49 protein-coding genes are annotated in these 55,147 nt (G+C 33.8%); 24 read left to right on the top strand and 25 right to left on the bottom strand.

Translation table 11 applies throughout. The features are described 5' to 3' along the window. The first annotated feature begins 133 nt into the window (after positions 1 to 133). The 3 genes from recA (at position 134) to P8H68_RS09105 (ending at position 3,623) form a co-directional block, all read left to right on the top strand. Positions 134 to 1,144: a recombinase RecA gene (recA, locus tag P8H68_RS09095; RefSeq protein ID WP_300323799.1), complete on the top strand. Its 1,011-nt coding sequence runs from the start codon at positions 134 to 136 to the stop codon at positions 1,142 to 1,144. A 137-nt stretch (positions 1,145 to 1,281) separates the two neighbouring features. Then, positions 1,282 to 2,649, top strand: a complete 1,368-nt coding sequence (gene rimK, locus P8H68_RS09100) for a 30S ribosomal protein S6--L-glutamate ligase (protein WP_300323800.1) — start codon at positions 1,282 to 1,284, stop codon at positions 2,647 to 2,649. A gap of 5 nt (positions 2,650 to 2,654) precedes the next feature. Continuing rightward, complete coding sequence (locus P8H68_RS09105) at positions 2,655 to 3,623, top strand: ABC transporter ATP-binding protein (protein ID WP_300323801.1); 969 nt, start codon at positions 2,655 to 2,657, stop codon at positions 3,621 to 3,623. Here P8H68_RS09105 and P8H68_RS09110 read toward each other — a convergent pair. The 3 genes from P8H68_RS09110 to P8H68_RS09120 form a co-directional block, all read right to left on the bottom strand. Beyond that, a complete protein-coding gene (locus tag P8H68_RS09110) occupies positions 3,620 to 4,912 on the bottom strand; it encodes an APC family permease (protein ID WP_300323802.1) in 1,293 nt (430 codons plus the stop codon). The two genes, P8H68_RS09105 and P8H68_RS09110, sit on opposite strands and share 4 nt — an antisense overlap. Before the next feature lie 269 nt (positions 4,913 to 5,181). Next, the gene (trmB, locus tag P8H68_RS09115) at positions 5,182 to 5,853 is read right to left on the bottom strand and encodes a tRNA (guanosine(46)-N7)-methyltransferase TrmB (protein WP_300323803.1); all 672 of its coding nucleotides are present in this window, start codon (positions 5,851 to 5,853) and stop codon (positions 5,182 to 5,184) included. Between the two features lie 9 nt (positions 5,854 to 5,862). Further along, complete coding sequence (locus tag P8H68_RS09120; RefSeq protein ID WP_300323804.1) at positions 5,863 to 6,072, bottom strand: hypothetical protein; 210 nt, start codon at positions 6,070 to 6,072, stop codon at positions 5,863 to 5,865. Positions 6,073 to 6,114: 42 nt separating this feature from the next. On the opposite strand from P8H68_RS09120, the gene P8H68_RS09125 reads away from it, so the two are divergent. Continuing rightward, the gene (locus tag P8H68_RS09125) at positions 6,115 to 7,044 is read left to right on the top strand and encodes a DUF6427 family protein (protein ID WP_300323805.1); all 930 of its coding nucleotides are present in this window, start codon (positions 6,115 to 6,117) and stop codon (positions 7,042 to 7,044) included. A gap of 48 nt (positions 7,045 to 7,092) precedes the next feature. Here the strand turns inward: P8H68_RS09125 and P8H68_RS09130 are convergent, their stop codons facing one another. Beyond that, positions 7,093 to 7,920 carry a DUF6263 family protein gene (locus P8H68_RS09130; RefSeq protein ID WP_300323806.1) on the bottom strand — a complete coding sequence of 276 codons (828 nt, stop codon included), beginning with the start codon at positions 7,918 to 7,920 and terminating at the stop codon, positions 7,093 to 7,095. 105 nt (positions 7,921 to 8,025) lie between these two features. Continuing rightward, positions 8,026 to 9,570 (bottom strand): glycine--tRNA ligase, encoded by a 1,545-nt coding sequence (locus P8H68_RS09135; RefSeq protein WP_300323807.1) that lies wholly within the window; start codon positions 9,568 to 9,570, stop codon positions 8,026 to 8,028. Positions 9,571 to 9,608: 38 nt separating this feature from the next. On the opposite strand from P8H68_RS09135, the gene P8H68_RS09140 reads away from it, so the two are divergent. Beyond that, a complete protein-coding gene (locus P8H68_RS09140; RefSeq protein ID WP_300323809.1) occupies positions 9,609 to 12,140 on the top strand; it encodes a DUF3857 domain-containing protein in 2,532 nt (843 codons plus the stop codon). Positions 12,141 to 12,209: 69 nt separating this feature from the next. On the opposite strand, the gene P8H68_RS09145 is transcribed toward P8H68_RS09140, so the two are convergent. Then, positions 12,210 to 13,085, bottom strand: coding sequence for a hypothetical protein (locus tag P8H68_RS09145; RefSeq protein WP_300323811.1), 876 nt, complete (start codon positions 13,083 to 13,085; stop codon positions 12,210 to 12,212). Positions 13,086 to 13,219: 134 nt separating this feature from the next. On the opposite strand from P8H68_RS09145, the gene P8H68_RS09150 reads away from it, so the two are divergent. Both P8H68_RS09150 and P8H68_RS09155 read left to right on the top strand, forming a co-directional pair. Next, the gene (locus P8H68_RS09150) at positions 13,220 to 13,918 is read left to right on the top strand and encodes a ComF family protein (protein ID WP_300323813.1); all 699 of its coding nucleotides are present in this window, start codon (positions 13,220 to 13,222) and stop codon (positions 13,916 to 13,918) included. A 66-nt stretch (positions 13,919 to 13,984) separates the two neighbouring features. Continuing rightward, positions 13,985 to 15,598, top strand: a complete 1,614-nt coding sequence (locus P8H68_RS09155; RefSeq protein ID WP_300323815.1) for an Ig-like domain-containing protein — start codon at positions 13,985 to 13,987, stop codon at positions 15,596 to 15,598. Here P8H68_RS09155 and P8H68_RS09160 read toward each other — a convergent pair. Then, the gene (locus tag P8H68_RS09160) at positions 15,595 to 16,050 is read right to left on the bottom strand and encodes a DinB family protein (RefSeq protein ID WP_300323817.1); all 456 of its coding nucleotides are present in this window, start codon (positions 16,048 to 16,050) and stop codon (positions 15,595 to 15,597) included. The two genes, P8H68_RS09155 and P8H68_RS09160, sit on opposite strands and share 4 nt — an antisense overlap. 108 nt (positions 16,051 to 16,158) lie before the next feature. Between P8H68_RS09160 and P8H68_RS09165 the strand changes: the two genes are divergently transcribed. Continuing rightward, on the top strand, positions 16,159 to 16,506 hold the full coding sequence (locus P8H68_RS09165) for an ArsC/Spx/MgsR family protein (protein ID WP_300323819.1): 348 nt from the start codon (positions 16,159 to 16,161) through the stop codon (positions 16,504 to 16,506). Positions 16,507 to 16,669: 163 nt separating this feature from the next. Here the strand turns inward: P8H68_RS09165 and P8H68_RS09170 are convergent, their stop codons facing one another. Together P8H68_RS09170 and P8H68_RS09175 are read right to left on the bottom strand one after the other, a co-directional pair. Then, positions 16,670 to 17,272, bottom strand: a complete 603-nt coding sequence (locus P8H68_RS09170) for a DUF4254 domain-containing protein (RefSeq protein WP_300323821.1) — start codon at positions 17,270 to 17,272, stop codon at positions 16,670 to 16,672. A gap of 23 nt (positions 17,273 to 17,295) precedes the next feature. Next, complete coding sequence (locus P8H68_RS09175; RefSeq protein ID WP_300323823.1) at positions 17,296 to 18,153, bottom strand: hypothetical protein; 858 nt, start codon at positions 18,151 to 18,153, stop codon at positions 17,296 to 17,298. 102 nt (positions 18,154 to 18,255) lie between these two features. Here P8H68_RS09175 and P8H68_RS09180 point away from each other — a divergent pair, with 102 nt between their 5' ends. The 3 genes from P8H68_RS09180 (at position 18,256) to P8H68_RS09190 (ending at position 21,298) form a co-directional block, all read left to right on the top strand. Next, complete coding sequence (locus tag P8H68_RS09180; RefSeq protein ID WP_300323825.1) at positions 18,256 to 18,843, top strand: thymidine kinase; 588 nt, start codon at positions 18,256 to 18,258, stop codon at positions 18,841 to 18,843. Between the two features lie 6 nt (positions 18,844 to 18,849). Beyond that, positions 18,850 to 19,962, top strand: coding sequence for an alanine racemase (gene alr, locus P8H68_RS09185; RefSeq protein ID WP_366144938.1), 1,113 nt, complete (start codon positions 18,850 to 18,852; stop codon positions 19,960 to 19,962). A gap of 88 nt (positions 19,963 to 20,050) precedes the next feature. Then, a complete protein-coding gene (locus P8H68_RS09190; protein WP_300323827.1) occupies positions 20,051 to 21,298 on the top strand; it encodes a porin in 1,248 nt (415 codons plus the stop codon). 1 nt (position 21,299) lies between these two features. Here P8H68_RS09190 and rsmI read toward each other — a convergent pair whose 3' ends face one another. Together rsmI and P8H68_RS09200 are read right to left on the bottom strand one after the other, a co-directional pair. Then, on the bottom strand, positions 21,300 to 21,974 hold the full coding sequence (rsmI, locus tag P8H68_RS09195) for a 16S rRNA (cytidine(1402)-2'-O)-methyltransferase (RefSeq protein WP_300323829.1): 675 nt from the start codon (positions 21,972 to 21,974) through the stop codon (positions 21,300 to 21,302). A gap of 70 nt (positions 21,975 to 22,044) precedes the next feature. Next, positions 22,045 to 23,055: a Gfo/Idh/MocA family oxidoreductase gene (locus P8H68_RS09200; protein ID WP_300323832.1), complete on the bottom strand. Its 1,011-nt coding sequence runs from the start codon at positions 23,053 to 23,055 to the stop codon at positions 22,045 to 22,047. A gap of 167 nt (positions 23,056 to 23,222) precedes the next feature. On the opposite strand from P8H68_RS09200, the gene aspS reads away from it, so the two are divergent. From aspS to P8H68_RS09215, 3 genes are read left to right on the top strand one after another with little or no spacing between them, the layout of a single operon-like run. Continuing rightward, on the top strand, positions 23,223 to 24,998 hold the full coding sequence (aspS, locus tag P8H68_RS09205) for an aspartate--tRNA ligase (RefSeq protein WP_300323835.1): 1,776 nt from the start codon (positions 23,223 to 23,225) through the stop codon (positions 24,996 to 24,998). Between the two features lie 48 nt (positions 24,999 to 25,046). Continuing rightward, entirely contained in the window at positions 25,047 to 26,819 is a 1,773-nt protein-coding gene (locus P8H68_RS09210) for a chloride channel protein (RefSeq protein WP_300323838.1), read from the top strand. 1 nt (position 26,820) lies between these two features. Then, entirely contained in the window at positions 26,821 to 27,054 is a 234-nt protein-coding gene (locus tag P8H68_RS09215) for a hypothetical protein (protein WP_300323841.1), read from the top strand. A gap of 1 nt (position 27,055) precedes the next feature. Here P8H68_RS09215 and P8H68_RS09220 read toward each other — a convergent pair whose 3' ends face one another. Together P8H68_RS09220 and P8H68_RS09225 are read right to left on the bottom strand one after the other, a co-directional pair. Then, complete coding sequence (locus tag P8H68_RS09220; RefSeq protein WP_300323844.1) at positions 27,056 to 27,322, bottom strand: hypothetical protein; 267 nt, start codon at positions 27,320 to 27,322, stop codon at positions 27,056 to 27,058. 70 nt (positions 27,323 to 27,392) lie between these two features. Beyond that, on the bottom strand, positions 27,393 to 27,842 hold the full coding sequence (locus P8H68_RS09225; RefSeq protein ID WP_300323847.1) for a nucleoside deaminase: 450 nt from the start codon (positions 27,840 to 27,842) through the stop codon (positions 27,393 to 27,395). Between the two features lie 113 nt (positions 27,843 to 27,955). On the opposite strand from P8H68_RS09225, the gene dxs reads away from it, so the two are divergent. Beyond that, positions 27,956 to 29,740 (top strand): 1-deoxy-D-xylulose-5-phosphate synthase, encoded by a 1,785-nt coding sequence (dxs, locus tag P8H68_RS09230; protein WP_300323850.1) that lies wholly within the window; start codon positions 27,956 to 27,958, stop codon positions 29,738 to 29,740. Between the two features lie 41 nt (positions 29,741 to 29,781). Next, positions 29,782 to 30,684: a DUF3078 domain-containing protein gene (locus tag P8H68_RS09235; protein WP_300323853.1), complete on the top strand. Its 903-nt coding sequence runs from the start codon at positions 29,782 to 29,784 to the stop codon at positions 30,682 to 30,684. A 1-nt stretch (position 30,685) separates the two neighbouring features. Here the strand turns inward: P8H68_RS09235 and P8H68_RS09240 are convergent, their stop codons facing one another. The 6 genes from P8H68_RS09240 to P8H68_RS09265 form a co-directional block, all read right to left on the bottom strand. Beyond that, positions 30,686 to 31,570, bottom strand: a complete 885-nt coding sequence (locus tag P8H68_RS09240; protein WP_300323856.1) for a type IX secretion system membrane protein PorP/SprF — start codon at positions 31,568 to 31,570, stop codon at positions 30,686 to 30,688. Positions 31,571 to 31,580: 10 nt separating this feature from the next. Continuing rightward, a complete protein-coding gene (locus P8H68_RS09245; protein ID WP_300323859.1) occupies positions 31,581 to 35,021 on the bottom strand; it encodes a gliding motility-associated C-terminal domain-containing protein in 3,441 nt (1,146 codons plus the stop codon). A 10-nt stretch (positions 35,022 to 35,031) separates the two neighbouring features. After that, positions 35,032 to 36,366, bottom strand: a complete 1,335-nt coding sequence (locus P8H68_RS09250) for a deoxyguanosinetriphosphate triphosphohydrolase (RefSeq protein ID WP_300323862.1) — start codon at positions 36,364 to 36,366, stop codon at positions 35,032 to 35,034. Between the two features lie 118 nt (positions 36,367 to 36,484). Further along, a complete protein-coding gene (locus tag P8H68_RS09255) occupies positions 36,485 to 38,908 on the bottom strand; it encodes a ribonucleoside-diphosphate reductase subunit alpha (RefSeq protein WP_300323866.1) in 2,424 nt (807 codons plus the stop codon). A 130-nt stretch (positions 38,909 to 39,038) separates the two neighbouring features. After that, positions 39,039 to 40,010, bottom strand: coding sequence for a ribonucleotide-diphosphate reductase subunit beta (locus tag P8H68_RS09260; RefSeq protein ID WP_300323869.1), 972 nt, complete (start codon positions 40,008 to 40,010; stop codon positions 39,039 to 39,041). Positions 40,011 to 40,439: 429 nt separating this feature from the next. Further along, on the bottom strand, positions 40,440 to 41,018 hold the full coding sequence (locus tag P8H68_RS09265) for a DUF3109 family protein (RefSeq protein WP_300323872.1): 579 nt from the start codon (positions 41,016 to 41,018) through the stop codon (positions 40,440 to 40,442). A gap of 103 nt (positions 41,019 to 41,121) precedes the next feature. Here P8H68_RS09265 and P8H68_RS09270 point away from each other — a divergent pair, with 103 nt between their 5' ends. After that, complete coding sequence (locus P8H68_RS09270; RefSeq protein WP_300323874.1) at positions 41,122 to 41,700, top strand: MarC family protein; 579 nt, start codon at positions 41,122 to 41,124, stop codon at positions 41,698 to 41,700. A 57-nt stretch (positions 41,701 to 41,757) separates the two neighbouring features. On the opposite strand, the gene glmS is transcribed toward P8H68_RS09270, so the two are convergent. Genes glmS through P8H68_RS09285 form a run of 3 tightly spaced genes read right to left on the bottom strand, consistent with a single transcriptional unit; the run spans position 41,758 to position 46,100 of the window. Next, complete coding sequence (gene glmS / locus P8H68_RS09275) at positions 41,758 to 43,608, bottom strand: glutamine--fructose-6-phosphate transaminase (isomerizing) (RefSeq protein WP_300323876.1); 1,851 nt, start codon at positions 43,606 to 43,608, stop codon at positions 41,758 to 41,760. A gap of 12 nt (positions 43,609 to 43,620) precedes the next feature. Then, positions 43,621 to 45,273, bottom strand: coding sequence for a DUF4270 family protein (locus P8H68_RS09280; RefSeq protein ID WP_300323880.1), 1,653 nt, complete (start codon positions 45,271 to 45,273; stop codon positions 43,621 to 43,623). A 17-nt stretch (positions 45,274 to 45,290) separates the two neighbouring features. After that, complete coding sequence (locus P8H68_RS09285) at positions 45,291 to 46,100, bottom strand: glycogen/starch synthase (protein ID WP_300323882.1); 810 nt, start codon at positions 46,098 to 46,100, stop codon at positions 45,291 to 45,293. A gap of 101 nt (positions 46,101 to 46,201) precedes the next feature. Here P8H68_RS09285 and panC point away from each other — a divergent pair, with 101 nt between their 5' ends. The 4 genes from panC to radA all read left to right on the top strand — a co-directional run bounded on the left by panC (position 46,202) and on the right by radA (position 49,853). After that, the gene (gene panC / locus P8H68_RS09290; protein WP_300323884.1) at positions 46,202 to 47,047 is read left to right on the top strand and encodes a pantoate--beta-alanine ligase; all 846 of its coding nucleotides are present in this window, start codon (positions 46,202 to 46,204) and stop codon (positions 47,045 to 47,047) included. A 73-nt stretch (positions 47,048 to 47,120) separates the two neighbouring features. Then, positions 47,121 to 47,471: an aspartate 1-decarboxylase gene (gene panD / locus P8H68_RS09295; RefSeq protein WP_300323887.1), complete on the top strand. Its 351-nt coding sequence runs from the start codon at positions 47,121 to 47,123 to the stop codon at positions 47,469 to 47,471. A 1-nt stretch (position 47,472) separates the two neighbouring features. Continuing rightward, the gene (locus tag P8H68_RS09300; protein ID WP_300323890.1) at positions 47,473 to 48,453 is read left to right on the top strand and encodes a lysylphosphatidylglycerol synthase transmembrane domain-containing protein; all 981 of its coding nucleotides are present in this window, start codon (positions 47,473 to 47,475) and stop codon (positions 48,451 to 48,453) included. Between the two features lie 44 nt (positions 48,454 to 48,497). Continuing rightward, entirely contained in the window at positions 48,498 to 49,853 is a 1,356-nt protein-coding gene (radA, locus tag P8H68_RS09305) for a DNA repair protein RadA (RefSeq protein WP_300323893.1), read from the top strand. A gap of 54 nt (positions 49,854 to 49,907) precedes the next feature. Here radA and P8H68_RS09310 read toward each other — a convergent pair whose 3' ends face one another. Continuing rightward, positions 49,908 to 50,654 (bottom strand): uroporphyrinogen-III synthase, encoded by a 747-nt coding sequence (locus P8H68_RS09310; RefSeq protein ID WP_300323897.1) that lies wholly within the window; start codon positions 50,652 to 50,654, stop codon positions 49,908 to 49,910. Positions 50,655 to 50,662: 8 nt separating this feature from the next. Then, positions 50,663 to 51,331 carry a DUF4271 domain-containing protein gene (locus tag P8H68_RS14555; RefSeq protein ID WP_366144939.1) on the bottom strand — a complete coding sequence of 223 codons (669 nt, stop codon included), beginning with the start codon at positions 51,329 to 51,331 and terminating at the stop codon, positions 50,663 to 50,665. A 96-nt stretch (positions 51,332 to 51,427) separates the two neighbouring features. On the opposite strand from P8H68_RS14555, the gene P8H68_RS09315 reads away from it, so the two are divergent. Genes P8H68_RS09315 through P8H68_RS09325 form a run of 3 tightly spaced genes read left to right on the top strand, consistent with a single transcriptional unit; the run spans position 51,428 to position 54,055 of the window. Further along, positions 51,428 to 52,147 carry a polyprenol monophosphomannose synthase gene (locus P8H68_RS09315; protein WP_300323900.1) on the top strand — a complete coding sequence of 240 codons (720 nt, stop codon included), beginning with the start codon at positions 51,428 to 51,430 and terminating at the stop codon, positions 52,145 to 52,147. A gap of 9 nt (positions 52,148 to 52,156) precedes the next feature. Continuing rightward, positions 52,157 to 53,494 (top strand): dihydroorotase, encoded by a 1,338-nt coding sequence (locus tag P8H68_RS09320; protein WP_300323903.1) that lies wholly within the window; start codon positions 52,157 to 52,159, stop codon positions 53,492 to 53,494. 3 nt (positions 53,495 to 53,497) lie between these two features. Next, positions 53,498 to 54,055, top strand: a complete 558-nt coding sequence (locus tag P8H68_RS09325; RefSeq protein ID WP_300323906.1) for a DUF4296 domain-containing protein — start codon at positions 53,498 to 53,500, stop codon at positions 54,053 to 54,055. On the opposite strand, the gene P8H68_RS09330 is transcribed toward P8H68_RS09325, so the two are convergent. Beyond that, positions 54,048 to 55,058 (bottom strand): NAD-dependent epimerase/dehydratase family protein, encoded by a 1,011-nt coding sequence (locus P8H68_RS09330; protein WP_300323909.1) that lies wholly within the window; start codon positions 55,056 to 55,058, stop codon positions 54,048 to 54,050. The two genes, P8H68_RS09325 and P8H68_RS09330, sit on opposite strands and share 8 nt — an antisense overlap. Between the last annotated feature and the right edge of the window lie 89 nt (positions 55,059 to 55,147).

Genomic DNA, 55,147 nt, shown 5'->3' on the forward strand with positions numbered 1-55,147 from the left:
ATTTAAATTTCAAAAAAACTAGATTTTTTTAAATTGTTGAAAACTCCTTTTCTAAGGGCTATTTCCAACAAAAAAAACACATTATTTTTACTACTTTTACTTTCTAATTATTAATTTCAGAAGCAAAGCAAATATGGCAAATGATACTAAAGAAAAAGATGCTAAATTAAAAGCATTACAAATGACCCTTGATAAGTTAGACAAAACTTATGGTAAGGGAGCTGTTATGAAAATGGGTGATGTTGCTCATGTAGATGTGGAATCTATATCTTCTGGATCTTTAGGATTGGATCTTGCTTTAGGAGTAGGTGGATATCCAAAAGGTAGAATTATTGAAATTTACGGACCAGAATCTTCTGGTAAAACAACATTAACGATACATGCAATTGCTGAAGCTCAAAAAGCAGGTGGTATTGCTGCCTTTATTGATGCAGAGCATGCTTTTGACAGATATTATGCTGAAAACCTAGGTGTTGATATTGATAACTTGATTATCTCTCAACCAGATAACGGAGAACAAGCATTAGAAATTGCTGAAAATTTAATTCGCTCCGGTGCTATTGATATTGTTGTAATTGACTCTGTGGCTGCATTGACTCCGAAAAGTGAAATTGAAGGAGAAATGGGAGATTCTAAAATGGGACTACATGCTCGTTTGATGTCTCAAGCTTTACGTAAGTTAACAGGTACAATCTCTAAAACAAACTGTACTGTTATTTTCATTAACCAGTTGCGTGAAAAAATTGGTGTAATGTTCGGTAACCCTGAAACTACAACTGGTGGTAATGCCTTAAAATTCTATGCATCGGTACGTTTAGATATCCGTAGAAGAACTCAAATAAAAGATGGTGACCAAGTAATTGGAAACAGTACCAAAGTAAAAGTGGTAAAAAACAAAGTTGCACCACCTTTCCAACAAGCAGAATTTGATATCATGTACGGAAAAGGTGTTTCTAAAGTTGGTGAAATTTTAGACATCGGTGTAAATTATGGAATCATCAAAAAAAGTGGATCATGGTTTAGCTATGGAGACACTAAATTAGGACAAGGACGTGATGCAGTTAAAAACTTGATCAAAGACAATCCTGAATTAGCAGAAGAATTAGAAGCTAAAATCAAAGAAGCTATTGAAAATCAAGAGTAGATTTTTATAGTTTTTGCAAGTATACAAAAAGAGGAAACACAATTGTTTCCTCTTTTTGTATGTATAAAAACATGTTTTTAATTTAACTTTTGAAACTATTTATATAATATATTTGTTGAAGACAATAATTATATCTCATGGAAAAAAAAATAATTGGAAGTGAGGAATGGTGCGTATTACCAAACCTTCAAATACCGGCAATAAAAGCTAGAATTGACTCTGGGGCTAAAACCTCATCTATACATGCACTTAATATAGTTCCTTTTAAAAAAAGAGGAGAAAAATGGGTACGATACGAAGTGTTTCCACTGCAATCCAACCCAAGTGTTAGCATACATTGTGAATCAAAAATATCAGGCACACGATATGTTAAGAGTTCTACAGGGATCAGTGAAAAAAGATATGTAATTCTCACAGATCTTATCTTAGGTGATGACCAATATGAAATTGAGATTACCTTAGCTAATAGAGATTCTATGGGCTTTAGAATGCTATTGGGCAGGGAAGCCATGATTGACCGACTGATTATAGACCCATCTAGAGAAGATTGTCTGACTTCTTTTACACCAGAACAGATAGATTCTTATTACAAAAGAAGCAAACCCACTGAAAATGGATTAAAAATAGGAGTGCTTGCGAGCAATCCTGAATTATATAGTAACAAAAGAATTATGGAAGCGGGTGAACAAGAAGGACATCAAATGTTTTTCTTAAACGCTCAGCAATGTTATATGAAAATGGATGCTGACAATCCTGAAATTCATTATCGAGGAGGAAATGTACTGGATAGTTTTGATGCCATCATCCCTAGAATCAAACCAAGCATGACGTTTTATGGATGTGCCTTGATTCGTCAATTTGATTCCATCGGAACCTTTATACAAAATGGTGCCTCTGCTATTTCGGAATCAAGAGACAAATTATTTTCATCTCAATTATTCTCTAAGCATGGTATTCATATTCCAACAACCGGTTTTGCCAATTCACCTTTGGAAACAAAGGAATTGATTGAAATGGTAAACGGTGCTCCATTGATTATAAAATTACTGGAAAGTACCCAAGGTAAAGGAGTTGTTTTAGCAGAAACAAACAAAGCCGCAGAAAGTGTTATCAATGCTTTTAAAAGTTTAAAAACAAACATACTTGTACAAGAATTCATCAAGGAAGCTGACGGAAGAGATTTACGATGTTTCGTTATCGACGGAAAAGTAGTAGCTTCTATTGAGCGGGTTGCCGTAAAAGGTGAATTTAGAGCAAATATTCATCAAGGAGGTACCGCAAGAATTGTCAAAATTTCGCAAGAAGAAAAAAAACTTGCCATCAAAGCTGCAAAAGTATTAGGACTTGATGTTGCAGGAGTAGATTTAATTCGTTCTAACAAAGGTCCATTATTGTTAGAAGTAAATTCATCTCCCGGTCTTGAAGGAATAGAAAAAGCAACTGGAAAAGACATCGCAAAAATGATGATTTCCGCTATTGAAAGAAAATTAAAATTCAACAAATAAAATCTGTGTTAGAACTAAAAAACGTATCATTTGCTTATGATAAAACCGAAGTTGTAAAAGATATTTCTTTCTCCGTTAATCAGGGAGAATACATAGCGATAATTGGCGAAAGCGGATGTGGAAAAAGTACGCTATTAGAAATCATCTATGGTTTATTGCATATTGATAAAGGAAGCGTTTTTTACAACGACGAAAAGTTATTGGGACCTAATTACTATTTAGTTCCGGGCGAACCATTTATGAAATATCTTTCACAAGATTTTGATCTAATGCCTTTTACCTCTGCTGCAGAAAATATTGGAAAATTTTTACCAAATAGATTTCCAAAAGAAAAAAAAGAAAGAACTGCAGAACTTCTTGAAGTTGTTGATATGGTTGATTTTGCGCATGTAAAAGTGAAAAACTTAAGTGGTGGGCAAAAACAACGGGTAGCTTTGGCTAGAGTACTGGCCAAGGAACCTGAATTATTGTTACTTGACGAACCCTTTAGTCATATTGATAATTTCAGAAAAAACAACCTGCGCCGTAAACTATTTAATTATTTAAGAGAGAAGAATATTACATGTATCGTTGCAACACATGACAGCACCGATGCACTTTCCTTCGCCGATAAAATATTAGTGATGAAAGAAGGAAAATTAGTAGCCGAAAACCCTCCAAAGATTCTCTATAACACACCACCTTCTAAATACGTAGCTTCATTTTTTGGAGATGTGAACGAAATAAAATTAGATAAAATATCAAAATCTACTTCAAAGAAAACAATTTTACTATATCCACAAGACATAAAAATTGATGCCTCCTCTAAATACAAAGCAATTGTAAAACAAGCATACTTTATGGAAGGTATTTATTTGATAGAAGTAATTTTCGACGATCAGATACTTTTTCTACAACACGATAAATACATTGACTCAAATAAAACCGTGGGTATTCATTTTTCAACTGAAATCATCAAGTTAAGAAGCAACTAGTTTTTTGTTTTAACATCATCAAAAAACCGTTTAAAAATCCATTCCCCTATAAAGCAAACAGCAATTATTGAAACAGCCACCATAACACTAAGAAAATTACTTTTTAATTGTTGTGATACTAAAACAACAAGTGCAATCAAACACAAAATAAAACCAGTAAGGGAAATCCACTTATTTCCATCAATTTGATCTGACAGCTTAAAAGCAACAAAATTCACAATCCCAAAAATCAATAAAAACCCAATACTTCCTGCAGTAGAAATACTTTCCAACTCCAAACTACTCGTCACTATAATTGTTACAACAGCTGTAATAAACAAACCAATGGGTTGGTTCCATAATTTACTAGTCAACTCATGCGGCAGTTCATCATCTTCTGCAATTTCATAGCTTACCCTACTACCACCATACAAAGACGCATTTATCGCAGAAAATGTTGAAATCAATGCTGCAATGGTAATGATGGTAAACCCAACTTGTCCTAACATGGGTTTAGCCGCTTCTGCCAACACATAATCTTCAGCAGTTGCTATTTCATCAAAAGGTAAAGAACCTACTGTTACAGCCGCAATAATGATATAAAGAAATATCACAAAAACAACAGAATACTTATAAGCTCTTGGAATATTTTTCAATGGATTTTCAATATCCGGTGCAGCATTTGCAATCAACTCAAAACCTTCATAAGCCACAAAAATCACCATTCCACCCGCTAAAATACTCACAGAATCTACCCAGTTTTGGGTTCCTAATTGAGAAATATTCGGATTGCCTATCAAACCATAAGCGCCAATAGCAATAAATGAAATTAGGATTACCAACTTAATGACTACTGCGTAGGCTTCAATTTTACCAACCACTGCAATGCTATAGTAATTGATACCCGTGGCCAAAATAATTATTCCTGTGGCATATAGATGAGAATCCATTCCTACATTCCCAGTAATAGGCATCAAGTTGGGGGCGTAAGAACCGAAAGCAGATGCATATAAAGCCAACATAATAATATAACTAATCCACAATAAATTATTGACCGCTCCACTAAAAACAGACTTTCCAAACCCTTCATTGATAAATCGTACCGTACCACCTTTGTCCGGGAATTTCATGGAAAGTTTGGAATATGCATAGGAAGTAATCAAAGCCAACATACCCGCAACAAAAAATGAAATATAGGTAGCCCCTTTTGCTATAGAGACTGCCAAACCAAGGACGGCAAATATACCTCCTCCTACCATTCCTCCAATACCGATAGAAATTGCTTCTTTTAAACTTATTTTATTTTTCATAACCCTAAATTTACAACTCTATTTTAATCAAATCAAACCCAAAAACACATGAGACAAAGCTTACAACTTAAGATACGCAAGTAACTAAAGTTCTCTCTTTTAGTTTTGAAAAAGTAGCTGCATACTCTTTGCTACCCTTATTCTTATGAGTGCAAGAAACAAAACCAATTACAATGAATAGGTAACTGTATTTGAATCTATTATTTTTCAATCAGCAGGTTTTAAACAAATATAATATTTGTTTAGCACTAGAGCTTTAAAAAATAAAACTAGTATTTCAACTTAAACTTTATATAGGTAATTGCTTTTTTCACTTCTAAATACTGCTTTTCGTAGAATGTTTGCGTATTTAAAACGTCTTCAGGTGCATGTGGATTGGTGTAGATATCATGATGTGCATATAACACTTCTTGACCTTGACCATGTAGCAATCCTAAAGTATAACCATGCATAAACTCACTATCCGTTTTTAAATGCATGATACCATCTTCATTTAAAATATGATGGTATTTTTTCAAGAACTCGGCATTTGTCAAACGATGCTTTGTTCTTTTATATTTGATTTGAGGGTCTGGAAAAGTAATCCAAATCTCACTCACTTCATTTTGTGCAAAGCAAAAATCTACCAACTCAATTTGAGTACGGATAAACGCCACGTTTGGTAAATCTTCTTCTAAAGCCGTTTTAGCACCTCTCCAAAAACGAGCACCTTTTATATCAATACCGATATAGTTGATGTTCGGATTTTTTTCTGCTAAAGCGATCGTGTATTCTCCCTTCCCACATCCTAATTCTAGAATGATAGGATTGTCGTTTTTGAAGAACTCATTCCATTTTCCTTTATGTGGAAAATTGGTAGTTACCTCTTCACGAGTCGGTTGAATAACGTTAGAAAAAGTTTCGTTTTCGTTGAAACGTTTTAGTTTGTTTTTACTTCCCAAAAGAAAACTCTATTTAGGTAAATCTTCAGTACCTTCTTTCTTAAATCTAACCGATTCTTTCATCCAGTATCCTAACAACACAAAAAAGACTCCGATAAAAAGAAAGTTGATAATATTAGATGTCCACCAGTTTTCATCACTTCTAATCAAATCAAAAGGAATAAAAAGACCTTCTGTGAACAATTCTCCGATGATTCTAAATATATTGTTTGCTATCATAACTTAAATTATCTTTACGCTGCAAAAATATAAAAACTAAACATGCTAGCCAATTTTTTTGACAAAACTAAACCCATAAATAGTATTGTCCTTTCTGTTTTGTTTTTCCTCTTATTTACAAGCCATTTTTTTCTTTCAGAAACACACCATACAGACTATAACCATTGGGGTCCAGCACTTTTAGCTTTGGTACTTAATTTTACATTTATTTTTCTCAGTTCGTATTATTTTATCAAAAACAAAGTCTCAAATGAAAATTTGCACAACACTTTTATCATGATATTGCTTTATGGATTGTTTCCGAGTGCTTTTTTAGAGATCAACTTGATCCTAGTTTCAATTTTATACCTTTTAATATATAAAAATTTAGCTCAGTTAAAAATCAAAGAAAGAAAGTCGTCTGCCTTATTTGATGCCGGAATTTATTCAGGGATTTCCTTCCTTCTTTTCCCAGGATCTATAGTATTTCTTGTCTTTATATTTACCAGTATCATTTTGGCAAAAAAAATAAAATTAAAAAATATTTTGGGCCCTATTCTTGGTTTTACTGCAACGCAAACCCTTTTTTTTAGCTATTGTTTTATCACAAATAACACAGAGTTATTCTTAGAACGAACGTCATTTAAAACAGTGTTAAATTTTGACACCTATTTTAATAATTCTTTACTCGCACCACTTATTATTTTTGGTAGTGTTTTAGGTCTAAGCATTCTTGCAACTTTTACGAGGGTCATTTCTATAAGCAGTCCTTATAGGTCTCAGTATGGATTGGCTATTTCAATGCTATTGTTTGGGGCTCTTGCTATTTTTATGAGTCCAGATAAGACTGGAGCAGAATTATTATTAATTTTTGTCCCGAGTAGTATCATAATAGGTCGATTTTTAAAAACTATTTCAAATAGACTTACCAAAGACCTATTCTTAATTGCTTTTGGTTTTTGTTCCTTGCTGTTTTTAATAAAAAACTCATAAAAAAAGCCCTAAGAAAATTCTTAGAGCTTTAATTAAGTTCATGTTTTTTTACAACTGAATTGCTTTGATTCCAATTTCAGCTTTCATATTCATATCCATAGTATTTCCTTGCGCCTCCATTTGCATATCCATATCCATCACAATATTAGACTCTAAGGTTTCTCCAGTTTTTTTATCTAAAACAACATCTCCAGAAATATTTGCTGTCAACATTTTTACTGTTTCACTTTCACTTTCTAACATTTTACCTTCAACTGTTAATAGCAATCTCTGTTTTTCAATACCCACAAGTGTGTATGTATATTCTAAATCCCCAACTTGATTCATGGTGGTAGACATCGTCCAGCTTTCTCCAACTTTCACTTTTTTATCAGGAAATTGAATAAATTGATTTGACATCTGCTCCTTTAATTCATTTGCTTTTGATGCTGGGATTTGTGGGAATATCTTTACAATATCTATCGGTTCTGCAAACGCACCTTGTGTGGTTATTTTCATAGGAACAGGCTTGTCCAAAACTCCCTTGAAACTTTCTGCTATTTTCAACGCAAAAGGATCTGTTTCCTCTTTATTATCTGAATCATAAGAACCTGACATCATTGGGTTGCTAATATCCATCGTTATTTTTTCAAACACCATATCAATGCTATTCACATCCTTATTTCTAGCTTTTGTATGATAAGACATATCAAAGGCCATCTTCATTTTTGTCACAATATTTTGTTCTCCTGCCTTAATGGTAATATTCATATCAGCATCCATATTATTCATTAGAGTTGTCCCAACTTTAGGTTGGTATCGAATCAATACAGATTTTTGAGCAAAAGTAATTGCACTGGTACACAATGCCAGACATAAAATTTTATAATTTCTCATATTTTGTTTTTTTCAAATGTAATAATTAATCCTATTAAAAATCCAAGAAATAAAAAAAGCCTTTGAGAGATTCTCAAAGGCTTTTATATATGCTATCGTTTATGATTACTTTATTTTTTGCAACCACTCAGACATGTTTACTTCTTTATTGATAATTGATTTCAACTCTGAAATCAATACTCTTTTTTGTTCCATCGTATCTCTATGACGGATGGTAACAGACTTGTCGTTTAAAGAATCATGATCTACTGTAATACAGAACGGAGTTCCGGCAGCATCTTGTCTTCTGTATCGTTTACCTACAGCATCTTTTTCATCATAAATTACATTGAAGTCAAATTTCAAATCATTTACAATTTCCTTTGCAATCTCAGGCAATCCATCTTTTTTAACCAATGGAAAAATAGCCGCTTTTGTAGGAGCTAATACCGCTGGTAATTTCAAAACAGTTCGCGATGTTCCATTTTCTAATTCCTCCTCTTGTAAAGAATTCGAGAATATTGAAAGGAACAAACGATCCAATCCTACAGAAGTTTCAACTACATATGGCACATAGCTTTCTCCCAATTCTGGATCAAAATATTGTAATTTCTTCCCTGAATGCTCTTCATGCGCTTTTAAGTCGAAATCTGTTCTTGAATGAATTCCTTCTAATTCTTTAAAACCAAACGGAAATCTAAATTCAATATCTGCGGCAGCATCTGCATAATGCGCTAGTTTATCATGGTCATGGAAACGATAGTTATCTTCTCCTAAACCTAAAGATAAATGCCAGTTCAATCGCGTTTCTTTCCAAGTATCATACCACTGTTTTTGCGTCCCAGGACGTACAAAAAATTGCATTTCCATTTGTTCAAATTCACGCATTCTAAAAATAAACTGACGTGCAACAATCTCATTACGGAAAGCTTTTCCTGTTTGTGCAATACCAAAAGGAATTTTCATTCTTCCTGTTTTTTGCACATTCAGAAAGTTCACAAAAATACCTTGAGCTGTTTCTGGGCGTAAATATAGGTCCATCGCAGAATCTGCTGAGGCCCCTAATTTAGTTCCAAACATCAAGTTAAATTGTTTTACTTCTGTCCAATTTTTAGATCCTGATAAAGGACAAGCAATCCCTAATTCTTCAATAAGAGCTTTGACATCTACCAAATCTTCTTTTTCTAAAGATTTACCCATTCTGCTTAAAATGGCATTCCCTTTTTCTTTATATCCTAAAACTCTACCATTGGTCGCTAAGAATTCTTCTTTATTAAAAGCTTCTCCAAAACGTTTGGCAGCTTTTGCTACCTCTTTTTCTATTTTAGCGTCTAACTTACCAACATAGTCTTCTATCAAAACATCGGCACGGTAACGCTTTTTAGAGTCCTTGTTATCAATCAAAGGATCATTAAAGGCATCTACATGCCCTGATGCTTTCCAAGTTGTTGGATGCATAAAAATTGCTGAATCTAATCCAACAATATTATCATGCATCTGCACCATAGATTTCCACCAATATTCTCTAATATTTTTCTTTAATTCAACACCGTTTTGAGCATAATCATATACTGCGCTCAAACCGTCATATATTTCACTTGATTGGAATACATATCCGTATTCCTTTGCGTGTGAAACTACTTTTTTAAATTGATCTTCTTGCTTTGCCATGCTGCAAAAATAAGTATTTTAGCATTAAAATAATGACTATGAAAAAATATTTATTCCTGCTGTTTTTAATATCAATTTCTACTAAATCAGTTGCTCAAATAAATTTCGGAAAAGCCCCTAAATGGGTAAAAAAAACAAACAATCAGAAATTCGACTCTCTAGAAAACAGCAAGTTATCTCAAGGAATACATTATCTACTTGTAGACAATCAAGTTAATTTACTTACCCAAGAAAATTACAGTAAAAATTCCTTCAAAATAATCAACAACTCAGGGATTCAAAATATTTCCACAATTTCCATAAAATATGATCCATCCTATCAAAAATTGTCAATCCATAAAATTGAAATCATTAGAAATGGAAAAACAGTCAACAAAATAAATGAAAACAATTTTCAATCGTATAAAACAGAGTCAAGTGCAGAAAGCTATATCTATGATGGTTCCGTTACAGCAACAACTCATATCGATGATGTTAGAGTAGGTGACATCTTAACCTACAGCTATTCCTTAAAAGGATTTAATCCAATATTTAAAAACAATTTTTCGAGTCATTTTTATTTCAGTGACCAAATTCCAATTGCTCTAAACCATTTGAGAATATTAAGTCATGACAAGTTATTTGTAGATTATATTAACTGTGATTTTAATGCCAACATAAAAAAAACGAAAACATATTTCGATTACACATGGAGAAAAGAAAACTCAGAGGCACTTGTGCTTGAAAATAATATTCCTATTTGGAAATTGGTTAACGAAATTGTCAGTGTTACAACTTTTAAAAATTGGAATGAAACAGCTAAATGGGCTAGCAACATCTTTTTTATCGATGAACCATTAAATAAGGAAATCATTGATCTTTCAAATAAAATTAACAGCACTAATTTTGAAGAATCAGAAAAGGTGATGGAGGTTTTAAATTTTGTTCAAGATGATATTAGATATCTAGGTTTAGAATCTGGTATAGGAGCGTACAAGCCATTTCACCCTAATAAGGTGATCAATCAAAGGTATGGAGACTGTAAGGACAAAAGTTTATTAATGGTGTCTATTTTAAGAGAAATGGGCATTAGAGCTTATCCTACTCTAGTCAACACCTATCTAGGTGAATCTATTCATATGATGCTACCATCCTCTATAAACTTCAATCACTGTGTCGTAAAGGTTATTGACAAAGACGACCGTGTTCATTGGTTTGACCCCACTATCGCAAACCAATTTGGTACATTCTACACTACTTACTTTCCAGATTACAAATATGGTTTAGTGATTGACGATGCTACAACAAAATTAGAAAAAATAAATTTCCATAATTACTCAAGTCTTACCGTATATGATGAATTTAGTCTTGAGAAACAATCTGAAGGTACAACATTCACTTCAAAAAAAATATATCAAGGTTCCCTGGCAGATGAACAACGACAAATTTTCAGTGAAAATAGTATTGTTAATATAAATAAAGCATATTTAGAAGATGTATCAAATCTATATTATAATGTAACCTCTTTAAAAGAAGTTTTTTTTGAAGATGATAAAAAAGAAAACACGTTTACTACTTACGAATCTTACAAAATAGATAGTCTGTGGCAACCTTCTGTGGAAGTTAATGATAAACTATTAGCCTCTTTTCATCCTAGCTCTATATATGGTAATTTAATATTACCAACTGACAATATTAGAAAAGAACCTTTTTTACTTTTTCATCCAGTAAAAACAGAACATAACATCAAAATAAAACTCAATAATGCATGGGATATAACAGATCAGTATTTAAGCATAAATAATAAAAATTTCTTTTATGATTTTATGGCTAAGTATGATTCTGAACTACTTGAGGTGGATATTTCTTATCTGTATGAAACTTATTCAGACCATGTGGATCCTAGTGAATATCCAAAATTTGGATCTGACATGAAAAATCTTAAACAAAACATAGGATATTCATTAGTCAAAGATAATTCAGCCAAAAGTTCAATTTCAATACCGTTAAACAACAACAACTTATACTATTTCATAAGTATTGGAATATTTTTATGGGCATTCGTTATTTTAATTTGGTTAAGCTTAAAAGTTATCAAATATGATCCCAAACCGACAATCTTATCATACTATTCAGAAAATCAAAATTTCGATATTTGGCTTGTTAGTATAATTGCCTTTTTAATTATTTCTGTTCTTGTATCATTTATCGTTAATATCGAAGTGCTAGCAAGTAACTGGGTTAACCTATTACTTTCTAACAACAAATCTAGTGGACTTCTATTATTTTATAAAGGGATATTTTCCTTAGCTCATATAACTTTTACTTCCTTGTCTATTTTATTATTCTTCAAAAAAAGAAGTAGTTTCCCTAGGGTAATTTCGATTGTTCTAATCGCTGAATTAACACTTGCATTAATTGAATATTTGGTATCTTTATTTACTAACCCTATCATCTACGGTTCGGATAACAGACACCTTATCCCTCTATTGATTTTTATAAAAACTGTAGCAATAGTGCTTTACTTAAATATGAATGATAGACCAAAAGAAATTTTCATAAAAAGCTTAAACCACGATCAAAAATCTTAGAAAAAAAAGAGCGAGGTTCCCCTCGCTCTTTTCCTAATTTCTTTACAGAAATATACAATTTTATAACGTTTACTTTAAAGCAATTTTAGACTCTCCAATAGTCTTTCCATCTAAAATAGCTGAAACTGTATATACTCCTTTTTTGTTCTCTTTTCTTACTAAATCTGTAATTACAATTACATCTGTAGCAATATTTTGGTAATCTATAGTTGTTGTATCAGAATAGTAAACTTCTTCTTCTGCTATTTCAACTTTTCCTTTTGGCGCTACAACTTCTCCTTCTGGACCTGTAATAACAATATAAGCAACTTTATCACCACCTTCAGCAATTACATTTTCTCCAATCTTAAATGAAACTCTAAAAGCATCTGTATATTTTGCTTTGCTAGTAGCTTTTAATGATCCTGAAGATCTTTTCTTCATAGAAGCAACCGTCAATCCATCTACAGTTAATTCAGATGCAACTGCAACTTTCCCTGCAAGCTCTTCATTTTTAGCTGCCAATTCAGCACCTTCTGCTTCTTTCGTTTCAATAATTGCTTTTGCAGCAACTACTTCTTCGTTTAATTTTTCATTTTGAGCAGTTAAATCCTCCACTTGAGTAAACAATTCTTTATTTTTCTTTTGTAAAGAATAAACTCTGTTTTTGTATCTCTTGATTGTAGAATAACTCGCTTTCTTTTCAGACTCTAATGAATCTCTATAAGTAACGATATCTTCTCTCGCAGCAGATAACTTAGCACTCATAGTTGTATTTTCAGCTATTTTAGCATCATACTTTACAACTAAATCATCTAATTCCGCTTTGATTTCTGCTTTTTCAGCTTCTAGCTCTGCTTGTAAAGCAGCATGCTCAGAATTTGAATAGAAAGCAAATACTACTGCAACTAATAATAATACCCCTAATACTATTGTTGTCAACTTACTTGGCTGTTTATTTTCCATCTTTTATTTTTCGGTTAATTTTTAAGCAGCCAAATTTAGCATTAAAAAATTAGAATAACCACTTTACACCCCATAATTACAGATAAATCTATCTCTTATCAACTAGAATTTATATCTTTAAGTAAAAAGCAACTATGATTTTAGAGCATTTAAGTAATATTCTAGAGCTATTTTACCCTAACGATTGTATTGGTTGCACTAGAAGTCTTTCAAAAAACGACAACATTCTTTGTACTCACTGTTTTCATGATCTTCCATATGCATATTACACCCAACAGGAGAACAATCCGCTTGACCAATTGTTTTTTGGAAAAATCCCGCTCGAATTTGCAACCTCCTTGCTGATCTTTCAACCCAAAGGTATCGTTCAAAATTTAATTCATGAATTGAAATACAATAACAATCAAAAAATAGGAGCTTTGTTGGGCACCCTTCTTAGTCAGGAAATCCTCTCTGTCAAAAACCTAAAACCGATTGATTATATAATCCCTGTTCCGCTGCACAAAAACAAACTTAAATCAAGAGGCTACAACCAACTTACCAGCATTGGTAACAATCTTTCCAAACATTTGAAAGCCCCCATGTTAGAAAATATTTTGACTAAGGTTAATGCTAGTGAAACCCAAACTAAAAAAAACAAACTCGCACGATGGGAAAACGCGAAACACAATTTTCAAATTCAAAAAAACGATTCTCTCAAGGGCAAACATGTTTTATTATTTGATGATGTGATTACCACTGGAGCTACCATAGAAAGTTGTGCAATAGAACTACTGAAAACTCAAAATATTACCTTAAGTATTGCTTCTATTGCGCACACAATCAACTTTTAAATTTTAATTAAAAAATTCCCTAAATAAATTGTTACTTTGTAGCTTATAATTTAATTTTTTTCGACTGTGAAAAAACTGTTTATTCTAAGTATATTTTCTCTGCTAATTATTGCTATAACCACAAGTTGCGCTAGAAAAGGAAGTCCTACTGGTGGACCTAAAGATAGTATTGCTCCTGTCATGGTAACTGCAACACCAGAACACGAAGCGATCAACTTCAACTCAAAAAAAATTAAATTACAGTTTGATGAATACGTGAAATTTAAGGATCTAAACAAACAACTTATTGTATCCCCACCTTTAAAGCATCAATCAGATATCACTCCTGTTGGAACAGCCAGTAAAAAAATAACTATTAAAATCAACGATACTCTAAAAGAGAACACCACGTATTCTTTCAACTTTGGAAACAGTATTGTTGACAATAACGAAGGAAATCCTTTAGGAAGTTTCAAATATGTTTTCTCTACGGGAAGTTATGTAGATTCTCTAGAAATTTATGGTCTTGTTAAGGATTCCTATGAAAGGGTGTTTGATACTGAAATCTCTGTGTTATTATTTGAGGTGACAGAAGATTACAATGACTCTATTATTTACAAAGAGAAACCTAGTTATATGACCAACACTTTGGATTCTATTGTATTTGACATCACAAATATAAAGGAAGGCACCTACCAATTAGTTGCTCTAAAAGATTATAATAACAATTATCAATTTGACCCTAGGGACGATAAAATTGCTTTTTCGGAGAATTACATCAACATTCCGACAGATTCTTTTTTCACCTTGAATTTATTCAAAGAGGCACCAGCGTTTAAATTGAAACGACCTTTAGAAAAACGTGTTGGAAAAATAATCTTTGGCTATGAAGGTGAAAGAAAAGGACTTGACATCAAACTCCTAACCGAAACCCCAGAGAACTTCAAAAGCTTTATTGCTAAAGAAAAAGACAAAGACACTTTGAATTTTTGGTTTACTCCGTTTGAAGCAGATTCACTACAATTCTTAGTTAGAAAAGACACTCTTGAAAAGAAATACACGGTAAAACTAAGAACAAAAAAATTAGATTCTTTAGATATTTCAGCACCAATAAACGGAAGTTTACATCCAAAAGACACTTTTTACTTAGAGTCAAACTTTCCTTTTGCCTCAGTGGATCCGGAAAATATTTATGTGACTGATCAAGATACCTTGGCCGTTACATTCCAACCGAGTTTCAATAAAGAAAAATCGAAGTTATATATTGATTTTGAAAGAATTAGAAATGGAAGTTATCAGATAGACATTTTACCAAATGCTTTTCAGAGTTTTCATGGAAAAACAAATGATACGCTTCAATACATCTTAAAAACTCAAGATATTGAAGCTTTTGCTATTCTAGAATTAAACATAAAGAACCCAAACAACAAAAATTTAATTGTTGAATTATTATCTGGTAAAGACGATTTTGTGGTTGAAAAAAGAATTACTTCAAAAAGTGAAAACTATGAGTTTGCCGACTTAAAACCTGCTACATACCTTGTTAGAATTATTTTTGATGATAATAAAAACAAAATATGGGACACAGGGAATTTCCTAAATAAAATCCAACCTGAAAAGGTGTATTATTTTGAAACCGAACTAAAGCTAAAAGCCAACTGGACGGTTAACGAAACAATTGATATAGAAAGTATTCCTTAGACTAATTTTCGAAGTCCTAAAACCGCTCCTAAATGAATTCCTTCATGGAATAAATTAAATGTTGCTGCTGATTTTATATCTTCTAAGGTAACATTCACACTAGTTGTATATGCAGAATATTCTTGAAAAATTCTTTTCTTATAATCTTCTTCAAACTTTAATGGCAATGAAATAAATAAAGATTTTATTTCATCAAATTCTTCTTTTGTGACCACTTTAGTAGGCGCCGTTCCTTTTCGGTACAATTCAATCATTTCATCAGAAACCAAACAAGGCAAACCAGAAAGCTTATAGCACAACAATTGCTGCGTAACTACCAAGTGAGCAATATTCCATACTATATTATTATTAGATCCTTCAGGGGTTTTATTCAATTGCTCCATAGAAAGTCCATCTATCAATTTCAACATCAAAACTCTCCCTTTGCTCAAACTATCAAAAATATGCTCCATAATATCAACTATAATTTTATTAAAAAAATTTTGCTAAAAGTAGCTAATTTTAGTTTCAAAACATATTATTTTTGACGGAATCAAAAGTCATGATATCAAATACGAAAGATGAAAAAAATATACTATTTAAAAACCTGTGATACTTGTAAAAGAATTTTAAAGGAATTGAATCTTGAAGGAGTTACCCTGCAAGAAATAAAAACCGAAAGTATCACTGCGTCACAATTAGAAGAAATGTATGCCTTAAGCGGTAGCTACGAAGATTTATTCAGTAAAAGAGCTCAACTATACAAATCGAGAGGATTAAAAGATCAGCAACTTACCGAAGAAGATTTCAAAAATTTAATTTTAGAAACTTATACCTTTTTGAAAAGACCGGTAGCCATTATCAATGATGAAATATTTATTGGAAACAGTAAAAAAAATATAGAAGCTCTTACTGAGGCTTTGCACTAAGGAAGTTACATTAGGTACCCGTTCGACAAGCTCAGGGCACAATATTCTCTAGCCTTCAACAATCAGGAATCCAAGAACCGGAGGCTGAGCCTGTCGAAGTCTCAACCCTTGATAAATTTATTGTATAAAAAAAGTGAGAGGAAAACCTCTCACTTTTTTTATTTTATTTCTTTGCTCTTAGCATTGGGTTCAGTTCATCATCGTTATACATCTTCATTTGTTTGTATACTTTCATGTACTTATCTCCGCTTTCAATATCATTAATTAAATCATCAATCGCAGTTGACAAATCAATTCGCTGCTCTAACAAAATATTTAATTTAGCTTGACAGGCTGTTTTGTGTTCTTCAGAAGCACTTTCTCTAGTTGCTTCCTCTCTCATATGATAAATTTTCAATGCCAAAATTGATAACCTATCGATAGCCCAAGCCGGACTTTCTGAATTGATAGTTGCCGATTGCTTTTCAACAACATTCTCGTATTTCTTCAAAAAATAGCTGTCAATATATTCCACCATATCCGTTCTATCTTGGTTAGAAGCGTCAATTTTTCTTTTCAACTCCAAAGCCTCAACAGGATTGATATCTGGTAACCTAATAATATCTTCAAAATGCCATTGAACTGTATCAATCCAACATTTTCTGTATAACAAATGTTCCAATGTAGCTGAATCATACATATTTTCAAAAGGTTGGTCTACTGAATCAACCACATGATATGTTCCTATTACACTGTCAAAAATTTTATTGTAATCCGATGCCTTCATCTATTCTTTCTTATTATTTAATATTATGCAAACTTACGAGTAATTAATGTAATAAATCGCTCTTCATATTCTTCTTTTCCACTCCAATCATAATCAGATTTCACCATCTTGGTAACAAACTTAATAGCCTCTTTTTCAGACTTAAATGAATTCAACTGAGAAACTACTCTGTTAAAATCCTCCTGACTTCCATCAAATAAATGCTTTACGAAGGCAATTCTATCGTTCAAACCGATTTGTAAATTCTTATGCACCAACACATCATTCAAAGATTTTTTAGTAGTCTCTACTCGAACTGCATTTTCAAAAAGATCCGTAGTCACATCCAAAGAAATAGTTCCTTCCAATTCCTTTTCCAAGGTATTTTTCTTAGCAACAATTTTCTTTTCCTCTTTTCTTACAGAAAATAAATCTTCTACTATGGGAGCTTCTTCTTTTTCTTCTATTTCTGCTACAACCTCCGCTTCAGGTGCCTTCGCTTCTTCTGCAACAGGAACTTCTTTTGACTCATCCTCAACCTCTTCAATTGGTGCTTCAGCTTCTGTTTTTTGCTCCTCCTTAGAAACCTCAACAGCTTCAACAACTTTTTCAGAAACCTCCTTTTCTTTTGGTTCATCTTCCGGTTCTAATTTGGGCTCTTTCAACTCAACAACAACCGCTTCTGCTTCCTTATCAAGATCTAACAAAGCCGCTTTTTCAAGAATCTCTTCCTTTGAAGAATCTGGTGTTGCAGCTACATATCTATCCACAAAAGCAAGAACAGAAAGTTTTTCATACAACTCTCCTGCCTTAGCTTTCAGCGCCAAAACATCTTCTTTATTTTTCATTTGTAAAATGCTATGAGCTATGCTCACCAATTCCGATTCTATCTTTTTATGCATAATTTGATTCTTTTTGAAGACCTTTACTTATTTTATTTTGATAAATTTGTCGAACGAAGACTGAAACCTCAGTCGGAATGATTCAAGTTTTAAAATTACAAAATGTTTCTCGAAAATACAGTAAATCATACAGAACAATTTGGATGGATAGAAGTAATATGTGGTTCTATGTTTTCTGGAAAAACCGAAGAATTGATCAGAAGGCTTAGACGTGCAAAAATAGCCAAACAGAAGGTTGAAATTTTTAAGCCTACAACCGACTCAAGATATGATGAGGAAATGGTGGTATCTCACGATGCCAACGAAATAAGATCTACTCCGGTTCCTGCAGCTTCTAACATACGCCTTTTGGTAAATGATGTGGATGTAGTAGGTATTGATGAAGCCCAATTTTTTGACGATGAAATTGTAACTGTTTGTAATGATCTTGCCAATAGAGGGATCAGAGTAATTGTAGCGGGTTTAGACATGGATTTTGAAGGAAAACCCTTTGGCCCCATGCCTAATTTAATGGCTACAGCAGAATATGTAACGAAAGTGCATGCGGTGTGTACCAAAACCGGTAATCTAGCACATTTTAGCCATCGTACAACGGAAGATAAAAAACTAGTTGTTTTAGGAGAAACTGAAAATTACGAGCCGCTTAGTAGAGCCGCTTATTTCAAAGCAACTGATAAAGAAAAAAAATAATTCATCTTGAGCAGTATAGAAAACCCACATGTGAGTGTTTTAGAATTAGACATGAATGCTTTGGCGCATAACATCTCTTATTTTAAAAATAAATTACAGTCCTCTACAAAATTATTGGCCGTTGTAAAAGCTTATGCTTATGGTCATGATGCCACACAAGTTAGTCTTGTTTTAGAAAAAAACAAAGTCGATTACCTTGCAGTTGCTTATACTTACGAGGGAATTTCTTTAAGAAAATCTGGTATTAAAACACCTATTTTAGTGCTACATGCTCAAATTCAGAATTATGCACTTTTAACAGAACACAATCTTGAGCCCAACCTGTATTCTCATGCTACCTTAAATGCTTTTATCGAATTTGCTAACAAAAACAAATTAGATAATTATCCCGTACATATTAAATTCAACACAGGCTTGAACCGACTTGGGTTTACTCCAAACGAAGTTCCAAAGCTTATAAAAACGTTCCAAGAAAATAACAATCTTAAATTACAATCTGTTTTCTCTCATTTGGCGGCGAGTGAGGATTTAAATGAAAAAGAATTTACACTCCAGCAGATTGAAAAATTTAAAGACATCAAACAAAATATTTCTGATGCCTTTTCTCACACTATCGATTTTCATTTGAGCAATACTTCTGGGATCATAAATTTCCTTGAAGCGGAACATGACATGGTTCGTTTAGGTATTGGAATGTATGGTTTTGGAAATACACCTAAAGAAACTTCTAAATTAAAAAATGTTAGTTCTTTAAAAACAATCATCTCTCAAATTCACACTATTTCTCCTGGAGAATCATTAGGATATAACAGAGCTTTTATAGCGGAAAAAGAGACCAAAACAGCAACTTTACCTATCGGTCATGCAGATGGAATATCTAGAGAACTTGGAAATGGAAAAGGATCAGTGCTGATAAACGATACAATTTGTCCTATTATTGGAAATGTTTGTATGGATATGATTATGGTTGATATTACAGGTGTTTCCTGCACAGAAAGAGATCAAGTTGTTATATTCAACAATCAAACTATGGTCAATGAACTAGCAAAAAATTCTAACACCATTTCCTATGAAATCATCACAGGAATTTCACAAAGAATCTCTAGAAAAATAATCTAATTACTTTTTAGTAACACTTTATTTTAATCCTAAGTCTATATTTTTCCTAAAACTATTGTTTATCTTTAAAGCAACTAAATCAGTTGCGATGAAAAAACCATTTTGGATCATTAGTTTTTTTGCTCTACACAGTTTATTTATTTCTGCCCAGGAAAGTAACAAAGACAGTATTCCAAAGGAATTATTTTGGTACCAAAAATTTAAAATAGGAGGCTACCTCCAAGCCAGATACAACGATTTATATAAAACCAATCCTGAAATGGAAAGTCCACAAGGTGATAGAACTTATGGCGGCTATCACGGATTCTCCCTTCGCCGAATGAGATTTAAAGTCTCTGGTCAAATTCATCCAAGAGTTTATTTTTATTTTCAAGCTGATTTTGCTTCTGATGGAAAAAATCTTGGTCAGTTAAGAGATGCCTATTTTGACTATAGCATTGACAAAGCGGGTACTTTTAAATTCCGAGGCGGACAAAGTAAAATCCCCTTTGGATTTGAAAATTTACAATCTTCTCAAAACAGAATTGGTTTGGATCGTAATGACCCGTTAAATAGTGCCGTAAAAGATGAGCGTGACCTGAGTTTAGGTCTTCACTGGGCCACCTTAAAAAAACGAGCTTTATTCAAAGAACTTGTTTCAAAAGGACTTAAAGGAAGTGGAGATTATGGAATGGCCTATTTGATGTTATATAACGGACAAAAAGCAAATACACTTGTACCTGATGTCAATAAATTAAAACATATCGCCTTGCGTTTTACCTATCCCGTTAAATTAAATTCTGGACAAATTCTTGAAGGTGGTATTAGTGGCTATACAGGAGAATATGTCACAACAGAAGTAAACTCAGGTGTAAAACTGAGAACAGAAGATGGCACTGTTACAGATATTGAGGCACTAGACCAAACCTTTAGAGATCGTAGAATTGCGGCTCATTTCATCTATTATCCGCAACCTTTCGGGTTTCAAGCGGAATACAATCTCGGTAAAGGACCTGAATATGCTTATGACAGTTCTAATCTCACCACACCTCACTCTATAGGAATTGAATCCTTGCATGGTGGCTATGCACAATTGATGTATATGATTAGAAAAAAAGAACATATCATTACTCCCTTCGCTAGATATATGAGATATCAAGGTGGTAAAAAATTTGAAATAGATGCCCGAAGTTATGATATGCAGGAACTTGAAGTTGGTGTAGAATGGCAACTCAACAAAGCCTTTGAATTCACCTTTAATTATACCATAGCAGATAGAAGATATGAAAGTTCATTAAATCCAGTAAACAGACAAAAAGGACAACTTATTAGAATGCAATTTCAGGTAAATTATTAGTTTATTTTTTTCCTTCTACCACCACTACAATTTCTCCTTTTAAGGTGTTTTTAGAAAAATGCTCTATTACTTCTGTAACAGTACCTCGTTTTGTTTCTTCAAACATTTTTGTCAATTCTCTTGAAACCGAAACTTGCCTTTCAGGGCCAAAATACTCAGCAAAATGGCCTAAAGTTTTCAGTAATTTATGCGGAGATTCATAAAAAATCATAGTTCTTGTTTCTTCTGCCAACAACATCAACCGTGTTTGTCTTCCTTTCTTAACGGGTAAAAAACCTTCAAATACAAACTTATCATTTGGCAAGCCACTATTCACCAATGCTGGCACAAATGCAGTAGCACCAGGCAAGCATTCAATCGCAACTCCTGCTTGAACACAAGCCCTAGATAATAAAAATCCTGGGTCAGAAATAGCGGGCGTACCCGCATCAGAAATCAAAGCAACAGCCTCACCAGATTGTATTCTTTGTACAATTCTATCCACCATTTTATGCTCATTGTGCATATGGTGACTCATCATTTGCGTACCAATCTCAAAATGTTTCAATAATTTACCAGAAGTACGAGTATCTTCTGCCAAAATTAAATCAACTTCTTTTAAAATTTTGATCGCTCGGAAGGTCATATCTTCCAAATTTCCAATAGGTGTCGGTACTAAATATAGCTTTGCTTCCAAGGAGTTTTATTTTGAAGCAAAGTTAACAAACATTTTGAAGCTCCCTACAAAAGGCAACTTTAGAAATCAATTAATCTTCCAAAATTTCAATTTGCTTTATAATTTGTTCTTGGCTAACAATAAATTCGTTGTCGTTTATAATAGCCTCAGCAACGGCATCAAAAAACTTTAGATAATTAGAAGCTTCTGCTTTTATTTTTTCTGTTTTCTTTTCCCCATTTTGAATTGTCGTTAGAACACCTTCTAGACCATCTGGCTCTATTCCAAACCCAATAGTATCTGGAGACATTTTTGTTTTCAATTGCTCCTCTTGAACATCCGTTCTATCTTTTACAAAAGAGCCTTTTTTTCCATGAAGTACAAATGACTTTTGAGCATCAGCTACCAGTAAACTTACCGTCAAAAAAACCTGCAATCCATTCTTATAATGCAAATGAAAAGAACCGTAATCGTCAATTTCAGTATTCAGTCTAATTTTATTTTTCACTTTTGACCATTTTTCAGGAATACCAAACAAGTCGATCGCCGCATCAATTATATGAGGGCCCAAATTATATAAAACACCACTAGCAGGCGCAGCTGTTTCTTTTGCTTTATTCTCTGAAATAGCAATATTATATCGATCATATCTAAAATGAACCTCTATCAAATCACCTAAAACACCTGAATTCACAACTTTTTTTACAGATAAAAAGTCACTATCAAAACGCCTATTCTGAAAGGGAAACAACTTGCATTTATTTTTCTTAGCTTCTTCAAAAAGTAATATTGCTTCCTCAGTAGTTGCGGTAAAGGGTTTTTCAACCAGTACATCTTTCTTTGCTTTCAACGCCTTCAATACAAATTCAAAATGGGTCGGACTCGGAGTATTTACGACAACAAGTTCCACCTCATCACAAGCCAACATTTCATCAACAGAATCAAAACTAACAATATTTGGATATTCAATAGCCGCATTTTTTTTGGTTCTTTCTACTATGCTGTGCAATTCAAAATCATCATGAATATTCAAAAAAGGACAATGAAATAAGCTTCCGGACATCCCAAAAGATAAGACACCCGTTTTAATTTTCTTTTTCATAAGTATATATTGTTAAGCTCAATTAGACGAATCTAACAAACTTATAAAAACAATTGATAATCTTAAGCTTATTTCTAGTAAATCCTTAAATTTGCACAGCCCAAATGGGAAACAAATTTTAAACGCATTTAGATAGGGAATTCCTATCTTTTTAAATAAAGTAATAGATGTATAGAAGTCATACGAACGGTGAATTAAATATTTCAAATGTTGGACAAGAGGTAATCTTATCTGGTTGGGTACAAAAAATACGCGACAAAGGATTTATGATTTGGTTGGATTTACGTGATCGTTACGGAATCACTCAACTAATTTTTGATGCTGATCGTACAGACAAAGCTATCATCGAACAAGCTAAAACTTTAGGAAGAGAGTTTGTGATTCAAGTGAAAGGATCTGTTATAGAACGTCAATCTAAAAATGATAAAATTGCTACTGGAGAAATAGAAATTTTAGTTTCTGAATTGACAATTTTAAACGAAGCTAATCTTCCTCCTTTTACCATCGAAGATGAAACTGATGGTGGTGAAGAATTGCGTATGAAATATCGTTATTTAGATATCCGAAGAAATCCAGTAAAAGACAGTTTGATCTTCAGATCTAAAGTAACTCAAGAGGTTCGTAACTTTCTATCAAACGAAGAGTTTATTGAAGTTGAAACTCCATACTTGATCAAATCAACTCCAGAAGGAGCTAGAGATTTTGTGGTACCTTCTAGAATGAACGAAGGTCAATTTTATGCTTTACCACAATCTCCTCAAACATTCAAACAACTATTAATGGTTGGTGGAATGGATAAGTATTTCCAAATTGTAAAATGTTTTAGAGACGAGGATTTACGAGCTGACAGACAACCAGAGTTTACACAAATTGACTGTGAAATGGCCTTTGTTGAACAAGAGGATGTTTTAAATATTTTTGAAGGATTGACACGTCATTTGTTGAAAAAAGTAAACAACGTTGAAATTGGCGATTTCCCAAGAATGACTTTTGATCATGCCATGAAAACTTATGGTAATGACAAACCTGATATTCGTTTCGGAATGGAGTTTGGAGAATTGAACGAAGTTTCTAAACACAGAGAGTTTAAAATCTTTGACGAAGCAGAACTTGTCGTTGGAATTGCTGTACCAGGTGGAGCAGTCTATACAAGAAAAGAAATTGATAAATTAATCAAATGGGTAAAGCGTCCACAAGTTGGTGCTACCGGAATGATTTATGCCAAATACAATGAAGATGGTTCTTTCAAATCTTCAGTTGACAAATTTTACAACCAAGAAGACTTGGCTGCATGGGCAGAAAAAACAGGTGCTAAACCAGGAGATTTGATTTGTGTTCTTTGCGGAGACACAAACAAAGTAAGAGCGCAATTGAGTGCTTTGCGTATGGAATTAGCAGAACGTTTAGGATTAAGAAAACCAGAGGAATTTGCGCCATTATGGGTCATAGATTTCCCTTTGCTTGAATTGGACGAAGAAACAGGACATTATCATGCAATGCACCATCCTTTTACATCTCCTAAACCCGGTCAATTGGAATTGTTAGATACAGATCCAGGAGCTGTAAAAGCCAATGCTTATGATTTAGTATTGAACGGAAATGAAATTGGAGGAGGATCGATTCGTATCCATGACAAAGCAACACAGGCAATCATGTTGAAACATTTAGGATTCTCAGAGGAAGAAGCTGCTGCTCAATTTGGATTCTTAATGGACGCCTTTGAATTTGGAGCGCCGCCTCATGGTGGTTTGGCTTTCGGATTGGATAGATTGGTTGCGATTCTTGCCGGAAAGGAAACGATTAGAGATTTCATCGCATTCCCTAAAAACAATTCAGGGAGAGACGTAATGATTGATGCACCATCGGAATTAGATGATGCTCAACTTACTGAGCTAAGCTTGAAATTAAACATTTTAGAAAAAGAAAATAACGAACAAGCATAAACATAATATCCTACTTTTCCAAGTGGGATTTTTGATTGATCACAGTATATGTCACCACAGAAAAAAAACCTGATTACCAAGTTTTTAATTTGGAAATACAAACATCTAACAAGCCAACAATTTATTTATATTGTTAGTATCATTATTGGTTTGCTTTCTGGTTTGGCTGCGGTTACACTTAAAAACTTAACGCACCTTATTCAAGAGGAAGTACATAATTATCAATCTGTTTTTTACATATTTCCTATCATTGGATTGTTGTTGACGCTTTTGATGATTAAGTATGTGATCAAACATAGGGTATCTCATGGAATCCCTTCAACACTTCATGCCATCTCAAAAAAGAAAGGCCTGATGGAGCGTTACAAAATGTATAGTTCCATTCTTACAGCTCCCATAACTGTTGGTTTTGGTGGATCTGTTGGACTAGAGGGACCTACTGTAGCTACCAGTGCTGCTATTGGTTCTAATGTATCTAGGCTGTTTCATTTGAACAGAAGTACACGAACTTTATTAATAGGAGCAGCAGCTGCCGCGGCCATGTCTTCAATTTTTAAGGCACCCATTGCAGCAATTGTATTTGCCATTGAAATTTTTAGTTTGGACCTTACCATGGTCTCGTTGATTCCTCTATTATTATCTTCGATTTCAGCTATTTTAACCTCTTATTTTTTCTTGGGAGATAATTCGATCTTAAGGTTTGAATTGACCGATAAATTTACCTTGATTGACACAGCCTATTATGTGGCTCTTGGAGTTAGCTGTGGTTTGATTTCTGTCTATTTTAGTAAAATTTATTTTTTGATTGGCGACTTTTTCTCAAAGGTTGCGAATCCATATAAAAGATTGTTGATAGGAGGTATCGGACTGGGGATCATTGTCTATTTTATTCCGCCATTATTCGGGGAGGGCTTCAAAACTATCAATAACCTATTAAACAACAATGTAACTGGAGTATTCGGACAAAATTATTTTGAAATTGTAACCGAAAACAATTGGTGGATCATCATATTTTTACTCGGTCTTGTGGCTTTTAAAATAGTCGCAACCTCAATTACTTTTGGAGCAGGTGGTGTTGGTGGAGTCTTTGCTCCTACTTTGTTTACAGGTAGTGTAACTGGATTTGTTTTTGCATTATTTTTCAATACTCTTAACATCTCAAGTCATCAATTATCAACAGGAAACTTTGCTTTAGTGGGAATGGCCGGTTTGATGGCAGGGGTATTACATGCACCGCTTACAGCAATTTTCTTAATTGCAGAAATTACAAGTGGACATGAATTATTCATCCCACTAATGATTACTGCCGCCATTTCATATCTTATCACTAAGAAATACATTCCTTTCAATATATATGCTGCAGAATTGGCTAAAAAAGGAGAATTAATGACACACGACAAAGACAAAAATGTGTTGATGTTGATGGATATTGATAAAGTCATTGAAACTAACTTCATCTCCCTATTGCCAGAAATGAAATTGGGATATGTTGTTAAAGAAGCTGTAGCAAAATCTTCTAGAAACAATTTCCCTGTGGTCAATGACAAAAATCAATACTTAGGAGTTGTTCTTTTAGATGATATCAGAGGTATTATGTTTGATCAAACGCTATATGATACAGTTACCGTGCAGGAGTTGATGCAAAATTCTAAAGGGATCATTGATTACGAAAAAAATACCATGAAAGAAATCATGAAAAAATTTCAAGATAGCGGTGCATGGAATTTACCTGTAGTAAAAAATGGAATCTATATGGGGTTCATTTCTAAATCTAGATTACTTACAGCCTATAGAAGAAAATTAATTGAAGTAACCAACTAAGATGAAAATAGCACTCAAACTTATTCTTTTAATTGTTGTTGGCCTCATTGGAAGCGGACTTTATATGAAAAGTATACAAGCGGAAAAAGCAGAATTCCTTATTGGAATTGGTGTTTCGGTTTTGGCTTTTGTTCTGCTGCCTTTATTTATTTACATTGGATACAAAGGAAAAGACTTAACTAGATATTCCTTTAAAAACATGCAAGGACCTGAAAATAAAAACGAAGAATCTTAATTTAATTCCTTAAAATATTTTTCTGATTTACGACCCTGTTTTTCGCTTCTTTCCAAGGCAGAAAACCATCACTATCAATAGTCAGCACTTTTATTTCTTTTGCAATTTTTGAACTATTTTTCATCGCTTCAAGATGCGCTCCACTTCGCACAAATTCCTTCATAGAATTCTCATCTTCCCATAAAGTCATCGTATAATGCTTTGTCCAAAAACCTATGTTTTTATTCTTTTTGCAGGTAGTGAACTTTAACTGTTTTACAATTTTCATGGCCTGCATTGACAATGAAAAAAAATAAAGGGGTCGTTTCAGTTCTATATAAGTAATGCTAAGTTTCATATCAATTCAAATTTCTTTTCTCAATAAAAAAACGTTTCAACAACAACGAACACTCATCTGCCAATATACCTTTTGTAACTTTTGTCTTAGGATGTAATACGGTTTTGTATTTTTCAAATCCTCTAACAGCATCGGAAGCACCAAAAACAATCCTCCCTATTTGCGTCCAATAGCTCGCTCCGGCACACATTTGGCAAGGCTCCAAGGTTACATACAAGGTACAATCCTTTAAATACTTACCTCCTAAAAAACCAGATGCAGCAGTAAAAGCTTGCATTTCTGCATGCGCTGTAACATCATTTAAAGCTTCCGTTAAATTATGTCCTCTCGCTATTATTTTACCATCACTTACAATGACAGCCCCCACAGGAACCTCATTCTTATCAAAAGCAATTTGAGCTTCTTGTAAGGCACGTTTCATAAAATAAGTATCATCAAAAGGATTTAACATAGGCCTAAGTTTGTTTTTATTAGTATCGATAAAAATAAAGAATTCCTTTAAGTTATAGAGACTTCTACGAATAAAACTGTATTAAATTATAGTATCTTTGTTTCGTTCAAATTATGACGAAAACCTTATTAAATAACATAGCAAACCCAGAAGATTTAAGGAAAATTGCTCAAAGCGATTTGCCTTTTGTTGCAAAAGAGTTGCGGGAATCAATTATTGATTTTGTTGCCACCAAAGAAGGACATCTCGGAGCCAGTTTGGGGGTTATAGAGTTGACGATTGCATTGCATTATGTTTTCAACACTCCTAAAGATTCATTGATCTGGGATGTTGGGCACCAAGCATATGCGCACAAAATATTAACGGACAGAAAAAAATATTTTCACACCAATCGCCAATTAAATGGTTTGAGTGGTTTTCCGAAAAGAACAGAAAGTCCCTATGATTCTTTTGGTACAGGGCATTCATCTACCTCAATTTCGGCTGCTTTGGGAATGGCCATGGCTTCTAAAATCAAAGGAGATTTCAACACCCAACATATTGCAGTTATCGGGGATGCTTCCATTGCCTCAGGTATGGCATTTGAAGGTTTGAATCATGCCGGAGTTACAGATGCCAACTTACTTGTAATTTTGAACGATAACGCGATGGGAATTGACCCAAGCGTTGGTGCTTTGAAAAAGTACCTCATGAAGGCTAAAATTGGTCAAAAAGCTCCCAAAGGAAATATGATTGAAGCACTAAACTTCAATTATTCCGGTCCTATTGATGGACATGATTTACCGAAATTAATAAAAGAATTAGAAAGGTTACGGAAGATTCAAGGCACAAAATTTCTTCATATAGTAACCACAAAAGGAAAAGGACTTAAACAAGCGGAACAAGAGCAAATAAAATACCACGCTCCGGGAAAATTTGACAAATTAACCGGCGAAATTTTACCCAAAAAAAGCGAAAATAAAGCTCCAAAATACCAAGATGTTTTCGGGTTGACTTTATTGGAACTGGCAAAACAGAATAAAAAAATAGTGGGAATAACACCCGCAATGCCAACAGGTAGTTCCTTAAAATATATGATTGAGGATCTCCCAGAAAGAGCATTTGATGTTGGAATCGCAGAGCAACATGCAGTTACCTTAGCAGCGGGAATGGCAACCCAAGGATTAATTCCTTATTGCACTATATATTCTACGTTTTTGCAACGTGCTTATGATCAAATAATTCATGACGTTGCCATTCAAAATCTACCTGTTATTTTTTGTATTGATAGAGCCGGTCTGGTTGGACAAGATGGAGCTACACATCATGGAGTTTTTGATATTAGTTATTTAAGGTGTATCCCTAACTTGATTATTTTTGCACCTCAAAATGAAATTGACTTAAGAAATATACTCTATACCGTCCAATTAGGGAAACTAGAAAACCCTATTACAATTAGATATCCAAGAGGAAAAGGAAACATTGAAAACTGGCAAATGCCATTCGAAGAAATTCCTATTGGGAAAGGACGTACTTTAAGAGAAGGTACCGCTGTTGCAATTCTTTCTATTGGAACCATAGGCACAAGAATCTCGGAGATCATTGATACTTTCCCGGAAACTGAAAAACAGAAAATTGCGCATTTCAACTTGCTATTTGTGAAACCTCTTGACAAAACTCTATTGGATTCAATATTTACCAAATTCGACCGTATTCTAACCATAGAAGATAACACTATCAAAGGTGGATTTGGAAGTTCTATTATTGAATTTTCTCAAGAAAACAACTTCGCTAACAAACGAATCAAAACACTTGGGATTCCAGATGAATTCATCGAGCATGGTACCACTTATGAACTTTTACAATCCATAAACTTAGACAACGAAGGTATTAAAACGGAGATCAAAAATATTTTATAACAATTTGGCACTTTTTTTGATATCTTAGATTTTTCAAAACCATGAGACAAGCCCTATTTACAACACTATACCTGCTATTTACCTTTTCGGTATCCGCACATGTTGAAATAGATTCACTTACTCCGGTAAAAAAAGAAAAAGTAACCACTACCCAATGGGCTTTTAAAAAAACATTAGGACTTTTAATGACTCAAACGTCCTTTGTAAACTGGAGTGCCGGGGGAGAAAATTCTATTGCAGGAATAACTACCGTTGATTTTGAATTCAACTATATAAGAGATCGTTTGTTTTGGAATAACCGCTTCAATAGTCGCTTTGGTCTAAACAAAGAAAACGGTGAACCTACAAGGAAAACAGATGATGTTATAGAATTTATTTCAAGTTTTGGGTATCGAAAAACAGCCACTTCAAATTGGTATAATTCTGCGCGTTTCAATTTCAGGACCCAATACGCTCCTGGTTACAAATACCCAAACAGAGAAGATTACATTTCTAAATTCTTTGCCCCTGCATATATATTTGTCGGTGTGGGATCGCAATACACCTCACCAGATAAAGATTTCAAACTTTACCTTTCTCCATTAACCAATAAAACTACTTTGGTGTATGACGAAATTTTATCCAATCAAGGTGCATTTGGTGTCAACAAAGGCGAAAGATCAAAAATAGAGTTTGGAATCTTGACCACTGGTGAATGGAAACATGACCTTATGGAAAATATTGTCATGAACAATAAATTGATTCTTTATACGGATTACCTAAATGATTTTTCCAATATTGATGTAGACTGGGAATTGAACTTACAGCTTATCGTAAACAAGTTTGTAAAAGCCAATATTGGTACTCATATTGTTTTTGATAATGATGTGGTTGATAAGGAAACAGGAAAACCAGAAATCCAATTGAAACAGCTTCTAGGGGTTGGTATCGTCTACTCTTTCTAAACTACCAAACGAACCTAACCACAAACTCATGAGTTCCGGTTGAAACAACACTATAGTCTGATGTCACTGATTCATACGCATAACCAAAGGAAGTCTTTTTAACCACTTTCAACATCACAGAACCAATTATAGAAGTGTCTACTCTATAAGTTAATCCAGCCTCAATTTTGTTAGAAAAATCAGCTACTGCAGAAACATCTAACAACATATCTTCATTTGAAACAAACCTTGAAAATACAGAAGGTGTAAGATCAATATTTTCATTGATCTTAAAAGTATAGCCTCCACCTACATACACATGAAACTTTTCTTCCACACTTTCAGATATGATCGCGCCTGTATTATCTAATTTAGGACTTTCGATTTCAGAAAGAATAAGATTTGGAGAGGATACGTTGATAAAATATCTCTCCCCCTTTAGATAAGCTCCAACTCCCATTTGTGGGCTAAAAGTACTTGCATTACTGCTAAATAAAGGATCATTTACTCCCAAAGAATTATAATCTATATTATGAAACGCTCCACCGGCTTTCAATCCTAAATAAAGATTTGTCACTGCATCCATTTGTAGTTTGTAAGAGACATCAACTACAACACTGGTCTCCTTGGTAATAAAAACCTTGTCATTGACCAATGAGGCTCCGATCCCCAAATTCTTTTTTAAAGGCATAGAAAAGGAAGCATACTGGGTAGTTGCTGAATCATCAAAATCAGAAGCTTGTTTTCTAAAACCCAAACCAATTTCAGAGTCTTCCGACACCCCTGCATATGCTGGGTTTAATATATTCATATTGTACCTATACAATAAATAATTTGGAGCCGTTTCTTGAGCATACATTGCTCCACCAAGAAGGAAAAATCCAAGTATAAATTTAATTTCTTTCATCTCTTTAACTTTAATATTTTAAATAAATCCAACCTTTTTTAACATAGGCCTCAGGATAAAAATCTGCCACAGGTTCTCCTGATTTCAAAATATACATATAAGAACCTACTGGTAATTTTTGCATATTTCCAGGTATATTGGAATCCCCGGTAAAGTCATTTTTATAAGGCTTCGCTTTATAGACCAATTGACCAGATCTGTTATAGATCTCCAATTCGTTATTTGGATACATTTCTTCTAATTTTTCTATGACCCACTCATCATTGATTCCATCATTATTCGGTGTAAACCCTTTGGGTTGTATTGGGTCAATCTTGATGTTATCATCACAAATATCTCCAATATTATCTTCATCTACATCCAATTGATCTGGATTAAAAACAAGTGGACAATTATCATCATCATCAAGGATATCATCATTATCATCATCCGTATCACTCGCATCCCCCTCTCCATCATTATCCGTATCCAACTGATCAGGATTCGAAACCAAAGGAGAATTATCATTGAAATCTAAAATTCCGTCATTATCATCATCATCATCACAAACATCACCCATACCATCATTATCAGAATCCAATTGATCTGGATTAGCCACCTCAATACAATTATCATCTTTTGCATCCAAACCATCATTGTCAATATCCAAATCTACTTCTAATAGCACACCTATTGTCTTTGTTTCACTTGAAGATGTAACTGAAACCTCTAAAGAATAAGTTTTAGTCTCATATTCTTCATTCGGTGTTACTGTAAATTCAAAAGATCCATTGGAATTCATTGTGATTGGCGACTCTGGACTAAAAGTAACTACTGAACCTGTTGGATTTCCTGAAACTGACACAGCTACAGCTTCATCAAAGCCAGCAAAAACCTCATAATCAACTTGGAACGATACTGCTTTTGTTTCTAATATTTTAGTAGAACTCTCTGTTGTTGACAAGGCAAAAGTTGGCGTGGTAGCGGTAAAAACTCCCGAAAACAAACCTCTTCCATGTGTTGCCGCCATAACAGCATATCCATCTGCCCTATATTCAAAATCTGTAACTTTCACATCACTCATTCCGTTATAAGACTGCTCCCAAGTCGGACTCGCATCATTCCAATTAGTAGTCTTCCATACTCCTAATTCAGTACCTATAATTACCTCACCAGATTCAATTGGGTTTGATAAAATTGCTTTTACCGGAATATCCGGTAAATCGCCTTCTTTTTCACTCCAAGTGGCTCCACCATCTTTAGAATACCAAATACTAGAAACACCATAATTATGAAAAGAAACAAAAATCTCATTTTCGCTATTTCCAAATTCAACATCTGAAATACTTCCTAAAAAATTAGAATCTGAAATATCTGTCCAAATAGGATCTGTATTGGCATTGGTCACTTTCAACAACTCCCCTGTTTGGGTTCCAACTAACAATGTAGAACTTGTTGTAGTATAATTAGAAACAGTAATCGCTGTAGGTGAACTCACCAACAAATCATCAGTTAAAGAACGTTTCAAGGCTGATCCAGTAGAGGAAATATTTAATAAATTGGAATATCTATATAATTTAGAAGTACTTCCTGAAGAACCATTCGTATATAATATATCCAAATTAGAGTCCAAAGCAGCTTGATTTATAAAGTCACCGTCATTTTCAGAATCACTATTGATAGTTCTCCATTCATTTAAAATAAAATTATACAAACCATATGAATTGTTGTACACATAAGAAACAATCAAATATGAGGCACCTACTTGATCTACGAAACAAGCGGCTCCATCTCCTCCACTTATATCGATAGAATTTTGACTGGTTGGATCTGAAAAAAAAGGCGTCCCGTTATCTTGAGTTCCTCCTAAGAAAAATTCTTCAGAAGAATTTGGTCCCATTGCTGTGTAATAAAACTGAGTAACATTGTAATCAGAATTCACTGAATTTGTTGTTGAACTTGTTGTATTTGCCGTAGAAAGGGATGAACAGTAATAAACACCACCATCATTTCCAAAAACTGCTTCATTGGAAGCTCCAGGCCTAAAAGTCATCGCATGTTGATCTGCATGAACTACGGGAAAACCACCAGAAATTCCAGAGTGCCATTTAGATATCTGACTCCAACTACTTGCACCATCTATCGATCTAAACAAATTAATCCCACCAACATATAAAATATCATCATCATTCGGATCGACTTCGATCATTAAATCATAAAAATCTTGTCCTCTTGTAAAATCATTTTCAGGGATATCTGGATCAGCATCATTGGGCTTTGATAATTCCGAAACGGAACTAAAACCATCAGTAGTTCCATAGATATGAGGTCCACTAGAAGTGGTACCTTGAGTTAGCGCATATAGTTTATTAGCATTAGAGTTGGACACCGCCAATTCAACTCTATTCGAATTTGCTAAGGTTGTCATCAAACTCCAATTTTCACCATCAACGGAACTAAAAACAGCACCTGCACCGGAGAACCCAAAATCTGGAGTCGCAATACATCCTAACCAAAGTTTATTGTCAGCTCCGATCTCAATATCATTTGGAATATAATAAAAAGTAAAACTACTTATAGTATAAGCCATGGAAGCATCCGATATACGAGACCATGAGTTTCCACCATTAATAGACCTATACAATCCTGCTGATTGAGGCCCCAAATTATTGTTAGGGTCATTAGAGTCTCCATAGAAATGACTTCCGACACCTACAAAGATCTCGGTGTTAGTTCCATTATCCCAAGCCACAATATCATTGATATAATAAATTCCTTCTAAGAGTTTACTAAAAGTACCTGATAAATCACCAGGTCCTTCTGCTACAATGTTTATTTGTTGCCAACTCGAACCTCCATCCGTTGTTTTATAAACTCCATTTCCAACAGCTGCCCCAAAAGTATATTGTTCACCTGTACCCAAATACCAAGTACTGCTATCTCTAGGGTCTACAGTAATACAGGAAACATTCATATTACTGGGAACTCCAGTAACTTGAGTCCAACTCGCGTTTGCATTTGTAATATCTAGATTTACCCATAGTCCACCACTCACGGCACCAGCATAAACTTTCTTATGAGTTGTATCATTTGGATCAAACAACAAAACTCTAGTTCTACCACCAACATTATTTGGTCCTCTTTCTACCCATTTATTGTCCATTGCATCTCCGGGTACTTTTTGTAAAGGGCCTCTTTTGGATAATTTTTGCTGTAGTTGTAAAACTTTTTCTGGTTCTGGTTTTCCTGTAGATGGGTTCATCGTCAATTCCCATTCACGTTCAAAATATTTATTAGGTGGTAAACCTTGCCCTTTCCTTTCCTTCTTCGATAACTTAAGCGTATGTTTGAAGGGTGAATTTTCTAAAAACTCAATGTGCTTTTGTTTTGAGTCTTTAAAAATATCTCTATTAAATTGAAAGAATGCGAAAACAAACAACAATAGACCCGCGACACTTAATATCTTTTTCATAGCTGTTCTATTAAATTGCGGTTCCACTAATTTTTTTATGTAACAAGATGGCATATCCATCAGACATCCCTGCGATATAACTGCAAACCATCATAATTCTATCATAAATTGAGTCGGAAAGATTTCTACAACTTTCAGGCAACAATTTAAAAATCAATTTATCATAATTAGAAGGTTCCCCTGCATACATATTATTCGTTGCAGTAATAAATACATCCAATAGATCTGCAATTATCTTATATCCGGCCACTTCCTTTTCAACAACATTATTACTGTTGTATATCTTATCAATACTAATTTGAATAATATCGTTTATTTGTGCTTCATACTTACATTTATCCAATAAAGAAACTCCATATTCTCCTTTTAAAATGGCTTCTTCATTTTCTAAAAATACTCGAACAGCTTCTTGTATCAAAGTTCCAATTGCCAAAGCTCTTAGGTAGCTTACACGTTCTTTTTTATATTGTAAAGAATTATACTTTTTAATATCAATTGTATCCTTCACCAACTTTATCAAATACTCCAAAGCAAACTCCTCTTCAATCAGCCCTAGATTAATTCCATCTTCAAAATCGATAATAGTATAACAAATATCATCCGCAGCTTCTACCAAAAAAGAAAGAGGATGTCTATTATAAGCAAGATCTTCTCCTCCCCTTAGTGCTTTTAACCCCAAATCATCTACTACATCCTTAAAAAACTCTTTTTGAGATTGAAAAAAACCATATTTCTTATCAACAATATGCTTTGTTGGTTTCTTGGGAAGAGATTCTTTTGGATACTTCATAAAAGCACCTAAAGTAGCATAGGAGAGCCTAAGACCAGAATCCATGTTTCCTTCTGATAAAATTTTGAATCCATTTGCATTCCCTTCAAAATCGACGAAATCTTGCCACTGTTTATCGGTTAAATGCGACTTGTATTGCTCGCCATCTCCTGATTTAAAATATTCACCAATGGCTTTTTCACCACTATGCCCAAAAGGCGGGTTTCCAATATCATGACTTAAAGCGGCTGCGGCTACAATAGCACCAAAATCATTGAATGTATATCCCAATTCTTTTAAATGGGGATATTTTTCAATTACTTTCTGTCCTACGATTCGCCCTAAAGACCTTCCTACAACAGAAACTTCCATACTATGGGTTAATCTTGTATGTACAAAATCTGTTTCAGAAACGGGTATTACCTGTGTTTTATCTTGTAAACTTCTAAAGGATGATGAGAATACAATTCTGTCAAAATCAACTTCAAAACCTAATCTTGTTTCATCTTGTTTATTTCGTTCTCTCTTCTCTTTATCTCCAGCCCTTTTTAAGGACAGTAACTGCTCCCAATTCATGTTTAGTCTTTGTTTTATGGTCTTGCTAATATACAATTTGATATCTTATAAATTCTTTCCTTAAACAAAAAAAGGAACTCATAACAGAGTTCCTTTTTTTTATTTATTTTGATATCAATTAAGATCCACACATCTCACAATCGTCAGGATTGTTTTGAGATTGAATAATCATTTGTTTTAATTCTTCTGCTGTTAATGGAGCATCTTGAACAGTTTCTGCTGCTACCGGTGCTGCAACTCCCGGAGCTTCAGCTTTTTTATCTGTAGCTAAAGAGAATTTAATTGCATTTACTGCTGATTTCGTTCTCAAATAGTACATTCCTGTTTTTAATCCAGATTTCCAAGCATAAAAATGCATTGAAGTTAACTTAGAGTAATCCGCATCTTCCATAAACAAGTTCAATGATTGAGATTGATCAATAAAGTACCCTCTCTGACGAGACATATCAATAATATCTTTCATACTCAATTCCCATACTGTCTTATACAAGTCTTTAATATCCTGAGGAATCACATCAATATGCTGGATAGATCCATTTGCTCTCATGATATCTTCTTTCATTGCATTGTCCCATAACCCAAGTCCTACTAAATCTTCTAACAAATGCTTGTTTACAACGATAAACTCACCAGACAACACTCTCCGTGTATAGATATTAGACGTATAAGGTTCAAATGCTTCGTTATTTCCTAAAATTTGAGAAGTTGATGCCGTTGGCATTGGAGCCATTAGTAGTGAATTACGAACTCCATGTTTTTTAACATCTTTACGCAACTTAACCCAGTCCCAATTACCACTCAATTCTGTTTCAGAAACCCCCCACATATTAAATTGGAATTCTCCTTTAGACATTGGAGAACCTTCATAAGAAGAATATGGTTTATCAACTTTTGCAATCTCCATAGAAGAAGTTACAGAAGCAAAATACAATGTTTCGAATATTTCTTGATTTAATTTTTTAGCTTCATCAGAAGTAAAAGGCATACGTAACATGATAAAAGCATCTGCCAATCCTTGCACTCCTAAACCAACAGGTCTATGACGCATATTAGAATTTTCAGCCTCTTTTATTGGATAGTAATTTCTATCAATTACAGTATTTAAGTTTCGTATAACTTTCTTCGTGATTTTATACAGTTTTTTATGATCAAAAAACTTCACCCCTTCTGCATTTTCAGAAACGAACATAGGTAAAGAAATAGAAGCTAAATTACATACAGCAACTTCGTCTTTGGCTGTATACTCCATAATTTCTGTACATAAATTTGAAGAACGAATCGTTCCTAAATTCTTCTGATTCGATTTTCTATTTGCTGCATCTTTATACAACATATAAGGGTTTCCTGTTTCAATTTGAGATTCTAGAATACGCTCCCAAAGTTCACGTGCTTTGATTGTTTTACGCCCTTTTTGTTTTTCTTCGTAACCTACGTATAATTTTTCAAACTCATCACCATAAGTATCATACAAGCCTGGACATTCATTTGGACACATTAACGTCCAGTTTCCATCTTCTTCCACACGTTTCATAAACAAATCTGGAATCCAAAGTGCTAAGAATAAATCACGAGCACGTTTCTCTTCAGCTCCTGTATTTTTACGTAAATCTAAAAAGTCAACTACATCTGCATGCCAAGGTTCTAAGTAAATAGCGAAAGAACCTTTACGTTTTCCTCCACCTTGATCTACATATCTAGCAGTATCATTGTACACTTTTAACATTGGAATAATTCCATTTGAAGTACCATTTGTACCTCTAATATAAGAACCTGTAGCTCTTACATTATGAGCAGACAAACCAATTCCTCCTGCCGATTGAGAAATCTTAGCTGTTTGTTTTAATGTATCATAAATCCCATCAATACTATCATCTTGCATCTGCAATAAGAAACAAGAAGACATTTGTGGTTTCGGTGTACCTGAGTTAAACAAAGTAGGCGTTGCATGCGTAAAAAACTTTTTACTCATCAACTCATACGTTTCAATGGCAGCTTCAATATCTTCTTTATGAATTCCAATAGCCACACGCATCAACATATGCTGTGGACGTTCAGCTATTTCTCCATTTAATTTCAATAAATAAGAACGCTCCAAGGTTTTAAACCCGAAATAATCATAGTTAAAATCTCTACTATAAATAAGTGTTGAATCTAATAAAGCAGCGTTGTCTTTAATAATTTGGTATACATCATCTGCCAATAAAGCAGCATCATTTCCCGTTCTAGGGTTGATGTATGTATACAAATCATCCATTACTTCAGAAAAAACTTTCTTTGTGTTTTTATGTAAATTAGACACAGAAATACGTGCCGCTAATTTTGCATAATCAGGATGAGCCGTAGTCATTGTAGCCGCAATTTCAGAAGCTAGATTATCTAACTCAGAAGTAGTTACTCCATCATACAAACCTTCAATTACTCGCATAGCAACCTTAACCGGGTCAACTAATGGATTTAATCCATAACAAATTTTCCTAATTCTAGCAGTGATCTTATCGAACATTACTAATTCCTTCTTCCCGTCTCTTTTTACTACGAACATCTTTGTGGTTTTTTTGATTTGTATTTTTTAACTCTAGGGGCTAAAATCCCTCCTCCAGCTTCTTAGGGCCGAATTAACTTATTAAAATTTCTCTAATTTTTTCTTAGAGAAAATATGTATTCGCTATTATTTAAAAATCAGCGTCAAAACTGATTGCTCCTGTACCTCCAGATTTCACACCTGCTTTTTGGTACTCAGATACTCTTTTCTCGAAGAAATTTGTTTTCCCTTCCAAAGAAATCATATCCATAAAATCGAATGGATTTGAAGATCCATACACTTTATCACATCCAAACTCTGATAAAAGTCTATCCGTAACAAACTCTAGATATTGAGTCATTAATTTTGCATTCATCCCAATCAAACTAACAGGAAGTGATTCTGTAATAAACACACGCTCTATATTCAACGCATCTACAATAATCTCTGTGATTCTCTCTTTAGGAACTTTATTTACTATGTGATTGTTATGCAAATGCACAGCAAAATCACAGTGCAATCCTTCATCTCTTGAAATCAACTCATTTGAAAACGCCAATCCAGGAAGTAATCCTCTTTTCTTCAACCAGAAGATTGAACAGAAACTACCCGAGAAGAAAATCCCCTCAACCGCAGCAAAGGCAATCAATCTCTCTGCAAAAGAATCAGACTCTATCCACTTCAAAGCCCACTCAGCTTTCAATTTAATCGCAGGGAAAATTTCAATAGCTCTAAATAATTGATCTTTTTCAGACTCATCTTTCACATAAGTATCAATCAATAATGAATATACCTCTGAATGAATATTCTCCATCATGATTTGAAATCCATAAAAGAATTTCGCCTCAGAATACTGCACTTCAGTCACAAAATTCTCGGCTAAATTTTCATTTACAATTCCATCAGATGCGGCAAAAAACGCCAAAATATGTTTGATAAAATAACGTTCATCATCGCTTAATTTCGTTTCCCAATCAATTACATCTTGGTGTAAATCTATTTCTTCAGCTGTCCAAATACTAGCTTCTTGTTTTTTATACCATTCCCAAATATCTTGGTGCTGGATAGGAAAAATCACAAATCTGTTGTCATTCGGCTGTAAAATAGGTTCTATTTGAGACATTTTTTAAAGAATATTTTAAGGAAGTAATTAAATCATTTTATTGTGCTTCACAAAGATTGGAAAAATTGCCGCTAAATGAAAGTCTTACTTATTCACAAAAGCATGAAGTTCTTAACAATACATGTAAAAAACTCCTTTTTTACGATTTTCAACACACATCACAAAAACCTATATAACAAGCATTTAACCTACACAAAAACAGCTAAACTACTGATATTACAAGAGTTCAAAACTCCTGCTTAAACCTAGAAAATCAATAAAAAAAATAAAGTTTTTGGAGAATCTAATCGATTCAAATTTAAAGAAAAACAACTATCAAAACACAGGAAAAAACCCATCTAAAACGACGTGAAATCTACATAATTACGACCATAATCGATCCTCTAAACAATATCGCAACACTTTCTACGACACGCTATTTTTGTTACATTATTTTGACTTATTTTTAAGTCCTTCTGCAACTTTTTCCAACTCGGCATACCAATCTTCCCCAAATTTTCTAATCAAGGCTTGTTTTACAAATTTATAAACTGGAACCTGCAACTCTTGACCCAAAGAACAGGCATCATCACAAATTTCCCATTTATCATAATTCACTCCTGAGAATTCAGAATATTCACGAACACGAATGGGATATAAATGACAAGAAACTGGCTTTTTCCAGCTTATCAAACCACTATTATAGGCCTCTTCAATCCCACAAAGAGCAGTATTCTTATCATCAAAAATAACATAAGCACAATCTGCACCATCTATTAAAGTTGTTTCATGTTCACCATAATCGTTTGTCGTATAAACACCCTGTTCTTCAATTGCTTTTATTCCTTCTTCTCTTAAAAAAGGTTTGACGTCTTTATAAATATCTTTCATGATTTGCAACTCACTCTCCTCTAAAGGAGCGCCTGCATCACCTGCAACACAACACTCTCCTTTACACGCAGAAAGATTACAAACAAAATCCTTTTCAATGATATCTTCTGATACTATGGTTTTTCCTAACTGAAACATGACGCAAAAATACTGATTCAATTGGAAAAAAACCCATGGATTTCTTCAAAATTAATTCGCTTTTATTTTTTGTAAATTCACATAACACCTATAAACCTTCTCCATGGAATTCAATTTGAAAGAAATATTCACTGCCTTTATGGTGCTTTTTGCTGTCATTGATGTTATCGGAAACATCCCTGTGATCATAGATCTAAGGAAAAAGTCAGGAAAAATAGAATCTGAAAAAGCCGCAATAATCTCTGGTATTATTATGATCCTATTTCTTTTTCTTGGAAAAAAACTGCTTACCTATATCGGTATTGATGTCAATTCTTTCGCTGTTGCAGGTTCCTTAATTTTATTTTTCATTGCTTTGGAAATGATTTTAGGAATCAAATTATACAAAGATGATGAAAACGCAGCCAACACAACCTCCATTTTCCCAATTGCATTTCCACTAATTGCCGGACCTGGAAGTCTTACTACATTATTATCCCTAAGAGCCGAGTTTCACATACAGAATATTATAATCGCTGTACTCATCAACATACTGCTGATTTATACTGTATTAAAAACCTCGGTTTATATTGAAAGACTGATTGGAGATACTGGAATTCAAATCATAAGAAAAATATTTGGTGTCATTCTACTTGCTATTGCCATAAAACTTTTCACCACCAATATTCAAGAATTATTTTAAAACAAAAATCCCGATACACAGCCGTATCGGGATTTGTTTATTTTATGAAAATTGCTACTACTCTACAGTAACAGATTTTGCTAAATTCCTTGGTTGATCTACGTTACAACCTCTTAATACAGCCACATGATATGACAATAACTGCAATGGAATTGTTGTCAACAAAGGACTCAAAGCCTCATCTACCTCTGGAATCTCAATAACATGATCTGCCATTTCTTTGACAGTTACATCTCCTTCGGTAACCACAGCTATTATTTTTCCTTTACGTGATTTAATCTCTTGGATATTACTCACCACTTTTTCATAATGCCCTTTGTTTATTGCTACCACAATTACGGGATAACCATCTTCAATCAAAGCAATAGGACCGTGTTTCATTTCAGCAGCCGGATAGCCCTCTGCATGGATATATGAAATCTCTTTTAACTTCAAAGCTCCTTCTAAGGCAACTGGGAAATTATACCCTCTCCCTAAAAACAAACAACTTGGTGTTTCAGCAAACTCAGAAGCAATATTTTTAATAATCTCATTTTGTTTCAGTAACACCTCCACTTTTGATGGGATCAATTCCATATTTTGAAGATACGCATGAAAATCAGAATTCGCCAAAATTCCTTTTTCTTTCCCTAATTTCAAAGCCATCAAGGTCAGCAAGGTAATCTGTGTAGTAAATGCCTTTGTAGAAGCCACTCCAATCTCTGGACCCGCATGTGTATATGCACCTGAATGCGATTCACGGGCAATAGAAGACCCAACGACATTACAAACACCAAACACATAAGCTCCACTTGCCTTTGCCATTTTAATAGCCGCTAAAGAATCAGCAGTTTCACCAGATTGAGAAATAGCGATCACTACATCTTTCTCAGTAATGATAGGATTTCTATAACGGAACTCAGAAGCATATTCAACTTCAACCGGAATTCTAGCAATGTCTTCAAACAAATACTCTGCAACCAAACCAGCATGCCAAGAGGTCCCACAAGCAATGATAATAATTCTATTGGCATTTTTAAAACGATCGATGTATTCTTCAACACCGGCCATTCTTATAATACCTTCATTAGCCAACAACCTTCCTCTATAAGTATCAACAATAGCTTTTGGCTGCTCAAAGATTTCTTTCAACATAAAGTGATCAAAACCTTCTTTCTCTATTTGAGCTAAATTTAATTTTAAAGCATGAATTTCTGGCTCCACCGAAGAATCATCATGTATTTTACGCACTTCAATTGCTTTCCCCTTCTCTACAATCGCAAGCTCTTCGTCCTGCAAATAAATTGCATTTTTAGTATACTCAATAAATGGAGAAGCATCTGAGGCAATAAAAAACTCTTCGTTATTTTCACCAATCCCGATAGCCAAGGGAGAACCTAATTTTGCCGTAACAATTTTTTTGTCATCTCTTTTATCAAAGACTGCAATAGCATAAGCTCCAATCACGTCATTCAAGGCCAACTGCACTGCTTTTGCCAATGGACAATTTTCTTGAATCTGTACTTCTTCAATTAGATTTACAAGGACTTCAGTATCCGTATCACTTTTAAAAACATAACCTCTCTGAGTTAACTCCTTTTTAATAGTGTCGTAATTTTCAATAATCCCATTATGAATTATCGTAATATTTCCTGAATTTGAAACATGAGGATGAGAATTCACATCATTAGGAATACCATGTGTAGCCCATCTTGTATGCCCTATACAAATATTTCCTTTCTGATTCTCTTCACTCACAATTCCCTGTAAGTCAATTACCTTTCCTTTGGTTTTAAAAACAGTTGATTCGCCGTTATTATACAACATCAAACCGGCACTATCGTAACCTCTATATTCTAATCTCTGTAAACCTTTTATAACAATAGGATAGGCAGCTCTTGCTCCTATATACCCAGTAATTCCACACATAGCAATGTATTTTTATCTGTTTTGATATGAGTAATTGATATTTAATTTTACCCTTTTAGTATCTGTATCACCATCTCCCGTACCTCCGAACAAAACAACCCCTCTTGGGTTCCAGTTTGGAGTTCTTACCAATGAATCAATGGTAGAGGTTGGATAATCTCCCGGATTGTAAATTTTCAATCCAAAATTATCTACATTTCGATTATTAACCGCACCACTTGCATCTTTACCAGACAGCAAATCGGTCATATAATCAGTAATTTTAAATTTATAGTAATAACTTGTTTTACCTTCTTCATCAACCTCTTCTGTCAAATCACCATCAATAACTGACAAGTTAGAGGCAGTAATATAATCTAACAATTGAGAATTGTAAGGAAGAGCCCCGTTGATAGAGGGAACTTTTTTATACAAGAATAATTTATCAACACTTGGCTTATCCTCTCCATCCGTATAGAACAAAAGATTCGCTTCATTGATCAACCATAACATATTGTCATCATCATCATTTGCTAAATCACGTAAATCTCTCAACTCATCACTTACGATTGTCTCATTGCCAGGTTGATCATCATAATCAAACAATTTAACATTAGACAATGAACCTGCAGTCCCTTGAATATAAATTTTATCTGAGTCTCTCGGATAAGAAGCTTTTTCTAGAGGCTCGTGTTTATTTGCTTTCACTCCCCCTAAATCAAATCTTCTAACAGCAGCTATTGTATCAATATTCATCCCTGTTGATACCAGAGAAATCACATTTGAATAATGCATATCTACAGAAGCATTTGTCAACGGAAAAGTAACAGTTGAAGCCCCTACTGTTGAAGTAACTTCAACATAGAGTCCTTTCATATAACGTATAAAACTTTCTTGACTTTGAAGATCATCTGGAACAGTACCATCTTTTTCTGGAAGAATACTCAATAACTTCGTTTCAAAATACCCAGGATCTAAAGACACAGACATAAACGGCGACTTATCAGAAAATGAAGTTCTCCATATATCTCCTGTTAAGGACTTTGTAAAATAAGCTGCTGTATCCAAAGGAGAAATGCTAATAGCAGCCTCATCTCTTAACAAAGCATCTACATCATAATCTCTATTTGAATAATATTTATTCACAGAAGAAGGATCTGATGGATCTAAAGGATTCAAAAAGGTAGCAAGCTCATGCACTTTTACATTGAAACCTTCATATATTACATTGTCATCTACATCTGTTGAGCTTTTACCAAAAACAGAATCTAATTGGAAAATATTCCCATCTTCTTCTACTAATCTTACACTAGAATGATAAGGAATAGTTAGAATAACTCCATCCATATGCCTTGTAACTATCGTATCTGGATGAATTATCTCTGAATAGAACTCAATGGTATCCGGAAGCATAAGCTGTGACACAAAAGAAGATCTTATTTTACCTACAGCCTCTTCGTCATAAACACCCAATAAAAACTGGCCATTCAATTCGGACTCTACGCTATCAATATATTCGTCATCAAACGCTACCTCAAAAACAGTATCTTTTGTAACAAAATTTAAATTATCAATAAAACCAGCGTCAATACTGTTTAAATCATCATCAGAACAGGCAACTACCAACAATAATAGCAGTGAAAGTAAACCAATACTTTTCATAGCATTCCTAACTTTTATTGTCATAAAAAATATTTCGGAATTTAACTTAAAACTTCATTAGAGTAGAAGTCTAAATAAGCGTCTGCAAAAGTTTCTTCAGGTTGAAAATCTAAAGTAGGCTTATTTTGCTCTGAAACAAAATCTGTCAACTCAGAAGAAAGTTCTTCAGTTGCCTGAATCACGCCATCTGAATTTTCAATAGCACTCTTTAAAATATTCATATGGCTAGGATCTTTTAAAATCTCAGCTTTTTCTTCCGAAATATTGTCAAATTTCACTTTATTAATTAACTCAGAGTTCAACGCTCCTTCAAAGTCAGATTTATATAAAGAAGTCACAATTTTACTCTCTGCAAACAAAGGATCGTCTTTATAATATTCTTTTAAATACAAAGGTAAAAGAGAAGCCATCCATCCATGAACATGAATAATGTCCGGAGCCCAGTTCAATTTCTTTACCGTCTCTACAACTCCTTTTGCAAAGAAAATAGCACGCTCATCATTATCAGAAAACAATTCACTATTCTCGTCTTTAACCGTACCTTTTCTTTTAAAATACTCTTCATTATCTATAAAATAAACCTGCATTCTTTCTTTTGGAATAGAAGCAACTTTAATGATCAATGGCATATCCATATCATTCACAATCAAATTCATTCCTGACAAACGAATCACCTCATGCAATTGATATCTTCTTTCATTGATGACACCGTATCTTGGCATAAAAATTCTTGTTTGAACACCTTTATGATGCGCTTTTCTTGCAGCTTCAAACGACGTTGACGACATTTCTGTCTCTGGCAAATAGGGTAAAACTTCAGATGAAACGTACAATACTCTCTTATCTTTCATGGTCAAAACACTTAAATTTATAGATTCTTGCAAAAATACGAATTTTTATGCTAATTTCATGTTAAAATACTAAGTTTGCACACAATTTAGCGTTAAGCCATATGAAAGTAGTCACAACAATTAAGGAAATCTCCAACATTATAACTTCCTTAAAATCATCTCAAAAGACAATTGGACTAACTCCTACTATGGGGGCTCTCCACGAGGGACATATCTCTTTGATAACCAAAGCAAGCTCTGAAAATGATTTTTCTATTGTGACTATTTTTATCAATCCAACACAATTCGATAAAAAAGAAGATTTAGACAACTACCCATCAACACTTGATGCAGATATTAAACTGGTAGAAAATACTGGATGTGATCTCATTTTCACACCTAATGCCTCAGAAATGTATGCTAACAATATAGATGTTGAATCTTTTTCTTTTGACGGATTAGAAAACGAAATGGAAGGAAAACACCGCGCGAATCATTTTGACGGAGTGGGGACCATTGTTAAAAAATTCTTCGAGATCACACAACCTACAAAAGCATATTTTGGAGAAAAAGATTTTCAACAATTACAGATCATAAAAAAAATGACTGTAAAAAACCAACTACCTATAGAAATTATTGGCTGTCCTATTTTTCGTGAAAAAGACGGCTTGGCGATGAGCTCTCGAAACACAAGACTTTCAAAAAAACAACGAGAATCGGCACCTTTTATATTTAAAACACTAACAAAAGCATCTCAATTATTTCAATCAGATTCCATTGCAACTATCAATTCATGGATCCAAACAGAATTTGACTCAAATCCAGACCTAGATCTTGAATACTTTGAAATTGCAAATGAACAAACCTTGCAAACTGCCAGTTCAAAATCAGAATCAACAAAATACAGAGCATTTATAGCAGTCTATGCAGGAAAAATAAGATTGATTGATAATATATCACTACAATAAGGAACTTGTTCAATTTCTAACAATTTGAACTCCCCATGTTTCTACTTATATACAAATTCACTAATTTTGCAGCATGCAAATAGAAGTAGTAAAATCTAAAATACACAGAGTTACCGTTACCGGTGCTGATTTACAATACATTGGAAGCATTACTATCGACAAAGACTTGATGGATGCCTCAAATTTAATTGAAGGAGAAAAGGTTCAAATTGTAAACATCAACAATGGAGAACGCTTAGAGACTTATGTGATACCAGGACCTAGAAAAAGTGGAGAAATAACTTTAAACGGACCCGCAGCAAGAAAAGTAGCAAAAGGGGATATTGTAATTATCATCTCTTATGCAACTATGGAGTTTGAAGAAGCTAAATCTTTCAAACCTTCATTAGTTTTCCCTAACGAAACAAACAATTCCCTTTCATAATTTGGCACTATCTGTAAAAAGCCTTGTAAAAAAAACAATCCCATTGGCTTTGGGTGTATTTTTAATATGGATTTCTTTATCCAAATTAACACCTGAAGACATAGAAAGTGTAAAAACATCATTTAAAACAGCAAATTATTGGTGGGTTTTACTCTCTTTAGTGCTAGGTGTTTTAAGTCATTTTTCAAGAGCATACAGATGGAAATTTATGTTGGAGCCTTTGGGTTACAAACCTAAATTCTTAAACAGTGCCATGGCAGTAATCATAGCTTATTTGGTGAATCTTGGAATACCAAGAGCTGGAGAGCTTTCTAGAGCAGCGGCATTAGCTGAATATGAAGATGTACCTTTTGAAAAAGGTTTTGGTACCATTGTGGCAGAAAGAGTTGCTGATTTAGTGATGTATGCTTTGTTCATTCTTCTCGCATTTTTCGCTCAATACGATTTGATCAAGACAGAACTTTCTAAAAAACTACCTGAGAATCCAGTATACACAGTAGTTGCTTTGATCATTCTAGCAGCGATAGGATATCTATTTCTAAAATGGTTGAAAAACTCAGAAAAAGAATCCGTTGTCAAACTTAAGACATTTATTTCTGGACTTATTGTTGGTGTCAAAAGCATCTTCACTATGAAAAAAAAATGGGCTTTTATTTTCCATACTCTGTTTATTTGGGTGATGTATATCATGATGCTTTATGTAGCAAAATTTGCTATCCCAGAAACTGCCGATCTATCTATTAATGCTGTCCTGATCAGCTTTGTAATTGGAACTTTTAGCTATGCCGCTACTAACGGTGGTATTGGCGCTTACCCAATTGCTATTCAAAGTGCTTTATTATTATATGGCATCAATGAAGTCGCAGGTTTAAGTTTTGGTTGGATCATGTGGACTTCACAAACCCTTATGGTATTGGTGTTTGGTGGACTCTCCTTTTTATTACTTCCTCTTTACAATAAATCAAAAAAAATTAGCGCCTAATATTTGCTAGTATTTTCTTTTCTTTGCCATAGAAGACTCTTATTATGGCAAAAACGAAAACAACTTTTTTCTGTCAAAGTTGCGGAACACAATTCCCCAAATGGCAAGGACAATGTTCTTCTTGTAAGGAATGGAATACTATTGTAGAAGAAATAGTTCAAAAAGAAGAAAAACGAAACTGGAAACAGACTTCCTCTAAAAAAACTGCCAATATACCACTACCCGTTTCTGAAATTGAAATAAATAAGGAGCATAGAATTCATACGCACAATAATGAACTCAACAATGTTCTTGGAGGAGGGTTAGTTCCAGGATCTGTAACTTTACTAGGTGGAGAGCCCGGAATTGGAAAATCTACCTTACTACTACAGATCGCCTTGGAAATGCAACAACAAGTGCTTTATGTATCTGGAGAAGAGAGTCAGTCTCAAATAAAAATGAGAGCAGAAAGACTTCAAAATAAAAACTCAAACTGCTTGATTCTAACAGAAACAAACACACAAAACATTTTTAAGAATATAGAGAACTTAGATCCTGATATTTTAGTAATTGACTCTATTCAAACTTTACATACAAATCAAATAGACGCGTCTCCCGGAACTGTATCTCAAATTAAAGAAACAACGGCAGAGCTTATTAAATTCGCCAAAGAAACAGCCACACCTGTTCTTGTAATTGGACACATAAACAAAGAAGGAACTATTGCTGGTCCAAAAATCCTAGAACACATGGTAGATGTTGTGCTTCAATTTGAAGGCGATAGAAATCACACCTATAGAATTCTACGGTCTCAAAAAAACCGTTTTGGTTCTACAGCAGAGTTAGGAATATATGAAATGCTTGGAACTGGCTTGCGAGAAGTTACAAATCCATCTGAAATTTTAATTAGCGAAAAGGATTCTGATTTAAGTGGAACCGCAATTGCAGCAACTCTAGAAGGTATGCGTCCCTTAATGATAGAAGTTCAAGCCTTGGTGAGTACTGCGGTTTACGGAACCCCACAACGCTCTTCTACCGGCTACAACTTAAAGAGATTAAATATGATCCTTGCTGTTCTAGAAAAAAGAGCGGGATTTAGGCTCGGAGCAAAAGACGTTTTTTTAAATATTACTGGTGGAATTCAAGTAGCAGACCCTGCTATCGACTTAGCCGTAGTTTCAGCAATTTTATCTTCCAATGATGATGAGGCTATTCCTCAAAATTATACGTTTGCAGCTGAAATAGGTCTGGCCGGAGAAATTAGACCTGTAAATAGAATAGACCAACGAATTGCTGAAGCTGAAAAACTTGGTTTTGACAAAATATTTATCTCAAAATTCAATAAATACAAAAAGGACAACTTAGGAATCCAGGTTGTTTGTGTTTCAAAGATTGAAGAAATCTACGCCTTATTGTTCTAACAAAAAAAAGCCGTTTGTCAAACAAACGGCTTTTATATCAATATAAGTCAGGTATTATTTTGACTTATTTACTTCTTTAATATATTTCTCTAAAGCCATAGTCATTGATGGCGTCTCTGGCGTGGGAGCTGAAATATCAATTTTCAATCCGGCATCCGTTGCTGCCTTAACCGTAGTATTCCCAAAAACAGCAATTCGAGTATCGTTTTGCTTAAAGTTTGGAAAATTCTTAAATAAAGAATCAATTCCTGATGGACTAAAGAAAACAAGAACATCATAAAACACATCTTCTAAATTAGAAAGATCACTCATTACCGTTTTGTACAAATCCAAACGAGTCCATTTTACACCTAAATCTTCCAAAGTTTTAGGAACTAAATCTTTCAATTTATCAGAAGACGGCAATAAAAAGTTTTCTGTTTTATGCTTTTTGATCAATTTCCCAAGTTCTGGAAAAGTTCTTTGACCTACATAAATTTTACGTTTTCTGTAAACAACATATTTCTGTAAGTAATAAGCCACTGCTTCAGACTGGCAAAAATACTTCATTTCTGCAGGTACAGTAAATCTCATTTCTTCTGCAATTCTAAAGAAATGATCTACAGCATTTCTACTTGTTAAAATAACTGCTGTAAATTCTTTTAAATCTATCTTCTCCGCACGAACCTCCTTTACAGAAATACCTTCAACATGAATAAATGATCTAAAATCGATTTTCACCTTTTGCTTTTCAGACAATTCAAAATAAGGAGAATTCTCTTTAGGCTCCGGTTGTGAGACTAGAATAGTTTTCACTTTCATATAATATACTATTTATCTACCGCTATCTTAAAAATTAATAATATCGGTACTATTTCAAGTGTGCAAAGATACACAATAAAATAAAATAAATTTTCAATTATGACTTTATTATTTCTAAACACAACAAACACAGCGGTTAACGCCATTAACAGTATAAAAACGCCTATAGACAGCGACATTAAAAACGGTTTATAAACTATATCTGAATATACCATAAACCATAATAACGGTAACATCACCAAAGAACACAACTTTAAATAAGTAAATTTTTGAATATGGAATCCTTTAAAAAGCTCAACAAAATTGAAAATATTTGCAACCACTAGAGAAATTAAGTGCTTGGCGATTATGAACACCGTCAAACCTAAAAATACAGTCCGAAGTAATTGCCAATCCTGAAATCTATCCTCAGATATTTTCATTTGATAAACCTTTGTGAAAAAGACGGAAAACACGAGATTTTGAACCAAAAAAAGTAAAATTTTAAAACCACTAAAATTGGTTTTTAATTCATTTTCATAATCCAAAAAAAAGGCTTTGGAATAGACACTTGTAAGCATCGCGTGAAACTTTTTGGGATATTTCAATTTTATTGCCGTCAAACACAATAAAATTGTGACGAACACAATGGTATATATATCATTATTTTCAAAAGACCTTTCTATCCCAATACCCATAGCAAACAATCTCTTAAAACTAATTCCAAATTATCAAAACCTTTAACGCAAAATTAGTAATAAAAAATCATACATTTGTAGTCAATTTTTAAGTCTATGTCCGATACTATAGTAATAATCCCAACGCTAAACGAAATTGAAAACATCAAAGAAATTATTTCTGCAGTTTTTAGCGATGATAAGAAATTTCACATTTTAGTAGTAGACGATAATTCTCAAGACGGGACTCCCGAAATGGTTGAAGAATTAATGCAAGAATTTCCTGAACGTCTTTTTCTTGAAAAACGAAAAGGGAAAAAAGGACTTGGTAGTGCTTATATCCATGGTTTTAAATGGGCCTTGAAAAGAAGTTATGACTACATTATTGAAATGGATGCAGATTTCTCTCACAATCCAAAGGATTTGATAAAACTTTACAATGCCTGTGTTCAAGATGGCGCTAAATTATCAGTTGGATCAAGATATGTCAACAATAATGTAAACGTTATCAACTGGAATATAAAAAGATTACTACTATCGTACTTCGCATCTAAATACGTCCAGTTTATAACAAACATCCCTTTATACGACACGACCGCTGGTTTTGTATGCTACCACAGAAGTGTTCTTGAAACCATAAATTTAGATAAAATCCAATTTGTTGGTTATGCGTTTCAAATAGAAATGAAATTCAAAACATGGAAACATAAATTCCCAATCAAGGAAGTTTCTATTGTATTTACCGATAGAACAAAAGGTACCTCAAAAATGAGTGGGTCTATTGTGACCGAAGCTATTTTTGGAGTAATTAAATTAAGATTAAAAGGACTTTCCTAAACATATATCATGAAAATTACACTTATTAAAAACGCTAACATCGTAAACGAAGGTAAAACCATCAATGCTGATGTTTTAATTGAAGGTAAATTCATAAAAACCATAGCTAATGACATTACTGCGCCAGAAAACGCTACAGTAATTGATGCTAACGGAAAATATTTGCTACCGGGTGCTATTGACGACCAAGTTCACTTTAGAGAACCAGGCTTGACACACAAAGCAAACATTGCTACAGAAAGCAGAGCCGCCGCTGCTGGAGGGATCACCACTTTTATTGAAATGCCCAATACAGTCCCACAGGCAACAACGCAAGAAGAACTTGAAAAGAAATTTACTACAGCTAGCACGGACTCGTATGTAAATTATTCTTTCATGTTTGGAGGAACAAATGACAATCTAGAAGAATTATTAAAAACAGACCCAAAACAAGTTGCTGGGATCAAATTATTCTTAGGATCTTCTACAGGGAATATGTTGGTTGATGATGAAGATGTTTTGAGAAAAATATTTTCTTCTACTAACATGGTAATCTCTGTTCATTGTGAAGATGAGGGTACCATCAGAAGAAACTTCCAAGAATACAAAGATAAATTTGGAGATGATATTCCGTTAAAATATCACCCAATTATTAGAAGCGAAGAAGCGTGTTATTTATCTTCTTCAAAAGCAATTGAATTAGCCAAAGAAACTGGAGCTCGTTTACATATTTTCCATTTATCAACAGCTAAAGAAACTGCATTATTCCGCAATGACATTCCATTGAAAGACAAAAAAATCACTGCTGAAGTTTGTGTGCACCATTTGACTTTTGAAGACAAAGACTATGAGACTAAAGGAACTTTTATCAAATGGAATCCTGCCGTAAAATCTGCTTCTGATAGAGATGGATTATGGAAAGCTCTTTTGGATGACAGAATTGATGTGATTGCAACAGACCATGCACCTCATACCTTGGAAGAAAAACAAAACGTATATACCAAAGCACCAAGTGGAGGACCACTTGTACAACACGCTTTACCAGCCATGATAAACTTTGTAAAAGAAGGTAAAATCACCTTGGAAAAAGTAGTTGAAAAAATGGCTCACAATCCAGCTATTTTATTTGAAGTAGAAAAGAGAGGTTATGTAAAAGAAGGTTTCTATGCCGATTTAGTATTGGTTGACCTTGACAAGTCATGGACAGCAACCAAAGAAAATACACTTTACAAATGTGGATGGACTCCTTTTGAAGGAACAGAGTTTAAATCTACTGTCACTCAAACTTTTATCAATGGTAATTTAATCTATGATGAAGGAAATTTTGATGATATTACCAAAGGAGAAAGAATTACATTTAATAGATAAAAAATGAAAAATAGTATTCTTATACTTTTAGTTGCTTGCATGATTTCTTGTACAAGTAATACTATTTTTAAAAAGCCAGATGACCTTATATCAAAGGACTCCATGGTTATTTTACTTTCAGATTTATACCTTGCCACTTCTTCCAAAGTGTATAAAAATAAATTCGATGAAAGAAACATAGATTACACATTTTTAGTATTTGAAAAATACGGAATAGATAGTGCCCGATTTAGAAGAAGTAATCATTATTACACTACTAAGATCGATGACTATGAAAAAATCTACAAAGAGGTAGAAAACAAAATTAAAGGATTCAATACAGAGTTCAAAGCCATTAAAAAGGTTAAAGACTCTATCAAAAGAGATAGCACCAAGCGTGCTAGATACAGGAGAGACTCTCTAAAAAAAGCTAAAAAAGACAGTCTTAGAATTCACGACAGTTTGATCAAAATCAAACCTCTAGACTCCGTCCAACCAGAGAAGGTTTTAATGGAAATGGACAGCTTGCAAAAGTCTGATTTTATTCAAGACAACGAATCTTCAAGCAAGAATATTAAATAGTATCCTTTTTATACTGATCAGCAGTCTCTTCAATAACTTTAGCTATTGATTGAAACTCAAAACTTAACATTTTTTGGACTTTTTCCGAGTTATAATAGGACTTGTTATTTGCTGATTTTGCTGCATGACGCGTAAAGCTATTCGTTTTACCGGTAATAATTGACTTTACCAAAGACAGCCTCCATCCTATTTCTGCCAATATTACATTTAACTTTACACGTGGCTTTTTCTTTTGTAAGGCATCGGCTATCTGATGAAAAACCTCTTTAAAGCCAATATTCTCTGAAACCAAAATAAATCGCTCATTAGAAATATCAGATTCCATTCCTTTGACCATTACTGAGACAACATCATTTACCCCAACAAACCCAGTCACACCCTCTGTATAAAAAGGAGTTCCTTTATCTATCATCGAAAATAACAACCCAGAATTTTCTTTCCAAAACCCAGTTCCTAGTATCACTCCTGGATTGACAATCAAAACTTTCAATCCTTCCTGAGCACCTCTCCAAACCTCCATTTCAGCTCCATACTTTGTTATAGCATAACTATAATTATTGGTCATTAGATTAAAATCATCTTCCTCATCAATAAAAGATTTTTCCACTGACTTAGCAATCGAAGCAATAGAACTCACAAAGCAAAATTTAGAAACTCCATGGGCGATACTCAAATTAACAACATTCGCTGTTCCATCAATATTCACGGATCGCATTTGTTTTGCTAAACGCTCATCAAAAGAAACCAAAGCAGCAATATGATACACTTTTTCAACCCCTTCGAAAGCAGATTCTAATGAAGGTATATCCGTAATATTAGCAGCTACCCAATCAATTTTTGAGAATAGCAAATCAGCATCTTTCCCAACATAGGAAAATACTTTTCTGGTTTTCTCTAAAGACTTTTCACTTCTATAAATTGCTCTTACGGAATGCCCAGACTGCGTCAATCGCAATAACAAATGAGCCCCTACCATTCCTGTACCACCTGTAACTAAAATCATACAACGAAAATAGCCTAAAATTATGAATTCACCTTGCTAAATCTCAACTCTTGTCCCTTTGTCTCTTACAAGCGAATCACTATATTTGC

It is taken from the genome of Flavicella sp. (genome assembly GCF_029238425.1).
Lineage (GTDB): Bacteria > Bacteroidota > Bacteroidia > Flavobacteriales > Flavobacteriaceae > Flavicella.

What these genes read in the sequence shown, in the direction of transcription:
- P8H68_RS09330 (WP_300323909.1), bottom strand. Translation starts at nt 55,058, where the DNA reads ATGATTTTAGTTACAGGTGGTACAGGAATGGTAGGGGCTCATTTGTTA.
- P8H68_RS09310 (WP_300323897.1), bottom strand. Translation starts at nt 50,654, where the DNA reads ATGAAAGTGAAAACTATTCTAGTCTCACAACCGGAGCCTAAAGAGAAT.
- P8H68_RS09315 (WP_300323900.1), top strand. Translation starts at nt 51,428, where the DNA reads ATGTCCGATACTATAGTAATAATCCCAACGCTAAACGAAATTGAAAAC.
- recA (WP_300323799.1), top strand. Translation starts at nt 134, where the DNA reads ATGGCAAATGATACTAAAGAAAAAGATGCTAAATTAAAAGCATTACAA.
- P8H68_RS09170 (WP_300323821.1), bottom strand. Translation starts at nt 17,272, where the DNA reads ATGAAGGCATCGGATTACAATAAAATTTTTGACAGTGTAATAGGAACA.
- P8H68_RS09240 (WP_300323856.1), bottom strand. Translation starts at nt 31,570, where the DNA reads ATGAAAGAAATTAAATTTATACTTGGATTTTTCCTTCTTGGTGGAGCA.
- dxs (WP_300323850.1), top strand. Translation starts at nt 27,956, where the DNA reads ATGACGAAAACCTTATTAAATAACATAGCAAACCCAGAAGATTTAAGG.
- P8H68_RS09145 (WP_300323811.1), bottom strand. Translation starts at nt 13,085, where the DNA reads ATGGAAAATAAACAGCCAAGTAAGTTGACAACAATAGTATTAGGGGTA.
- P8H68_RS09260 (WP_300323869.1), bottom strand. Translation starts at nt 40,010, where the DNA reads ATGTCTCAAATAGAACCTATTTTACAGCCGAATGACAACAGATTTGTG.
- P8H68_RS09135 (WP_300323807.1), bottom strand. Translation starts at nt 9,570, where the DNA reads ATGGCAAAGCAAGAAGATCAATTTAAAAAAGTAGTTTCACACGCAAAG.
- P8H68_RS09160 (WP_300323817.1), bottom strand. Translation starts at nt 16,050, where the DNA reads ATGGAGCATATTTTTGATAGTTTGAGCAAAGGGAGAGTTTTGATGTTG.
- P8H68_RS09150 (WP_300323813.1), top strand. Translation starts at nt 13,220, where the DNA reads ATGATTTTAGAGCATTTAAGTAATATTCTAGAGCTATTTTACCCTAAC.
- radA (WP_300323893.1), top strand. Translation starts at nt 48,498, where the DNA reads ATGGCAAAAACGAAAACAACTTTTTTCTGTCAAAGTTGCGGAACACAA.
- aspS (WP_300323835.1), top strand. Translation starts at nt 23,223, where the DNA reads ATGTATAGAAGTCATACGAACGGTGAATTAAATATTTCAAATGTTGGA.
- panC (WP_300323884.1), top strand. Translation starts at nt 46,202, where the DNA reads ATGAAAGTAGTCACAACAATTAAGGAAATCTCCAACATTATAACTTCC.
- P8H68_RS09120 (WP_300323804.1), bottom strand. Translation starts at nt 6,072, where the DNA reads ATGATAGCAAACAATATATTTAGAATCATCGGAGAATTGTTCACAGAA.
- P8H68_RS09225 (WP_300323847.1), bottom strand. Translation starts at nt 27,842, where the DNA reads ATGTTAAATCCTTTTGATGATACTTATTTTATGAAACGTGCCTTACAA.
- P8H68_RS14555 (WP_366144939.1), bottom strand. Translation starts at nt 51,331, where the DNA reads ATGGGTATTGGGATAGAAAGGTCTTTTGAAAATAATGATATATATACC.
- P8H68_RS09215 (WP_300323841.1), top strand. Translation starts at nt 26,821, where the DNA reads ATGAAAATAGCACTCAAACTTATTCTTTTAATTGTTGTTGGCCTCATT.
- P8H68_RS09245 (WP_300323859.1), bottom strand. Translation starts at nt 35,021, where the DNA reads ATGAAAAAGATATTAAGTGTCGCGGGTCTATTGTTGTTTGTTTTCGCA.
- P8H68_RS09210 (WP_300323838.1), top strand. Translation starts at nt 25,047, where the DNA reads ATGTCACCACAGAAAAAAAACCTGATTACCAAGTTTTTAATTTGGAAA.
- panD (WP_300323887.1), top strand. Translation starts at nt 47,121, where the DNA reads ATGCAAATAGAAGTAGTAAAATCTAAAATACACAGAGTTACCGTTACC.
- P8H68_RS09125 (WP_300323805.1), top strand. Translation starts at nt 6,115, where the DNA reads ATGCTAGCCAATTTTTTTGACAAAACTAAACCCATAAATAGTATTGTC.
- P8H68_RS09220 (WP_300323844.1), bottom strand. Translation starts at nt 27,322, where the DNA reads ATGAAAATTGTAAAACAGTTAAAGTTCACTACCTGCAAAAAGAATAAA.
- rimK (WP_300323800.1), top strand. Translation starts at nt 1,282, where the DNA reads ATGGAAAAAAAAATAATTGGAAGTGAGGAATGGTGCGTATTACCAAAC.
- P8H68_RS09280 (WP_300323880.1), bottom strand. Translation starts at nt 45,273, where the DNA reads ATGACAATAAAAGTTAGGAATGCTATGAAAAGTATTGGTTTACTTTCA.
- P8H68_RS09320 (WP_300323903.1), top strand. Translation starts at nt 52,157, where the DNA reads ATGAAAATTACACTTATTAAAAACGCTAACATCGTAAACGAAGGTAAA.
- P8H68_RS09235 (WP_300323853.1), top strand. Translation starts at nt 29,782, where the DNA reads ATGAGACAAGCCCTATTTACAACACTATACCTGCTATTTACCTTTTCG.
- P8H68_RS09270 (WP_300323874.1), top strand. Translation starts at nt 41,122, where the DNA reads ATGGAATTCAATTTGAAAGAAATATTCACTGCCTTTATGGTGCTTTTT.
- P8H68_RS09110 (WP_300323802.1), bottom strand. Translation starts at nt 4,912, where the DNA reads ATGAAAAATAAAATAAGTTTAAAAGAAGCAATTTCTATCGGTATTGGA.
- glmS (WP_300323876.1), bottom strand. Translation starts at nt 43,608, where the DNA reads ATGTGTGGAATTACTGGGTATATAGGAGCAAGAGCTGCCTATCCTATT.
- P8H68_RS09265 (WP_300323872.1), bottom strand. Translation starts at nt 41,018, where the DNA reads ATGTTTCAGTTAGGAAAAACCATAGTATCAGAAGATATCATTGAAAAG.
- P8H68_RS09180 (WP_300323825.1), top strand. Translation starts at nt 18,256, where the DNA reads ATGTTTCTCGAAAATACAGTAAATCATACAGAACAATTTGGATGGATA.
- P8H68_RS09285 (WP_300323882.1), bottom strand. Translation starts at nt 46,100, where the DNA reads ATGAAAGATAAGAGAGTATTGTACGTTTCATCTGAAGTTTTACCCTAT.
- P8H68_RS09325 (WP_300323906.1), top strand. Translation starts at nt 53,498, where the DNA reads ATGAAAAATAGTATTCTTATACTTTTAGTTGCTTGCATGATTTCTTGT.
- P8H68_RS09140 (WP_300323809.1), top strand. Translation starts at nt 9,609, where the DNA reads ATGAAAAAATATTTATTCCTGCTGTTTTTAATATCAATTTCTACTAAA.
- P8H68_RS09130 (WP_300323806.1), bottom strand. Translation starts at nt 7,920, where the DNA reads ATGAGAAATTATAAAATTTTATGTCTGGCATTGTGTACCAGTGCAATT.
- P8H68_RS09165 (WP_300323819.1), top strand. Translation starts at nt 16,159, where the DNA reads ATGAAAAAAATATACTATTTAAAAACCTGTGATACTTGTAAAAGAATT.
- P8H68_RS09175 (WP_300323823.1), bottom strand. Translation starts at nt 18,153, where the DNA reads ATGCATAAAAAGATAGAATCGGAATTGGTGAGCATAGCTCATAGCATT.
- P8H68_RS09200 (WP_300323832.1), bottom strand. Translation starts at nt 23,055, where the DNA reads ATGAAAAAGAAAATTAAAACGGGTGTCTTATCTTTTGGGATGTCCGGA.
- P8H68_RS09250 (WP_300323862.1), bottom strand. Translation starts at nt 36,366, where the DNA reads ATGAATTGGGAGCAGTTACTGTCCTTAAAAAGGGCTGGAGATAAAGAG.
- P8H68_RS09190 (WP_300323827.1), top strand. Translation starts at nt 20,051, where the DNA reads ATGAAAAAACCATTTTGGATCATTAGTTTTTTTGCTCTACACAGTTTA.
- P8H68_RS09255 (WP_300323866.1), bottom strand. Translation starts at nt 38,908, where the DNA reads ATGTTCGTAGTAAAAAGAGACGGGAAGAAGGAATTAGTAATGTTCGAT.